Origin of the sequence: Flavobacterium sp. NKUCC04_CG, assembly GCF_019345525.1 — a bacterium.
GTDB lineage: Bacteria > Bacteroidota > Bacteroidia > Flavobacteriales > Flavobacteriaceae > Flavobacterium.
In genome coordinates, this window is sequence record NZ_JAHKRA010000005.1 from 1 (window position 1) to 57,671 (window position 57,671).

The window sequence follows — 57,671 nt, forward strand, 5'->3', positions numbered from 1 at the left end:
CTTTAAAGGGTCGTGGGAGATGACCACGTTGATAGGCTATAGATGTAAAGGCAGTAATGTCATAGTCGAGTAGTACTAATAACCCGTAAGCTTATGTGTACTGTCCCGTTTATTAAACGGGACAGGATGACTTTCTACAAAAATACAAGTATTTAAATATCTTCGTATGTTACGATATTCGTTATTCCAGAGTTTTGGATAACAACCGATTTAAGGTGGTTATTGCAGCGGGGCTCACCTCTTCCCATTTCGAACAGAGAAGTTAAGCCCGTTAGCGCAGATGGTACTGCATTTATGTGGGAGAGTATGTCGTCGCCTTTCTTTAGAGAACCCCTAGTCTTCACAGACTAGGGGTTTTTTGTTTATAATCATTTCACCCCTACGGGGTTCTCTGCCTATAAGCGAATAAGCACATAGGCGTATCCGCCCTTAGAATCATGTCACCCCTCCGGGGTTCTCTGCCTATAAGCGAATAGGCACATCGGCGTATCCGCTTTTATAATCATTTCACCCCTACGGGGTTTTCCATAACCAACATTTTATTGTCTAGCATTATTTCACCCCTACGGGGTTCTCTGCCTATAAGCGAATAGGCCCATAGGCGTATCCGCCCTTAGAATCATGTCACCCCTACGGGGTTTTCCATAACCAACATTTTATTGTCTAGCATTCTTTCACCCCTACGGGATTCTCTGCTCATAAGCGAATAGGCCCATAGGCGTATCCGCCCTTAGAATCATGTCACCCCTCCGGGGTTTTATTCTAAGGAATTATACATAAAAGCGCAGCGCCACGGCACAAAATCCCTATCGTTTTGTCGCAGACGAAACGATAGGGATTTTGCTAATACATAAAATTTCATTTTTGTAACAATATTAATGTATCGTTTTCCTAGAACCCCGTAGGGGTGAAATGATTATAGAAAATGATGCGTAACACGGGATTGTTGTTTATAATAATAATATATCATTTTCGTAGAACCCCGTAGGGGTGACATGATTATAAAAAATGATGCGTAACACGGGATTGTTGTTTATAATAATAATATATCATTTTCGTAGAACCCCGTAGAGGTGAAATGATTATAGAAAATGATGCGTAACACGGGATTGTTGTTTATAATAATAATATATCATTTTCGTAGAACCCCGTAGGGGTGACATGATTATAGAAAATGATGCGTCACACGGGAATGTTGTTTATAATAATAATATATCATTATCGTATAACCCCGTAGGGGTGACATGATTATAGAAAATGAGACGTCACACGGGAATGTTGTTTATAATAATAATATATCATTTTCGTATAACCCCGTAGGGGTGACATGATTATAGACTGGAAAAGAGAATCTCCCGTTTTGGGTATAGACGAATATGCACGAATATTATTTGAGCAAAATGCGAAAGATATTACGGTATATGAAAAGATTTATCCGATTGTAGTTAATGAAGCTTCTGAACTCTATGATTTTATCTCAGGTTCAGCCTTAGTACCTTATTTTGAACGTATGAGTGAATCGATTCAGGTGGAATTTACTATGGAATTTAAGAGAAGAATAGCACAGAAATTCCCAAAAAGCCCTGCTTTTTACGCATTTAAAAGAATCGTTATTTCAGCAAAATTCTAAATATTTATACGTGAAAAAGGGGCTAAATATAAACATTATATTTGCCCCGTTTTTCGGTTTTGAGTTTGTTTTAAGTGTATGCTTGTTGTATTAGGCTAGAAAGTACAATTGTGTTAATGGCAAGCTACTAGATGGAGTTGCTTGAACTAATTCACCATCAATTCTGATGTCATAAGTGCTGTGGTCCATAGTAATTTCTGGTAATGCATCGTTATGAATCATCGCTGTTTTTTTGACCGTTCTACAATTAGATACGAGTTTAAGCATTTTGGTAACGCCTAGTTCCTTAATCTGGCCGTTGTCTATAGCTTGTTGAGCTACAAACAAGGCAGAAATTTGTCCAACAACATCCCCATGGCAACCAAACATCGGTCGATACATATAGGGCTGTGGTGTTGATATAGAAGCATTTGGGTCTCCCATACCTGCGTAAGCAATAATACCTCCTTTAAGTACCATTTCTGGTTTTACACCAAAAGCTGATGGTTTATAAAAAACGATATCTGCCATTTTTCCAACTTCTATGGAGCCTACATGCTCAGATATTCCATGTGCTATAGCTGGATTAATGGTATATTTGGCTATATAACGTTTCGCTCTGAAATTGTCGTTTTTTACGTCAATTCCCAAAGAACCTCTATCTTTTTTCATTTTATCGGCAATTTGCCAGGTTCTGCTAACTACTTCTCCAATTCTTCCCATAGCTTGTGAGTCTGAACTCATCATACTGATAGCTCCTAAATCTTGTAAGACGCCTTCAGCACCAATGGTTTGTACACGAATACGCGATTTCGCAAAAGCGAGATCTTCTGGAATGTTTTTATCCAAATGATGACAGATCATCATCATGTCCAAATGTTCATCTACCGTATTGATGGTAAATGGATTGGTTGGTGTAGTAGAAGAGGGTAAAATATTGGCGTAGGAAGCTACTTTTAATAAATCTGGAGCATGTCCACCTCCAGCACCTTCAGTATGATAAGTGTGTATGGTGCGATGGTTAAATGATTTCAAGGAATCCTCTACAAAACCAGCTTCGTTTAAGGTGTCTGTATGAATACAAACTTGAATATCTGCTTCGTCTGCTACTTCCAAACAGTTATTCAGTACATAAGGAGTACTTCCCCAATCTTCGTGAATTTTCATGCCACCTGCACCTGCGGTTATTACTTCGTTTAACGCCTCGGCACTAGAACTATTCCCCTTTGCAAGAAATACGAAATTAATGGGAATAGTATCTGTTGCCAATAGCATTTTTCTTAGATTCCAAACACCAGACATACAGTTCGTCGCCAAACTTCCTGCAGCTGGTCCGGTACCGCCACCAACTACAGTCGTGGTACCGGCTTGTAAGGCCACATCAAATTGTTGTGGACAAATATAGTGTACGTGGGTATCAATGGTTCCGGCAGTAACGATTAAATTTTCTGCAGCAATAACCTCCGTACCAACACCGATGGTCATGTTTGGCGTTACACCATCCATAACATTAGGGTTACCAGCTTTTCCGATTCCTACAATGATACCGTCCTTAATACCGATATCTGCTTTTACAATTCCCCAATGATCTACGATTACAGCATTGATGATTACGGTATCTAGTACTCCATCTGCACGGGTGGCTGTTGGGTGTTGTCCCATACCGTCGCGGATTACTTTTCCCCCGCCAAATAAACATTCATCTCCATAAGTGGTGAAATCCTTTTCAATTTCAATCCACAAAGATGTATCTGCGAGTCTAACCTTGTCTCCAGTTGTAGGGCCATAATAACTGGCGTATTCTTTTCTATTTATTTTTTTCATGTGTCCTTTAATATTTGTTTGTCAAAAGTGTTTAAACAATCGCTACTTCTGCATTTTGTTTTGGTTGTATCAAAACAGTCGTTTAAGGCAATTTTTCCTGTTTACTTTTGAGTGATTCTTTATGATATGTTCTAAGAGGATTGTTTTTTAAACCATTTAGACACTATAAAGCAGCGTTTACTTTTCCTGTGAATCCGTATATTTCTTGAGTTCCCCCATATTTTACTAGGTTGACTATTTGCTCTTCACCTGGTAAGAAACGAGTAGATAATCCGGATGCTATATCAAGACGGTAGCCTAAAGTAGGTTGGCGGTCAAAGATTAAGGCGGGATTGGTTTCATAAAAGTGGTAATGTGATCCTACTTGTACGGGACGATCGGCGCTGTTGACTACTTTAATAGTCATGCGTTCACGATTTGGTAATAATTCAATATCTTCATCTGCGAATTCGTAGGCTCCAGGAGCCACATCGTTTTCGTTTATAGGAATTGGTCGTTGTAAGGAAACTAATTTTGTTCCATCAGGAAAGGTAGCTTCAACTTGCATATCAACTAGTAAATTCGCAACCCCAGGCATAACTTGATCTGCCGTTAGCAGATGATTACATTCTTCAATTAGTTGATTTACTGTTTTGCCTTCTCGAGCACCTTCAATAATGTGTCCACAAAAATAAGAGATGGTTTCCGGATAATTTAAGGCGAGGCCTTTTTGCTTCCTTCTCCCTGCTATTTCTGCGGCAAATAACAATAATAACTTTTCATTTTCTTGCTTTGTTAAATACATAATCTCGATTTATTAGATGGCAAAAGTAGCACTATAATCAAGCTACTAATAATACAAATCAGGACTATGCTAGTACTTTTTCAACTTATTTACCGTTGTAAATAAGCTGCTTTTTGCGTATCTTTACCTATAGCAAATTTCTTTTAAATCGTGGAAATACCATCTAAATTCATAACGAATGAAGAGTTTAAAAAACTCTTTCTACCTGCGGCATCTCCCCATATTTTATTTAATAGAAATAGCCTGCAATTGTATAGTATTCAGGACTATTTCAAGGGAATTTTGCATACTAATGAAGTTTATAAAACCACCTTTAATTTTTTGATTTTCGTTACTCATGGACATGTTATACAACAATATGAAGATTTACAATATCCTGTTTTACAGGGACAATGTTTAAATGTAAATAGGGGAATTCGCACTAAAACCATTGAAGTATCCGAAGATGTTGAGGGCTTTATAGCTATTTATGAAGAAGAGGTTTTAACGCATTTTCTTTGGCATAATGCCAAGCCGTTTTATTATAATTATGCGCCTTTCTTTCCATTGGATTTGTATGAAATGAAAGCAATGTTGGCCAGTTTTATCATTTTAGATGAAGAGTTAAAGCAACCTCAAAATCGTGCAGACATTTATTTAAATTTATTTTTTTCTATCTTATCGCGGCTTTCTTATCACGCTGAAGATGTATCGTGGAATCTGCGCGATGTGCAAATATTATATAAATTTAAAGAGCTGGTTAAGGATCATTATATGGAACATCAACCGGTAGCTTTCTATGCGGATTTGTTAGCTGTTTCTGAAAACTATTTAAATAAATGCGTAAAAAGAGTCATGGGTATGTCAACCAAACAGTGGATTAATGAGATTTTTATACGTAGGAGTCAGATTTTATTGCAAGATGCAACCAAAGATATTGCAGAAATAGCCTATGCTCTAAATTTTCATTCAGCATCTTATTTTACGCGATTCTTTAAAAAAATAACGGGAATAACTCCTACAGCATATCGCATAAATAATGGAATTATAGCAATAAAGGCAGAAAAAATGAAATCCAAAGGCATAATATAGATTTTATATAAAACAAAAAGTGGTCGATAATTCGACCACTTTTTGTTGATTACTTCACAATTTTGAATTATTTGCGAGTATAACTTACCGTCACATCTGTAGTTCCAAATTTTGGGTAATTCATTTTATATTTTAATACCAATTCCGTATCGTTTACTGAAATAATCGTACGTTTGGTTTCTTCTCCAACTACGCTAATTGTTTCATCGTTCCAAGCTACAACGTCAGTTGAACCTTCACAATTTTGTCCTACTTTATTTTCTACTTTTACTGTACCCACTTTGAGTGGAAGCAATTCAATAATATCTACAGCACAACCTTCTTTAATGGTAGCAAAAGGATGTGTATTGGTTCCTGCTGGATAGGTATAAGTTAAATTTGTTGCTTCCCATTTTCCAATCAACTTGTTTGACGGTTCCGGGTCAATCGGATTAGGAATATTATTGTCATCACTACTGCTACAGCTGTTGATAGTTAAAGCAGCCAACACTAAAGTTGACATATAAATTAATTTTTTCATTAGAATGATTTTTGTTTGCGGCAAAGATACCAATTAATATTTAAACGACAGCAATACCTAAGTTTTACAAGATGATAAAAGCACTTCAATACATCAGTTTATAGTAGATATTTTAGCTATATATGTGTATTTACATAGATTTTTTAACAGCAATATATAATTTATCTACAACTAATTCCATTTCATTTTGATTAAAATTCCCAAATCCCAATCGCATTGCTGTGATGTTTTTAGATTGATATAATAAGGGAGTTGGTAGGTATAAATCTTGTTTTAAACATTCTTTACTTATGCGCATTAAATTAAGTCCGGTATCCCATTGTGTCCATATAGCAAGTCCGCCGGTAGGTATGGTGAAATCGATATAGGGATTCAATTGACTTTGAAGTAAATCGGCAAAATCATCGCGTCGCTGTTGGTATATTTTAGAGACCTTTTTGAGGTGACGGTTGATTTCTCCTTCCACAATCATTTCTCCGAGTACCCCTTCCATTAAAACATCACCTTGTTGATCAATGATATTTAAGAATTTGTGAAGTTCGCGTATTAATTCTTCCGGTGCTACTATAAAACCCGTTCTAAACCCGGGAGCCAATGATTTACAAAAAGAACCTATATATACAACCATACCTTGGCTATCGGCGCTAGCTAGGGGTAAAATGGGACTGCTGTTATAGTGAAAGTCGTAATCGTAATCATCCTCTAGGATGATAAAGCCGTATTGGGCAGACAAACGAAGCAATTCAATTCGGCGTTCGACACTTAAGGTTACTGTAGTGGGATAATGATGATGCGGCGTTAGATAAAGCATCCTAATTTTAGTGGTTTCGCAAAGCCTTTTTACAGCGTCTACATCGATACCTTCTTCATCCATGGGGACTGAAAGTAGGGTGGCACCCGCTTTTTGAAAAATCATATTGGTCGCGTAATAACTCAGTTCTCCTACCAATACTACATCCATAGGTTCTATCAACATTTCTGTAGCAATATAAATACCCATTTCAATACCGCGTGTAATCATGATGTTACTTTTAGAAATGTGTAGTCCTCGAGAGAGATTTAGAAAATTGGCTAGATTTTCTTTAAAGTATTCATTGCCTTCATGTTGATGGTAGCCCAAGTGTTTTTGACTGCTTTTACGCTGCAAATGGGCACTGTACCATTTTGAAAGTTGCGCTATTTGTGATAAGCGTATATCGGGAATACCATCGGTAAAAGTCCAGGTACTTTTAGACTGATCAACCGGATGGTCGAGTATGTTATTTTTTTTAAAAACAAAACCGGTACGTGTGGGGTAATGTGCCAGATCGGTTTGTAGAAATGAATTTATTTTTTGAGGTTTTTGACTTTTTTTTCCCGCTACAAAAGTGCCTTTATTTGGCACGATGTCTATCCAACCTTGAGCGTTTAGTTCGTCAAAGCTTGAAACTATAGTATTCCTGTGAACTTCAAGGGTTTTAGCTAAACTTCTACTGCCTGGTAATGCGGTACCCGCCACCAAATAACCGCGCTGAATGGCATTGATAATTTGGGTGGCAATTTGTAGGTAAACAGCAGTGCTTGATTGGCGATCAATGACTATAAAACTCTTAAAGGGAACATCAACCGGACTATTCATAATCTAAAAACTGGTAGGTTTGTTTGTCCGGGCAAGGTATTACTTTTGCTGAAAATACTAACTATGGATTGGAATAATTTATTGGAACATATAGTTAAAAATGACCGTAGTCATGCTCAATTCCTGAATACTTTGTCGTTTATGGAAAACGCAGGTGCGCGAAAAATATCGCACTGTGAAGATCCTATAACAGTCACCTTATTGCAATTAAAGCACGCCGCAGAAGAACACCGGCATGCCTATTATTTAAAGAAACAAATACTCAAGCTTAACAACAATTGGTGTTTGACTTATCAATCTTCAGACTTGTTAGCTGCAGTTTCGACCAAACAATATTTAAACCAATTGGATAGTAAGGCTTGTCGTTTTCTAAAAAAGCATTATCAATTGACGAGCAGTCAACTAAAGCATGCGGCTTATTTGTTTGTAACCTACGCTATTGAAGTACGCGCAGATGCTTTATATCCTATATACCAAGAAGTCTTGACTCGTTTGCAGAGTCGGGTAATGGTTAAGTCAATTATACTAGAGGAAGCAGGACATTTAGAAGAGATGATTGCGCAGTTAGATTTGTTTTCACAAGATTGGAAGACGGTAGCGGATATTATTATTGCGCTAGAAAATGAATTGCACGACGAATGGTTTAGCGCTTTAATACAAGAAATCAACTATCGTGAAAGCGTTTGATGATAGTATAAATAAACGCTTAAATGCGCGTAGGGATAACGGCTTGTTTCGCAGTTTGGGTAAACCAGTACAGCAAATTGACTTTGCATCTAATGATTATCTGGGATTGGCGCGTAACAGCGCATATCATGAAATGGTTTTTGAAGCGGTTCAGGCCAACAAAGCCAGCTTAGTTGGAAGTACGGGATCGCGCTTGCTCACTGGTAACTCGGTCTATGTAGAATGGATAGAAAAGAAAATCAGTAGGTTGCATCAGGTGGAAAAGGCAAGCTTATTTTCATCGGGTTATTTAGCCAATTTGTGTCTGTTGTCTTGTATTCCTCAGCGTGGAGAAACCGTTTTAATCGATGAGCATATTCACCGCTCTGTACACGACGGTTGTCGGTTAAATCAGGCTCTAAAATGGAAGTTTAAACATAACGATTTGCACGATTTAGAACAATTGTTAATGAGAGCAAAAGGCAATTGTTATGTGGTTATAGAGAGTTTGTATTCCATGGATGGCAGCTTTGCACCCCTAAAAGAAATGGTTGCTTTATGCGAAAAACATAAGGCCTTATTAGTGGTCGATGAGGCGCATGCTTTTGGAGTCTATGGTTGGGGATTAGTAGCCCATTATCAGTTGCAAGCTAAGGTTTTTGCTACAGTAGTAACCTATGGAAAGGCCATGGGATGCCATGGTGCTGCTGTATTGGGTAGTGATTTATTACAGCAATTGATCATCAATTTTGGCAGTCCCTTTATATACAGTACTTCGGCAAGTATGGTACAGTGGATTGCCATAGACAAAGGGTATGACTTTTTGGATAAACACCGTGATTTACCAATTCTATTAGAAGATAACTTGCGTTTTTATAAGGAACAACAATCCCAAGTGGTGACGGAACTATTAAGTCCCATACAATCGGTCGTCATTCCGGGAAACCGCGCTGTAAAAGAAAAGGCTCAACAGTTGGTGAGTCATGGTTTTACGGTTTATCCAATTGTTAGTCCTACAGTAGCTATTGGACAAGAACGTTTGAGAATTTGTATACACAGCTTTAATTCTAAAGATGAAATAGCTCAATTAATACATCACTTAAATAAGTAAAAAACATGAATAAAGAAAAGAATTTATTTATAAGCGGAATTGGTACTGGCGTTGGAAAAACCGTTGTTTCCGCTGTTTTAGTACAGCAGCTAAAGGCCGATTATTGGAAGCCGATCCAATCGGGAGATTTAGATAATAGCGATACCGATATGGTTAAAAAATTAGTAGATCAACAAGGAAAACAATTTCACCCCGAGCGCCACCGATTAAAACTCGCTGCTTCGCCACATAAGTCAGCGGCTAAGGAGGGAATTGTAATAAAAAGCAGCGATTTTGAACTTCCAATCACCTCCAATCGATTGATAATCGAAGGAGCAGGAGGAATATTGGTGCCGATTTCGGATGAATTTTTTATGGTTGATTTGATACATCAGTTTAAGGCAGAAGTAGTATTGGTCGTTCGCGATTACCTCGGGTGTATCAATCATACTTTATTGGCCATAGAATTTTTAAAGCAACAAAAAATTCCGATTGCTTACTTGGTGCTCAACGGCGATATGGATGAAGATACTGCAAGGATCCTTTTAAAACAGATCGGAATAAATACCCAAATTATACGTCTTATGGAATTTAAAACCCTAGAAAAGAACGAAATAATAAACTGTAAACTAGCATAAAAATGAAAAAAGCATTAGAAATTAGAACTGATTGGAGTAAAGAAGAAGTATATGAAATATACAATCAACCGTTGATGGAATTGATTTACCAAGCGGCAACAGTACATAGACAATGGCACAAAGCAACAGAAATTCAGGTTTGTACCTTATTGTCCGTTAAAACAGGAGGTTGTCCAGAAGATTGTTCTTATTGTGGTCAAGCGGCACGCTATCATACCGATATTAAAGTTCAAGCTTTGTTGCCTACAGCCGAAGTGATTGCCCATGCTCAAAAAGCAAAAGACTCGGGTTCTTCGCGATTTTGTATGGCTGCAGCTTGGAGAGAGGTGCGCAATAACCGTGATTTTGACCGAATAATCGATATGGTTAAAGGGGTCAATGAGCTGGGTTTAGAGGTCTGTTGTACCTTGGGTATGCTTTCCGAGGAGCAGGCAGTCCGATTACAGGATGCAGGACTACATGCCTATAACCACAATTTGGATTCGTCTGAAAATTATTATGAAGAAATCATCAGTACTCGAAAATTTGATGACCGATTGAATACCATTAACCACGTTCGCAAGGCGGGAATTACGGTTTGTTCGGGTGGAATTATCGGTTTGGGTGAAACGCACCAAGACCGGATGTCGATGTTGCTGACTTTAGCAACCTTAGCACAGCATCCAGAATCGGTACCAGTCAATGCTTTAGCTCGGGTTCCGGGAACACCTTTAGAGAATCAGCCCAAAGTACAAACCTGGGACATGGTTCGCATGATAGCCACTGCTCGAATTTTAATGCCTAAATCGATGGTGAGGCTTAGTGCAGGCCGTGTTGAAATGACGGAAGAAGAGCAAGGATGGTGTTTTATGGCTGGTGCCAACTCCATTTTTTCAGGTGATCGAGAAACACTCTTGGTAACACCCAATCCCGGTTTGACGGAAGATAAAAGAATGTTCGCTAATCTCGGATTAACGCCAATGGTTGTTGAAAAAGTAATGGTATAATGAAAAGTTTACAAGAAAGAGATCAGTTAGTCAATTGGCATCCCTATACTCAGATGAAAACAGCCGCCGCTCCTATTGCGATTGTCAAGGGGCAAGGCGTGTTTTTATATGATGAAAACGGAAAACGGTATATCGATGCGGTTTCTTCGTGGTGGGTAACGCTACATGGGCATGCACATCCATATATAGCCCAACGTGTTTCAGAACAATTAAACACCTTAGAACAAGTCATTTTTGCCGGTTTCACACACGAGCCGGCAATACAACTCGCGGAGAATTTACTAAAACTATTACCGAGCAATCAGCAAAAAGTGTTTTATACGGACAACGGTTCAACCGCTGTTGAAGTAGCCTTAAAAATGTGCTTGCAATATTGGACTAACCAAAAACAGCCCAAACGAAAAATCCTCGCGTTTAAAAATGCTTATCACGGTGATACTTTTGGAGCCATGTCGGTCAGTGGACGTAGTGTCTGGACACATCCTTTTGAAGAATTGCTTTTTGATGTGGTTTTTATCGATTTACCCAATGCAGACAACCTAGCTGCTTTAAAGAGTCAAATAGATGAAATCGCTACAGAGGTATGCTGTTTTATATATGAACCGCTGGTTCAAGGGTCGGCAGGTATGCTGATGTATGATGCGGAATCATTGAGCACTTTAATGAATTATTGTCGCAGTCATAAAATTTGGCTAATTCAAGACGAGGTTTTTACGGGTTTTGGACGTACGGGTAAGTTATTTGCCACAGACCACTTAACTGCTGTACCGGACTTGATGTGTTTTTCCAAAGGCTTAACAGGAGGTACCTTGCCGATGGGAATCACCACTTGTACAGCGCCAATCTATAATGCTTTTTACTCTGACAATCAACATCAGGCACTGTTTCATGGGCATTCTTTTACAGCAAATCCGTTGGCATGTACTGCGGCTTTAGCGAGTTTAGAACTGTTGTTGTTAGCCAGTACACAGCAAAATATTGGACGCATAGTTCAAAAACACAAGGTATTTTCCAAATCGATTTCTCAACATCCCAAAATTAAAGCAATCAGACAATTGGGAACAATTTTGGCTATGGAATGGAATACGGATTCGAGCTCTTATTTCAGTTCGTTAAAAGAAAAACTATATGTTTATTTTCTAGAGAAAGGAATTTTGTTGCGTCCATTGGGAAACATCCTATATATCTTGCCTCCTTATTGCATAGAAGATTCTGAATTGGATTATATTTATCACGCTATAGAGGAAGCTTTGGAAGAATTGTAAGCAATGCAACAAGTCGGTTTATAATTAATGAAAGCTATGGTATAAATTGTTTAAATTTGCCCCGTAATAAACAATTTAAATCATGCATATTCAAGACTTGATTATTCAAAACCTAGACGGGTTAATCAAAGCGCAATCCAATAAAGCGGAATTGCAAATAGAAAATCTAATTGCTATAGGTGCGTATGTCGCAGCTGGTGTATTACGAGGTCGTTATCAGGTTGTGAAAGAGGTTAAGGAGGAGGAGATTAATGGTGTTTTTGGGATTGTTGGTAATTTTTATGCAGAAAATTTTGGGGGAGGTTTTACTCAAGAAGATTTTATTACCTTAAAAACCAGAGCAATGGAGCTGTTACAACAACCAACTTTTGATTCAGATCTTAACGAGTTTGTAGCAGAGATTCTTAAAAAAGATATATAATTAAATAGTGTAAGATGGCAGGTAAGGAGGCTCAAATCTCTTTACCGGCTATACTGGAACCTCCATCTACTCCCAATACTTGCCCAGTTATATAACCGGCTTCTTCAGACAAGAAAAAACAAACCGCAGCCGCTACTTCTTGAGGTTGTCCGATTCGTTTCATAGGTACCGAATTGATTGTTTGTTTTTCAGCCATACTGCCAATGGGACGCGATGTGCGAAATAAAAGGGTTTCTATAGGACCTGGTGCCACAGCATTAGATGTAATACCGTATTTGGCAAATTCCAAAGCCCATGTTTTGGTGCACCCTATAAGGGCGCTTTTAGCTGCAGAATAAGCTGTTCTATTCACGTTGCCGTGTATGGCTCTACTGCATATATTGACAATTCTACCGTAATTCAATTGCTTCATATTTGGTAGAAAAAACTGTGTAACTTGTATAGATGACCGTACATTTAAGGACCATACATTTTGTAAACTAATAAAGTCTAATTCCTCAAGAGGCTGGGGGAGTGATACTCCTACATTGTTGACAATAGCATAAATATCGTATTTGTTCCCGATTTCCTTTAATACCAACGCGGTTTTATCAAAATCGAGTAAATCACAAGAATACAATTCTCCAGGAAAATCTATACCCATAGTGTTGCGAGCCATACCCACTGCAAAACAGTTTTGGGCGGCTAATTTTTTGGCAATTGCCAAACCGATTCCTCGACTCGCTCCGGTAATAAGTACAGCTTTTTGTTTCATAAAATAGATTACTATGGTTACTGAAAAAGACTTCATTAAACGACCTGATATAAAAGGATGGTTTATGACTTTTTATTTGCTTGAAGTGCTATTTTATACAATATAATAAATTTTTTTTATAAAAAATTAAAAAATCCAAAGTATTCCGTTCTCTTATGTTGATTTTGTATTTTATATATCTGCCTCGGATATCAGGTCTAAAAGCTTTTTTGATCATGTTAACTGCAGTTTATAGTGGGGTAGATTTTCCTTTGAACTTTAAAAAGCTATGCCTTTTTAGCTTGATTCCGCTGTTAAATTTATGCGATATCAACGCGTCTTCTTGTAGTTAATGTCTATAATGCTTTAATTTGAGTAATCATTTTTTTAAAGATATATATAATGAATTTTAGTAACGCTAAATCACCGCTTAGGTTTGATTTTAAAACAGTTCAAAACTCCATTTTAATAGTCGCTTTTCTATGTTTTTTTCAGAATACACAAGCTCAGAAAAAGCCTATTGACCACAGTGTATACGATAGTTGGCAAAGTCTCGGTGTAAAATTATGGTCTGCGGATGGGAAAACCGCTTTATATCAAGTAGTTCCACAAGAGGGAGATAAGCTTTTGTATATACGATCAGTAGATTCGAACCGGAAAATACAATTAGCTAGAGGTGAAAATCCCGTGATAACTTCCGACTCCAAATACGCAATTGCACTGATTAAGCCTTTTTATAAAGACCTACGTGAAGGAAAGATAAAAAAGAAAAAAGACGATGAATTACCTAAAGATTCCTTGGCTATTATGAATTTATCGAATTTGGAAATCGTCAAAATTCCGTTGATTAAGTCTTTTAAAATTCCAGAAAAAGGCGGATCTAAATTAGCATATTTATTAGAAAATGATAAGGCGTTAAAAACCGTAGATAGTTTGAAAAAGGAAAAACCAAGCGCTCAAATAGCGGTAAAAACCAAAGACAAAAACGCAGAACCCCTACAATTGGTTTTGTTAGACTTACCTACAGGAAAGCAAATGGTTTTTGAAAATGTGGTGGAATACGAGTTTAGTAAAAACGGTAGGTATTTGGCATTAGCGACTCAAGAGCCGACGAAAAAGGATGCTAAGAAAGAAGAAAAAACAGAAGAAAAAACAGAAGAAGCAGCAGTTTTACTTAAGGATACTATAGCTGAAAAGCATCCTTTTGGAGTGTACTTAGTCGATACGGAAACCCACTTACAAAAGGCTATATTGGAGGCGAAAGGGGAGTTTAGTCAGTTTGTTTTTGACGAAACAGCCAATCGTTTAGCGTTTATCGGTACTACAGATGAAAAGAAGAAAGAAGTTAAAACCTATCGTTTATACAGCAGTTTTAAACGAGGAGTTGCTCGAGTATTGGCACAGGACGAAACCAAGGGTATGCCTGAAAAATGGGGAGTTTCTGAAAACAGTAAGCCGGTTTTTAGTAAAAACGGCAAAAAAGTATTTGTGGGTATAGCGGCCTTAAAGCAGCCTAAGGACACTACGTTTATTGCCGATGATCATGCCGTATTGGATGTTTGGCATTATAAGGATGAATATTTGCAAAGTGTACAACTTAAAAACCTCGATAAAGAATTAAAAAGAACCTATATGGCGGTAATTCATATGGATAAACCCGATTTTTTGATTCCGTTATCCGATGCTAATTTGCCGGAACTTACTTTGGTAAACGAAGGAAATGCAGATTATGTTTTGGGATATTCCGATAGAAAAGGGCGAGTGGCCACCCAATGGAATGGGTTTGCGGTACGCGACTATTATACGGTAGATTTGCGCAACGGCAAAAGTGATTTAATTATAGCCGGTTTAAATGGTTATGCCTATAGTTCTCCATTGGGTAAATATATAGTTTACTTTAATCGCGACAACGGAAATTGGTATAGTTATAACAACCAAACTAAAAAACACTTACAGTTAAATAGCGGTATTACAACAGCTTTTGCAGATGAGGAATTTGATATGCCCGATTTGCCAAATGCTTATGGAATTGCGGAGTGGACCGACAAAGATGAAAGTGTTTTGATTAAGGATCGATATGATATTTGGGAATTTACACTTAATGGATCAAAACCGGCAAAAAGCGTTACAAATCACTATGGAAGAGATCATCGCATTCGATTTGATATAAACAAATTTGATCGGGAGTTGCGCAGTATCTCAAGAAAACAATCCTTAATCTTAAGTGCTTTTAACGAAACTACAAAAGAGGCTGGTTTTTATAGCACAGTGGTAAGTTCAAATCAAACACCTCAAAAGCTACAAATGCAGCCAGTGTTTACAAATAGCGCCCTGATTAAAGCAAAAGAAGCTGATATTTATATGTATGCACAAGAATCTTTTACACAGGCGCCAAGTTTGTTTATTACTAGAGATTTTAAAACCAATAGTTGTATTTTAAATAGCAATCCACAACAATCAGCATACAATTGGGGAACTGCTTCATTGATTCAATGGACTACAGATACAGGTAAAGCAGCTTCGGGTATATTGTATAAACCTGAGAATTTTGACAGTACTAAAAAATACCCAATGATTGTTTATTTCTACGAAAAATTAACGGACAATTTAAATCGATATGAAGCTCCTGCTCCAACGGCATCTCGTTTGAATATCACTTATTTTGTAAGTAATGGTTATTTGGTTTTTACGCCAGATATCAGTTATGAAAAGGGATATCCAGGTCGTTCTGCGGAAATTTATATCAACTCAGGAGTTAATTACTTAAAAAACAATCCTTGGGTAGATGGTGATAAAATCGGAATTCAAGGTCAAAGTTGGGGCGGATATCAAGTAGCACATTTGATTACCAGAACCCATATGTATGCGGCAGCATGGGCAGGAGCTCCTGTTGTCAATATGACTTCTGCCTATGGAGGAATACGCTGGGGCACAGGGATGAATCGACAATTTCAATATGAAAAAACCCAAAGTAGAATAGGGAGTACTCTTTGGGAAGCTCGAGATTTATATATAGAAAATTCGCCTTTGTTCTTTATGGATAACGTACAAACGCCTGTAGTAATTATGCATAACGACAACGATGGTGCAGTGCCTTGGTATCAAGGAATTGAAATGTTTACCGCATTGAGAAGATTAGATAAACCGGTTTGGATGTTGAATTATAATGGAGACGAACACAATTTGATGAAAAGACAAAACCGTAAGGATATTCAAATCCGAGAGCAGCAATTTTTTGATCATTATCTTAAAGGAGCACCGATGCCGGTTTGGATGGATACGGGAGTTCCTGCAGTGTTAAAGGGAAAAACTTGGGGTTTTGAGTTGGTCAATTAATTAACAAGGCAAAAAGACTTGTGCCTATAGTGTTGTGAAAGGTCAATACAAGGAGTAGTAAACATAAAAGCGCAGTACGGTTTTGATATTAAAACGGTTTAAAACTAAAATCGTACTGCGCTAAATTATTCTCAATCGAGCTGAAATAGCTGATAAATGCCGTTCAGTATCCTAGGACTTTCCTAATTACTTGTATAAAACGGCTTTGTTTGCTGATAAAAATAACGGCTAATATCACCGTCTTTGTCCAATTGCATAAAATCTACAAATTGTTCGGCTTTTACAAACGGTCTAGTGGCTAATGCTGCCTGATCCGTGATTCGTTTCATGTCTTTTGTAGCACATTCTAAAGCAAATATATAGTGAGGTGGATCACCTACTACTGGATTGTATATCCATCCGATATGGGCGGCTTTTACTTCGGGTTGTGTTTTAAATAATTCGGTCAAGCAAGCTACCAGCTCTTCGGGATATATTTTGGGTTGACCAATCTGTACGGCCATACTTTGTTTGGTTTTTAAAATATTGGATTTTTTGTCAAACATAGAACCGCTAAGCATTTCGGAAATCTCTAAGGGGATTAATTCTTTATATATAGCAGAAAAAGGATTAACAACTACAGCGGAATTTGCCGCCATAGTTAAAAATTCTCTTCCATTTACAGCTACTGCAGTTACTTCATTTCTAATAGACTCTTGTTCATATATCCGGTCCAATTCCGTAAATACAGGAATGACTTGATTTGGAAAAACGACGATTGGCAGTTTTTTTAAATCGGATATGGAGCCTGTTTTTTTTCCATCGGATTCTTTCTGTGTCAATACATAAACAGATTCTTCAAGAAAACGACGGTAGAATTCTTCTCGATATTTTGCGTCATGACCTGCTTTTTCAAGGATCTCAGATAAAGTTGTTTTTTTCAAATCTTAGCGTTTAAGAGAATATGATGTTATTCGTTTTTGTAATAAATGACTTCAAATTTAAAGCAAAAAAAACTCTTTATACAAGTATAATTGATAATCTTTCGATATTAATCTTCCCTGTGGCTGTGGTTGTATATAGTGTTTTGTCTTGTAGTTTCATTGGAAAAGCTGTTTAGTTTCTCTACGAAGTATTTTTTATAAATCACATCCGGTTACTGAAATGCTGTACAGCAGTATTTAATGTTATTTATATTTTAAAACATGAATTATCGTGTTTTTTAACGTATTTTTATAGTAAACAACACTAGTATCTGAAATCTAGTATTGCTCATCCTATAAATAAATTAGAAAGTATGGATTTACATTCGGGTTTACCTTTTTGGATTGCAAAGAATGCTTTGTATGATTATTACAATCCGTTAAAGAGAGATATACAAGTATCTATTGCTATCATCGGTTCTGGAATTACTGGAGCTTTGGTTGCTAATGAATTGTGTGACCGTGGGATTAGTTGTACGGTTTTTGATCGGCGTACACCAGCAACGGGTAGTACTATAGCGAGCACTGCTCAGTTGCAATATGAGATTGATGTGCCCTTAAGTCAATTGATAAAGGATATAGGTGAAGAAAAAGCGGTTGCAGCTTATAAGGCAAGTTTACAATCGATTACGGATTTGGAGCAAACTTTTGAAAAGTTGGGAATTGACCCTGATTTTAAGCGGGTTCCAACCTTGTTTTTAGCCGATTCTAGAAAGGGGGCTCAGTTGATTAAGGCCGAATACAAGGCGCGTGATAAACACGGTTTACCCGTTCGATTTATAGATGATAAAGAACTCAAAAGCGAATTTAATATAGTCGCACGTGGAGGTTTGTACAACGATACTTCTGCCCAAATGGATTCATACAAAGCAGCCACCCAACTGTTGGAATACCGCAGAAAAAAGAATCAGCTAGAATTGTTTACTCATACGGAGATTATCGACTATAAAAAAAGGGAAACGGGCTACGATTTAATAACGACCGAAGGGCATTTTATTAGGTGTAAGTATGTTATTATTGCCGCTGGATTTGAAGCGGGGCGGTTTTTACCCAAACCTTTGATGAAGCTCGAATCTACTTATGCGGTTATCTCACAACCAGTCGAAGATGCTGCAATCTGGAAGGAACGTTGTTTGATTTGGAATACGGCTAATCCTTATTTTTATATGCGTACAACTAAGGATAATCGAATCATCATTGGAGGAGAGGATGTTCCCTTTAAGGACCCTATAAAACGAGATCAACTTATTCGAACAAAAAAGGACAAGCTGGTCAAACAATTTAAAGCTTTGTTTCCCCAAATAGATTTTGTTCCAGACATGACCTGGTGTGGCACTTTTAGCAGTACCAAAGACGGTTTGCCGATTATAGGGAAATGGCCTGGTAACGACAAGATGTTATTCGCCTTAGGATATGGCGGAAACGGAATTACCTTTAGTATGATAGCAGCACAAATGTTGGTCAATCAAATTGAAGGAATAGAAGATAATAGGGAAGAATTATTCGAATTAGCTAGGTTATTGTAAAAAAAACTACTATATTTAAGGTGTAAAATTGTACAGAATTAGAAAGTCAAGCTAAAAAGGCTCTTGGTTAAACAACCAAGAGCTTTTTCTATATGGTTTTATTTGAAATAAGAAAAATCTTCTCCGTTCTCAATTTTTAGTAGGGTTTGATAAATCAATTGAATTACGTTTTCAACATCCTCTTTATGTATCATTTCTACCGTGGTGTGCATATAGCGCAAGGGTAGCGAGATTAGAGCTGTAGAAACCCCTCCGTTGCTGTAAGCGAAGGCATCGGTATCCGTTCCTGTAACTCTTGAAGAAGCTAGACGTTGGAACGGTATCTGCTGATTTATAGCTGTATCGATAATCAATTCTCTCAACTTATTTTGCACTGGTGGAGCATAGGTAATCACCGGGCCACGTCCAATTTTAATGTCTCCCTCAATCTTTTTATCAATCATTGGCGTAGTGGAATCATGACATACGTCGGTCACTATGGCTATGTGCGGTTGGATGGTTTTTGAAATCATTTCAGCTCCGCGTAGTCCCACTTCTTCTTGTACCGAATTGGTTATATACAAGCCAAAGGGTAGGCTGTTGCCATTTTCTTTTAGTAATCTGGCTACTTCAGCAATCATAAAACCACCTACGCGGTTATCCAAAGCTCTTCCAATAAATTTATTAGCATTTAAAATACGGAAAGTGTCGGGATAAGTAATCACACAGCCTACATGGACTCCAAGTGCTTCTACTTCTGCTTTGGAATCACAGCCGCAGTCGATAAAGATATTGTCCATAGTAGGAGCTTCTTCTTTTGCTCGGTTACGCGTGTGTATAGCAGGCCATCCAAATACTCCTGTAACCAGTCCGTTTTTGGTGTGTATGTTTACGCGTTTGGAAGGAGCAATTTGATGATCACTACCGCCATTGCGGATAACATAGATAAATCCGTCTTCAGAAATAAAATTAACATACCACGAGATTTCGTCGGCATGACCTTCAATAACTACTTTAAAAGGCGCTTCTGGATTGATTACTCCTACAGCTGTCCCGTAAGTATCTGTAATGAAGGTGTCTACATAGGGTTTTAAATAATCCATCCACATTTTTTGTCCTTCGGTTTCAAATCCTGTAGGGGAAGCATTATTTAAATAACGCTCTAAAAAATCGAGCGATTTTTCGTTTAAAACTGTTTTACTTTTCATTTCATTTTTTTTTGCTAAAATACCGATTAGAGCTGATACAAATCGAATTATTTGTATATTTTTGAGAATAATTAACAAGCATGAAAAAAACGTTATTTCTTTTGATTTCTTTGTCTTTTGTACTTGTAGCACAGGCACAAGAGCCATTAAAACCAGTTCCGCAAATACCCGATCCTCCGGCTTTAAGCCAGAGCGAGAACGATAGTATTGCGGAGTTTTATACCATGCCAGAGATTTTTATCGGTGTTAATGAAAGGGAAGAAAAATACTTACGTGATATGAATGTATTGCGCAATCGGATTTTGAGGGTATATCCGTATGCTAAAGCAACAGCGGAAAACCTAACCATCATGAATGCCAATTTAGAAAAGATGGAAACCCGAAGACAAAAAAACGCCTATATCAGTCGTTCCCAAAAATATTTGGAAACAGAGTTTAAGGAACGGTTAAAAAAATTATCTAGAAAAGATGGGCGGATATTGATTAAGTTAATTCACCGACAAACCGGAAATACTACTTTTAGTTTGATCAAGGAATTTAAAAGCGGTTGGTCTGCCTTTTGGTCAAACAATACAGCAAAGTTGTTTGATTTAAATTTAAAATCAGAATACCATCCCGATGTAGATTTGGAGGATTTTTATATAGAAACCCAATTAAATTTTCTTTTTTACAGTTATAGATTAACGAATCAACAAGCAAAACCCCCCATTGATTTTAATGCTTTGAGAAAAAAATGGGAGGCTCAAATCGGAAACACAGTTGCTTATCCCGCGGAGCTAAAAGAATAGACCATTTTAGAACTTTAGGGTTTTTATCTTCTTAAAAATAGATTATATTTGCAGTAATATTATTTCTATGGAACAGTTTATCGTATCAGCTCGTAAATACAGACCCCAAACTTTTAAAGATGTTGTGGGGCAACAAGCGATTACGAATACTTTGGTTAATGCTATAGAAAACAATCACTTAGCACAAGCTTTGCTTTTTACTGGTCCTCGTGGAGTAGGTAAAACAACTTGTGCGCGAATACTTGCGCGAAATATCAATCAAGAGGGCTACGACGATCCAGAAGAGGATTTTGCATTCAATGTTTTTGAATTGGATGCCGCGTCTAATAACTCGGTAGACGATATTCGAAATTTGATTGATCAAGTACGCATACCGCCACAAACGGGTAAGTATAAAGTGTATATTATTGATGAGGTTCATATGTTGTCTTCTGCGGCGTTTAACGCTTTTTTGAAAACCCTTGAAGAACCACCCCGCCATGCTATTTTTATCTTGGCAACCACGGAAAAACATAAAATAATTCCAACGATTTTATCGCGCTGTCAGATTTTTGACTTTAAGAGAATCACCATAGCCGATGCTAAAAATCATTTGGCAGAAGTAGCTACAAGTCAGCAAATTACTTTTGAAGACGATGCTTTGCATATTATTGCTCAAAAGGCAGATGGTGCCATGCGTGATGCTTTGTCAATTTTTGATAGGGTAGTGTCGTATTGTGGAAATCATTTAACTAGACAGGCTGTTGCAGAAAACTTAAATGTATTGGATTTTGAATATTATATTCGAATTACTGATATGATTTTACAAAACGATATTCCGAGTTTGTTATTGGCTTTTGACGACATTTTGGCCAAGGGTTTTGACGGACATCATTTTGTAGCCGGTATGGCTTCTCATTTTAGAGATTTGATGGTTTGTAAAACACCTGCAACGCTGAGTTTACTCGAAATAGGGGAACACGGTAAGCAATTGTTTGGTGAGCAATCCCAGAAAACATCTATGGCTTTTTTACTTCAAGGTATAGAAATTGCTAACAATTGTGATTTAAAATACAAAACGAGCCAAAATCAACGTTTGTTGGTTGAATTGTGTTTGATGCAATTGGCGTCAATTACTTTTGAAGGCGAAAAAAAAAAAGTAAGTACTACATAATTCCCCCACAGTTTTTAAAAGCGGCTTTAGCTGGAGAAAAGGTTTTGGCAACAGAACTAATTGATAGTATTGCTCCACAAAAGTTAGACGAAAATCCCAAGGCCGTTGCCGAGGAGAAAAACGTCGAGGAGCCGGAGGTTGTTGTAATAACTGAGACGGCAACAGCTGCTGTTGAAAACACCACTAAACCCACACCGATCAAAAAAGTTTCGGCCATGTCATTGTCGAGTATCCGTTCTAAAAAAGAATTAGAAGCTGCTTTGCAAAAAAAGGTTATTAACTTAGAAGATTTACCTACGGACGATTTTACGATGGATCAAATGATGGAGCATTGGAATTACTATGCGAATCGCCTAAATCAATCCGGTTTGATGTTGATGTGTTCCTTAATGGGTATGTGTCAGCCTAAATTAGAGGGTGTTGCCGTAGCTATAGAGTTGCCCAATGAGGGGTCTAAATTGAGCTTTGACGAAAATAAATACGACTTGGTCAATTTTTTGCGTAAGCGTTTAAATAATTACGATTTAGAAATACACATTACGGTAAATGAGCAAATCACCATTAAGAGAGCCTTTACACCAGAAGATAAATACAAACATTTGAACCAAATCAATCCCGCTTTGGAAATGTTGGTTCGCACGTTTGAACTCGATATTACTAAAATGTAATTCTTGTGGAAGTATACTCCCGTTTTTGATATTTAAACCTGATTTTTAGCTTAAAAGTTTTACTGCTTTTCAAAACCTTCTCGACGATTTTGATTGGCTGCTTGGTTATCGCGTATCGATAAGTCCAACAAGACCTTGGCTGCATTATTTTCATCGTTACCCAATTGACCCGCTACGAAAATTCCCTTTTTCGTATTGTCTTTGGTCTGTATTCCATAAACCGTTGATTCATCGTCGGGATTGCTAAAACCTTCATAGCGATAGAGATGAACGATTTGGAAGTTGTCCGGATTCTGAATAATGACGTCTTCTTCAATATTGTAGTCAATATCAAAACCTTTCTTTTTTAATTCTTCTATCGCGATACTTGCCGAAGCATAATGAAACATCTTTTCCATAATATTTTGTTTTTTTAATGGGGTTCTTAGTAAATCTACAACAAAATAGCTCATTATGTCTGTTAACTACTAGTTAAATGATTTTATAGATTCCGCAGAGGATTATACGTGGAGTAAAGATTTTACTTTGTACCTTTGTAGCATAAAGAACGACAGTTATGATAAATATTGGTGTAGATAATACGTTGAGAATCGCCAGAACAACTAAAGTTGGTTTGTTTTTGACCGATGGAGAGAATGATATTTTATTGCCTAATAAATATGTACCTAATGAATACGAAATTGACGATGAAATCGTGGTTTTCGTGTATTTAGACCATGAAGAAAGACCGGTGGCTACTACTTTAGAGCCTTATATATACCTCAATGAGTTTGCCTTGTTAAAGGTTAACTATATGAATGATTTTGGAGCCTATATGGATATCGGCTTGGAAAAAGATTTATTTGTTCCGTTTAAAGAACAAGCCCGTCCTATGCAAGAAGGTAATCGTTATATCATTTATATGTATTTAGACGAGCAAACCAATCGTTTGGTGGGATCAAGTCGTTTAAATCAGTTTTTGGATTTAGAAGAGGTTACTTTAGAAACCGGAGAAGAGGTGGATCTAATCGTTTCTCATATTACCGATTTGGGAATCAACGTGATTATCAATGAAAAATTTAAAGGCTTAATCTATAAAAACGAATTGTTTGAAGATTTAAGAACCGGTGATCGTGTAATTGGTTATATTAAAAACGTACGCCCCGACGGTAAAATCGATGTGTCTCGGACTAAATTGGGTTTTGATGGTGTAGTGAGTAGTGCCGATATGATTTTAGACGAATTGCGTTCGAATAGAGGTTTTCTAGGACTTAGTGACTCCAGTCATCCTGAAGACATAAAGACCGTCTTAAATATGAGTAAAAAGACCTTTAAGAAAGCCATTGGAACCCTGTATAAGGAAAAGAAAATTGAAATTAAAGAAGATGGAATCTATTTGGTTGAAGAAAGTGATGTATCTTTTGAATAGACCCATAATAGTAAACATAATTTAAACTCCCTAATTGGGAGTTTTTTTGTAACTTGTAGTAGCGTTTGATTAAATAGGTAATACTTGATTGAATTCGAATTGACATACGGTTTAAATTATGAAAACAAACAACACTCGCGGTTCTTTACCGAATCCATCTATTGCTGAAATGTTACATTTTCCGATACGGGAAAAACGGATGCCGGTATTATTTATAGGACATGGTTCGCCTATGAATGCGATTGAAAATAACGAATTTACCGACTATTGGAATCAATTGGGTCGAAGTATTGATACTCCAACTGCTGTACTCGTTATTTCTGCGCATTGGTTAACTCGCGGAACTACAAAGGTAACGGCTATGTCGGCACCCAAAACCATTCACGATTTTGGAGGTTTTCCACAAGCGCTATTTGATGTGCAATATCCGGCCTTGGGTAGTCCGGAGTTGGCGATGGAAACTCAAAAAATAATCAAGGGTACAGCCGTAGAGCTCGATCATGATTGGGGTATGGATCACGGCACTTGGAGCGTGGTTAAACACATGTATCCCGAAGCGAATATTCCCGTGATTCAATTGAGTATTGATTACGCTAAACCCAGTGCGTATCACTATAAGTTAGCCGGTGAATTGATGGAATTAAGACGTAGAGGAGTTTTGATTATCGGTAGTGGAAATATGGTTCATAATTTGAGAATTATGGACTGGAGTCAAATCAATACTGCTAATTATGGCTTTGATTGGGCAAAGGAAAGCAATGAAATATTGAAGTCTAAAATCCTGTCGAAATCACATAACGATTTAATGAATTATCAGCTTTTGGGAGCAGCCGTTCAATTGGCGATTCCGACACCAGATCATTATTATCCGTTAATGTATATTTTAGCACTGCAATTGGCCAATGAAGAAGTGGAGCTATTTAACGATAAGTATGTAGCTGGTTCTTTGACAATGACCTCTCTGAAAATAGGATAAACTCGATGACAATATAAAAAAAACCTCTGAAATTATTCAGAGGTTTTTTTTTAGTTACCTAAATTCCCAACACTATAGTCACCAAAATGGTGCGCTAAATCGATGGTTTTATATGTAAGCTTGGTGTATTTGTTAGAAAGCAATATAATCGAAACGGTATCTTGTTGCAAACGAATGTAAGACGAGGTATTACCGCGCCACCAACCGTTGTGAAAGGTATAGTTTTTACCGTTATTCATCTCGATCAAGCGCATGCCTAAACCGTAATTGTTTTTGCCTTTTTTCTCGTAACTGTACCCTTTGTACATTTGCTCTTTTAAATCCTTGTTTAAAAACACATCAGAGTACATGGCTTTATCCAATTTTAATAAATCTCTAGGAGTTGTATAAATATTTTTATCTCCATAAGTACCGTCTAGATAATCAAAACGCATTAAACGATAATTACCGTCGTAGGATTGACAAACCTCATCCTTTTTAGAAATATCGTCAAACACAAAAGTATGCGTCATCTCTAAGGGGTCTAAAACCAAATCTCGCAAAGCTTTTTTATACGGTTTACCACTAATTTTTTCAACGATAAGCGCTAGAATTACATAATTGGTATTCGAATAAGTAAATTTGGTATTCGGTCTAAATTCTAAGGCCACTTTACCACTGCTTATGATATCTAAAACATCTTGATTGGTAATGGTGTTTGCCATATTCCATAGGTTCTTTTCTGCAGTAAAATACCCATAATACTTTAATCCACTACGATGATTTAACAACATTCTAATGGTTGTTTCAGCATAGGGAAAGCTGGGCAATACACTGGCAACGCTTTGGTCTAGGTCTAATAATCCCTGGTTGACCAAACGCAAGGTAGCTATCGAGGTAACTACTTTACCTACAGAAGCTACGTGCATAGGTGTATTTTCGCCTATTTTTTCATTTTTAGAACGGTTGGAATAGCCTGAATATTCTTCGAAGAGAATCTTGCCGTTTTTAGCTACTAGAAAACCGCCTGAGTAGTCGTTTTTATTGATGTTTTTATGATAAAATTCTTCTACTATATGATTCTGTTTTAAGATGTATTCCGGGTCTAATTCGTTAAATTGAACAGCATAAGGGCTCTCTGTATTGTGGAGTTCCGAAGTATTCGGAAGTCGTTCGGCTAAATCTTTATTTTTATTACAAGAAGCCAAAAGTAGGGTTGTTGCTAGTAAGCTACAATATATATATTTCATTATTTGCGAAGTCTAAAAAACAAATATAAACAAATTAATGAAGTGTGAAATCAAAAAAAAAAATAAAATTTTCCTATTTAATATGTCATAGAAATGGTTTTTGATTATGTAATTATAACTTTTGGATGCTTTTCTTTAGCAATAGTTGCGCCAAAGGTAAAATTGTAAATTAAATTAAGGAAGTGCTTTGTTTTTACTCTTTTTTTTGGGATATTATATAAAGCATTGTGAAAATACGTAGCGAAGGCGATTGTCTTTTCTTAGTAACGTAACGAGGGACTTGATGATATCCGACAAAAATCCCCACCCTATGAGTAATCTTCCTAGGATGGGGAATTTGCTACAAAACAAAAAGAAGCTCTCTTTTTGAGATTGCTACAAATAGATTTGTTTAACAACAAATTTCTTTTGTTTTGCCACTTGCTTCATGTATTGGTGTCGTCCTTTTTTCTAGAAAATGACGTAATAACATCATTAACAAGGCTAGAGAACCAAATACAATGCTTATTATAGGAGTATAAGACACACCATGTGCCACAATTACCCATCCTCCAAGAGTGGTTCCAAGAAAAACTCCGAGGTTTCCAAATGAGGTAGCCAGGCTGTTGGCAAATTCTAGATTTCCAGAGGCCGAAGAAATCATATAGGAAGAGGCATTTAAAAAGCTGGGAGCATATAAGAATCCCCAAAGGGCAATAACCCCTATATTTGCCCAGAGGTTTGTACCGGCTATATAAAGTAATATTGGGATAATAATAGTTCCAGAGAGGAAAAAAGCAGTGGTTTTTGGAATGCTATTATTCAGCATTTTACCAGCTATTCGCATCGCGATTATCCCTACAATTCCAAACAATAGTAGCATCGTACTCATCGTGGTATTATCCATGTTTTTTGCTTTGTTTAAGTAATCGGCAAAATAGCTGTAAGTAGAGAACCAGGCGGTGATCATAAAAAAATTCATCGCAGTGCTAACAAGGAAAGTGTTTTTTTTAAGTATTTGTAATTGACTTCCGTAGGTTTTCTTTTCTTTAATAGGCATAGGAGGCAAAACAACATAAATACCCAACCAAGCAATGATACTTACTAGGGTCTGAATCATAAATGATACCTCCCATGACCAAATACTCGATAAATAAGTCGCAAGTGGTACAGTGGTTACCATAGCAATAGCTACACCACTAAATACGATTCCCATCAATTCATTTTCCTGCTTTTTATCTGCCTTAGAAACTGCAACTGATAAGGCTGTAGCTATATATACCGGTTGGAGAAAGGCTGGTAAAATACGAACCAACATCAACAACCAAAAAGGAGGCGAAAACGAGGAAACCAATCCGGTAAAGACAAATAAAGAGATGGCAATTAACATCATTTTTCGTTTGTCGTATCCAGACATCAATAAGGTCATAAACGGGCCAGTTAAGGCAATAATTAAAGCGAACGCACCCAGTAAATATCCTGCAATATCAATAGTAATATCATAATGTTTGGCTATTTGAGGCAATATACCAATAACACCAAATTCGGTTGTGATGACACCTATAAATCCCAAACAACCGATATAAGCAAATTTTTTCATGTGATTTTTTTTATTAAAGGGCAAAATTATCCTAAAACCCTTATTTTTGTATGCTGTACAACCCAATGTATGGTACTAACATTTTTGTAAGTAATGGCAGTTAGAAAAGTAAATTCGACCAATAAATTCAATGAAGAAACCATCATGAATTACTGTGATTCCATCTACTCTATTTGTAAAATAGGAGGGCGGTGGAAGATGATGATATTGTGTGAACTCAAAAGCGGAAAATTGCGTTTTGGCGAATTAAAAAAATGCATACCTCATATCACGGAACGCATGTTGACCTTGCAACTCAGAGAGTTGGAAAAGGATTTGTTGGTCAAGCGAACGGTATATGCGGAAGTGCCACCACGAGTGGAGTATCAGCTGTCGGAAATAGCTGTAAAACTGATCCCGATTTGGGATATGCTCGATGTATGGGGAGCCGAACACCGTTTCTTAATCAGTCAGAAAGAAGCGGAATTATAATTTATTATATGTGATTTGCTATGTTTTTTTAAACGAAAGACTTGTTAAGGTTTTTGTTTAAGTAAGATTTTTGCTGCAATCGAAGCATAAGTTAAAACAGCTGTACTTTTTTAATTATTATTTCTATAGTCATTAGGGGACAAACCCACTTTTAGTTTGAATAAACGACTAAAATGTTGCGGGTACTTAAAGCCCAACTGATATGCAATTTCACTGATGGATTGCTCTTTGTTTAAAATAAATACTTTGGCTCTATTGATTATATTGGTTTGAATGTATTCCTGAGGAGAAATTCCCGTTTCTTTTTTGATTAAATCGCCAAAATAGTTTGCAGATAGGTTTAAATTTTCCGCACAATATGCAACCGTTGGTAATCCTATATGTTGTGGTTTATCCGAATTGTAATAGCCGTTTAGAAGCTGTTCAAATCGATCTAATATGTCTCTGTGTTGGTTATCTCTAGTAATAAATTGACGGTCATAAAATCGCGTGCAGTAATTCAATAAGAGTTCAATATTAGACACGATGAGTGTTTTACTGTGTTTGTCAATGGATTGTTCCATTTCGTATTGAATTTTATGAATACAATCGACGATCAATTGTTTTTCCTTATCAGAGAGATGCAGCGCTTCATGTACTTCATAGGAAAAGAAGGTGAAATCGTGTAAGTGTTTTCCCAAAGCGGTTCCCTTGACTAAATCTGGGTGAAACAGCACTGCCCATCCTTTTGGAACTGGACTGTCTAGGGAGGGTTGTACACTCATAATCTGACCCGGGGCTGTAAATACTAAAGTACCTTCTTGGAAGTCGTAAGTATTGCGGCCGTATTTAATTTCACCACAGATCAGTTCTTTGAGATAAATTGCATAAAAACCAAAATTAAAGGTTTGCGTTGGCATTTGTCCCGATGTAAATAAATCAATTACAGTAATCAAAGGATGCAAGGTCGTTATACCACGCATTTTATTATAGGCATCAATACTATCTATTTTTATTATTTCGCTCATGATTGAATGATTTTACTTTTACAAATTTAAACATTACTGTATTGTAATTGGTATGTAATAATCGCAATCAGTAATAGTGGTATATAAAGCAGTAATTAGTATAAGCAATACGCGATTATATCTTTAGAAATTTGTAGTAGCATTAAAACATTGGTCATTAAGTTGTAAATTTATACGGTTGCTTTTTGATTTTGTCTTTTTCAATAACTAATTCTGATGATTTCAGAAGTAATCATAAAGCGTTTTGATTGCCATCTATCAAAGAGAAATAGTGGGTGAGAAGGCTTTAATTCATTTAAACAAAAATAATTAATAACAGTATTTTATTCAATATGGAAACATTTAAAGTAAAGGCCTACGGGACGGAAGCAGCAGATGCAGATTTAAAACAGATGGAGATTCAACGTCGCGAAGTTTTAGCAGACGATGTTGAAATAGACATTCTTTATTGCGGTGTTTGTCATTCGGATTTACACACGGCAAGAAACGATTGGGGAGGGACCAAATATCCGGCAATTCCCGGTCATGAAATAGTTGGAAAAATCACGGCAGTAGGTTCGGCAGTTACGAAATTTAAGGTTGGAGATTTTGCTGGTGTCGGTTGTATGGTGGACTGTAGTTGTCCAAATTGTCGGGAAGAACAATATTGTACTACGGGTTATACCGGTACTTATAACGGTGCTGATGCGCATTTAGGGGCTCATACTTTTGGAGGCTACTCTGAAAAAATTGTAGTGAAAGAAACCTTTGCGTTGAAAATACCAGCGAATTTAGATTTGGCCGCTGTTGCTCCGTTGTTGTGTGCGGGTATCACCACTTGGTCGCCTTTACGTTATTGGAATGTAAAAGAGGGTAGTAAAGTTGCTGTAGTGGGCTTAGGCGGTTTAGGTCATATGGCTATCAAGCTAGCCAAGGGATTGGGAGCAGAAGTGACTCTTTTCTCTAGAACTCCAGGAAAAACTGAAGATGCATTTAAATTGGGTGCCGATCATGTGGTTATTTCTACGGATAGCGAACAGATGAAAGCCGTAGCGAATAGCTTTGATTTTATCATTGATACCGTTCCTTATGTTCATGATGTCAATCCTTATATAACGACATTAAAAACGAGTAGTACATTAGTTCTAGTGGGATATTTAGGAGAATTAACACCAGCGTTAAATACCGTGCCATTAGTTTTAGGAAGAAAGGCTGTTGCGGGTTCCTTGATTGGCGGTATTGAAGAAACACAAGAGATGCTTGATTTCTGTGGTAAACACAATATCGTATCCGATATTGAATTGATTGAAATGCAAAATATCAATACAGCCTACGAACGCATGTTAAAAAGCGATGTGAAGTACCGATTTGTAATCGATATGGCTTCGTTTAAATCTTAATAACTAATAACAGTTCTGAATTATACATAAAAAAGGCATTCCAAATTTTATTTTGAAATGCCTTTTTTACATTTTATTTTCAAATTAGCGATTAGTGATCATGTCCGCCACCGCCTTCATTTTTAATTAAATGACTCTGTAAATAATAAGCACCGGCTGTTACAATTTTAGCATTTTTCGGTATTTCTTGTAAAAAGCTTACTTGAGTATAATCCAATTCAGATACCCCGGTTTTAACCTCTATACGTTGAAAGTGATATTCTTTTGGAGTCTCGGCTTTATCTTGGTTTTCATCTGCTTCTAATACAAACACAAATTCGCGTCCATCCGCACGTACAAAAGCAGCTTTGGGCAAAGCATTTAATTGTTGCTTCCCGCTTTGAATTAGCGCATTCACATACATACCCGGTATTAGATTTTCATGCTGATTCTCAATATCTGCATGTACGGCTATGGTTTTGGTTTCGTTTTCAAACGATTTACCAATGCTAAATATTTTTCCTTGGATTTCGGTATTATCTCTGTTGGTTAAATTAAACACGACGCGCTGTCCGATTTTAATTTGCGGCAAATCTTTCTCATATACCATTAAGTCCAAATGCAATTTGGAATTGTCTATAATGGTAAACAACGGGGTTTGCTGACTGGTTTGTGAACCAATTTTGATATTTATTGTAGCGATATAACCGGAGATAGGCGCTATAATTGACAAGGATTGGATGTCTTTGTTTTGAGATACATTCATCATTTCTAACTGCTTTTTTAACGAGCGGTATTTGGCTTTTTCAATCTCAAGATCAGACTTCGTTTTTTGAAAGGTTTTTTCTGAATTGACGTTTTCTTCTCTTAATTTAGATTGACGCTCATACTCCAATTGCAGTATGTTGATGTTGCTTTTACTAATAGCATACTCCTCTTGCAATTTGGTGAATTCAGTACTTTCTGCCACTGCCAAGGTTTGTCCCTTTTTAACATATTGTCCTTCATTAACTAAAATACGCGTAATAATACCCGGTACAAAGGTGCTAACATCAGCTTGATTTTGTGGTGGAAGCTTGGTATAACCGTTTACTTTGATGACCTCATTTAGGTTTTTTAGTGAAGTAGTACCCAATTGAATGCCCGCACCAGCAAATTGAGCCGCATTTAAGGCTACTTCTTTGGTTACAGCAGTAGTGTTTTCCATTGCATGATCATGATCTGCTGTTTTATCTATAGCAGCATTTTCAGCGGTTTTGTTACAGCTCATTAATAGTAAGACTATAGCAATTAACGGTATTGGAAAATATTTTTTCATATTTAAATATTTATTATTTAGTAAACTAATAGAATCAGTAGGTCAACTCCTTAATAGGTTAGGGGTCTCCTGCCGATTCTATTAGAACTACATTATTTTAGTAAGTACTCTAAATTAGCGTGTGCAAGTTGTAATTGCAATAAGGCCTCCTTATAATTCAATTTCACCGACAGCGAAGTTTCGACAGCTTGTAGATATTCTACATAGGATATGCCTCCGCTTTGATATGTTTTTAAAGCGTGACTACTCAGGGTTTCGGACTGTGGTAAGGCCGATTTTTGGTAGTACTCGATTAGGGTTTGTTGGGTTGTAATCCACTCTTGCTGTTGTGCAACCGATTGAGTGATTTCCTGTTCCAAATAACGCTTTTCAAGAGTCGCTTTTTCAATCTCATAAGTACCCGCTTTGACAGTTGCTCGTTGGCTACCAGAAAAAATGGGTATCGCAATTCCAACAGTAAATGATGACAAACGCGGTTGACTACCATAAGATTTGGGTACTCCATTAGTTTGTTCCATACCCGCTAAGGATGCTATGCCATATCCAAGACTAAGATCGGGCATTAAGGCGGCTCTGTTGACGTTCTTTTCTGCGGTTACCATCTCAATTTTTTTGTCGGCTTGACGTATCAAAGTACTGTTGGAAACAGCTGCTGTTTCCAAAAAATTGAGATTAGTAATTTCTAAAGTTGGCGCTTCCAGATCAAAATCCATAGTGGTATTAAGCAGGGTTTTCATCGTTCTTCTTAAATTGGCCAGTACCGCTTTGTTTTGCTTTATTTGAATTTCGAGTTCTTGTTGTTTAAGTTGTGCCACCTGGCTTTCCATAACATTTGTTTCGCCGGTTTTATAACGCCATATTGCCGAATTACTAAATTGTAGTAACAAGTTGTTTTGTTCGTTTAGTAATTTTTCTTTTTCCAAGTAAAAGCATTGGTTGTACCACGATTCTTTGATTTGACGTACCAATTGCCTTTCCGCAGCGGTATATTGCAATTCACTAGCTTCAAAATTTTGCTTTAAAAGTTGTTTACGACTATGTATTACAAAGGGATTAAAGCTTTGCGAAATACCAAAATCGACATCGCGCTCCTCGGTAGAATTCAGTTGCCCGAAATTTGAAGTCAACTCGGTTTTAGGTAAGTCAAAAGCCGTTTTTTGCAATTGCTTTTGTACTTGAGTTTCCAAGTGATTGGCCTTGAGGTTTAAATTGTTTTCCAAGGCCATTTCTATCAGTTGATTTAAGTTTTTCTTCGGTTGCTCTTGAGCGAAAGACAGCAATGGCAGTCCAATGAAAAATAAGACAACTGCAGCTTTTTTAGGGAATTTAAATGAAAATCCACGTTCTACATAGTAGTATAATATCGGCAAAATAATCAAAGTCAATAGAGTTGCTGTGAGCAGTCCGCCAATTACAACGGTCGCTAACGGTTTTTGAACTTCAGCACCAGCACCCGTGCTCAGGGCCATAGGTAAGAAACCTAAAGAGGCTACAGCAGCGGTTAAAATTACCGGTCTTAAACGAATTTTAGTGCCTTGAAATATGCGTTCCTCTATGGAAGTAATTCCTTCTTTCTTAAGGCTGTTGAATTGACCGATTAAAACAATTCCATTTAATACAGCCACACCAAATAGCGCAATAAATCCTACACCTGCAGAAATGCTAAAAGGCATGTCGCGTAACCACAATGCGGCAATTCCTCCGATGGCAGAAAGGGGAATGGCAGTGAAAACCATCAAACTTTGTGCTACAGACTTAAAAGTGAAAAACAGCAAAACAAAAATGAGCGACAACGCTATAGGTATTGCTATAGATAAGCGTTGGTTGGCTTGTACCAGGTTTTCAAATTGACCACCATAAGTCAAATAATAGCCTTCGGGTAAGACCAATTGTGCATCTAGTTTATTCTGAATTTGTTCCACCACGGTCTGCACATCCGTACCTCTAACATTGAAACCTAAAACAATTCTACGACGTCCATCTTCTCGACTGATTTGCATAGGCCCGTCCTCATAATCAATATCAGCAACTTGTTCTAACGGAATTTGATGGCCGGATGGAAGGGTAATAAATAAAGATTTAATATTAGTGATATCTTGACGGTTGTTTTCAGCCATTCGTACCACTAAATCAAAGCGTTTTTCGCCTTCATAGACCGTACCTGCAATTTCACCTGCAAAACCCGTTCGTACTATTTTGTTGATATCACCGATATTCAATCCGTATAAAGCAAGTTTGTCTTTGTTGTAACGTATGGCAATTTGAGGCAAGCCGGCAACACGCTCAAGTTTAGGATCTGTTACACCGGGTATATTTTGAATTAAGCCCTGTATTTCCTCTCCTTTGCTTACGAGTTTTTCCAAATCTTCACCAAATATTTTAATGGCTACATCGCTTCGAACGCCAGTCATTAATTCGTTAAAACGCATTTGAATTGGCTGGGAAAATTCCGTAGTAATACCTGGAATTTCCTGTAAAGCGTCTTCCATTAAGTGCATGAGTTCCTCCTTAGTTTTGGCAGAGGTCCATTCGCTTTTATCCTTTAAAACAATGATCATATCTCCGGCTTCCATTGGCATTGGATCCGTTGGGATTTCGGCACTTCCAATCTTGGTAACAATCATCTTTACTTCGGGAAAACGATCCTTTAGGATTTTTTCAGCCTTAGTGGTTGTTTCAATTTCCTGTGACAAGGAACTGCCCGACGATATAATGACATGCGTTGCTAAATCGCCTTCATCTAAGGTGGGAATAAATTCACCTCCGAGTTGATTAAAGACTAATAAAGCTACAGCCAACGCGGAGAATGCCAAGAGTAAAAGTGTTTTTTTTAGCTTCATCGCCTTGTGTAATATAGGCTCATATACATTATAAATAGCTTGGATAATGCGGTCGCTAAAGTTCGGTTTATCCTTGCCACTTTCCTTTTTAAGCACTAATGAGGTCATCATCGGCACATAGGTTAACGACAATATAAATGCGCCGAGTATGGCAAAGGATACCGTTTGCGCCATTGGGCCAAACATTTTACCTTCTATACCAACCAAAGCCAGTATCGGTAGATAGACAATTAAAATAATGATTTCACCAAAGGAAGCACTGGTTCGTATTTTGGACGAGGCTTCATAAACCATCGTATTCATCTGCTGTTTGGTGAGCTTGGTTTTTTTGCCTATTTGCAAACGATGTAAAATGGCCTCAACGACAATCACGGCCCCATCGACTATAAGCCCAAAATCAATAGCCCCCAAACTCATTAAGTTACCGCTAACACCAAAGGCCTTCATCAAACTGATGGCAAATAACATAGACAGCGGAATTACCGATGCTACTACTATACCCGCACGCCAATTACCCAACAACATCACCAGTACAAAAACCACAATTAAAGCTCCTTCAATCAAGTTGGTTTGAATGGTGTTAATGGTTTTGTCTACTAGAGTCGTTCGGTCTATAAACGGTTCAATCAGAACACCTTTTGGCAATGACTTGCGGATTTGGTCCATCTTTTCTTTAACCAAATTGACAACCACTTTACTGTTTCCGCCTTTGAGCATCATAACCATACCGCTGACTTCTTCACCTTTACCATCTTTAGTCACAGCACCATAGCGAATACCACTACCGATTTGTACTGTAGCCACATCGCGGATTAAAACGGGAATGCCGTTAGTGGTTTTCACCACAATCTTTTCTATATCTTCCATAGAACTGATCATTCCGATACTGCGTATAAAATAGGCGTAAGGCTTTTTGTCGATATAGGCACCGCCTGTATTTTCATTATTGCGTTCTAAAGCATCAAATATTTCGGCAATATTGGTATTCATGCTTTTTAAGCGGTCTGGCTGAACGGAAATTTCATATTGCTTGAGTTCGCCTCCTAAAGTATTGATTTCTGCAACACCGGGAATACCGATCAATTGAGGTTTGATAATCCAGTCCTGTATGGTTCTGAGTTCCATCGGACTAAACTCATCCTCATATCCCGTTTCGGGATAAACAATGTATTGGTAAATTTCGCCCAAACCCGTACTAACCGGAGCTAATTCTGGACTCCCTACGTTTTTTGGAATCACTTCCTCTGCTGATTTTAAGTGCAGGGAAACTTGATTTCGCGCCCAATAAATATCAACTTCTTCTTTAAAAACGACAGTAACTACGCTTAAACCAAAACGGCTTATGGAACGTAATTCCACAATCTTGGGAATACTTTTGACCGCTTGTTCAATCGGATAAGTAATAAATTTCTCAACCTCCTGAGTGGCAAGTGTCGGAGAACTGGTTATGATTTGTACCTGATTATTAGTAATATCAGGCTGTGTATCCATAGGTAAATTCATCAACGAATAACTTCCCACTAGAATTAAAGCCAGTGTAAATAGTCCAATGATAAATTTATTATGGATACTAAAATGTATGATTCTATCTAACATAATAGTATATTAAAATTAATGGAAGTAAAGTCTATTCGACTCTATAAGTATTTAATTAAAATATACTATACGTGGAGGTTTCCAGATAAAATGAAGTACTGTAGTTATAAAAGATTGGTAATAATCAAAAGTTTTTAATGATATTTTTGGAAGGGAAACCGCTTCAAACAAAAAGACATTCTTAATCAAAATAGGTGAAGTACAACAATTGCAAACACAAAATGGACTACACATATCCATTCCACTATGTTGATCGGGTACAGCAGCAACATGAGTTAAGGGACTATTAGCGGAAATTAAACTGTTGCGGTCAGCGCATGGAAGTAGTGCCAGTACTAACATAAGTACTGATATTGCAACAATTATTATTTGTCTTCCATTTTTCATTGAAACAAAAGTAAGCTATTTTAGTTAAAATATTCTACATCCAATATTTTTTGTTGTGACTTTGCAAGACTGTTGCATTACCTATTACCATCGAAAGACTGTGTTTAAATAAAGATTGTTATGGATGTTTTTAGCATCAACAACACCAAAGGGAAAGCGCTAATTGATAATTTACAGTGGCTAGTAAAAAAGACGAATAATACGTAAAATAAGCTTGAATTTTAGTTTGTATAAAATGGAGATGCGTTTGTATTTTATAGTAGCTTTGAGCCCTTGAGATTTAAAAACGATTCTTTTGAAAACAATCGTTTTTCAAATAGTTAAACACGCATACTAAAAAAAGAAAAAAAATGAATGATGGAGTGCTAATATGGGATGTAAATCCTGAGATGATAAATGTAGGAGCATTAACCGTTCGCTATTATGGGTTGTTGTTTGGTTTGGGTATATTATTGGGATATAAGTTGGTCAGCATTATATTTAAACGGGAGGGAATTCCGTTGCAATATTTGGATCGTTTATTGATATACATCTTTGTAGGAACCTTATTAGGAGCGCGATTGGGGCATTGCTTGTTTTATGATTTCGAATATTTTTCCCAGCATCCTTTAGAGATTTTATTGCCTTTTACGATGGAATCGGGCAAATTCACCTTTACGGGTTTTACGGGATTAGCGAGTCATGGGGGTGCGGTCGGGGTATTGATTGCCATTTATTTATTTTGTAGAAAAAACAAGATGAACATGTTGTGGTTATTGGATTGTGTTGCTATTGGCATTCCTATAGCCGGGGCTTTTATTCGCTTTGGTAATTTTATGAATTCCGAAATATATGGAAAGCCAACCCAAGGTAATTGGGGAGTGGTATTTGCACAAGATGATTTAATTGCGCGTCATCCGACCCAGCTTTATGAGGCCTTTTCCTATTTACTAATATCGGTTATTTTATGGTTTTTATACGCTAAAAGAGACAAAAGTGTAAAGGGAGTGTTATTTGGATATTTTCTAATTCTAATGTTTAGTGCTCGTTTTATAATAGAATTTTTTAAAGAAAATCAGGAGTTATTTGAGAATGATATGCTATTTAACATGGGACAATTACTCAGTATTCCTTTTATACTAGTAGGGATTTTTCTAGTGTTTCTAAGGTCAAAATCAACAGATGAGTTTGTAATAGAAACCAGTCATACTGACAATTAAAAACCCTTTATAAACTAAAGAGATTGGGCAGTCCCCCCGACTGCCCAATCATAAAAACCCTACTTAATTTAGGGTGTCTTAATAACAATTGGTTTATAAAAACACTTAAATTTTTCGGATTCTTAAAAGCATACAATTGTTATCCAATTTATTGAATGCTAGGTGTGTAAAAAAAAACAAGTGGTCGTGTGAGTAAACGATTATTTTTGTTATTAACCATTCCAGATGGAAAATAATTATCTTCGTTCTTGTGCTATATCACTATAAAAAATTTGATTTCGTTCTACGTACATTTTTCTTTTTAAATCTTTTTTTGCTCTAAACATAATAGTATGAAAATTGGTCAATTTAATATTCATAACATCACAGATTTCTCTTTTACCATATCCCTTGATATAGTAAAGTATTATAATAATTTTACTTTTCCCTTTTAAGGAATAGATGATATCTACAATTTGATCGGTTCGAAATTGTTCGTAATCAGAGGCATCTTCTTTACTGTTCTCATCGATCAGTGTATTTAGTACCGTACTGATATCCTCTAATATGATTTTACGCTTTTTATTTAAAGCATCAATACACTTATTAACCACAATTTTTCTTAACCATGTTCCAAAAGTGGCTTCATTTTTAAATTGATCCATACTTAAAAACGCATTTAAAAAAGATTCCTGTAGTATGTCTTCTGTCAAGCTTCGATCATTAACCATTTTATAAGCAATAGCGTACATAGCTTTATAAAATCGATTGTAAATTTCATACTGAGCTTTAGCATCACCGACTTTACACAATGCAATCAAAGAATCAATTTTATGATGGTTTATGGTTTCCAATTGAATTTTTTTGAGTTATTAATTTCTTAGGCTTTTACTATAGGCTCTTACTATAAAGTTTTATTTGCATAGGAGACCGTCTATACTTGTATAGACTTGCTTTATATTTAAATATTACAGTTTTAACAATAATATTTTTAAACTTAATATTATAAATTATATAAAATTCCAAATTAATTAATATTATAATTTAGTCATTTTACGCAATAATTATAATAAGGTATTTATCTTTAGAGGTTTTAGAATTTTTATTGTCATTTATATAATTTACTTTTTTTTGATTTAGAAGATTTCAGCGTTTATATTTTAGGAAAACTTTGTAAATCAGTTTGTCAATGTTTATAAAATTAAAAATACAACCCATTTTTTTAATGTAAAAGCAAATAATGAAAGAAACTTTATTTTCCATTTCGTGCTTTGTTCCGCTTAAATTTTAAATAGAGTAGGAGTTTTTAATTTTTTTTCTAAAAGTGAATTTTTGTTAATTGTAAAAGAACACTATAAATTTTTTATTGGTTCCAAATGCAAGCTACTCTAAAACTAAAATTTGCAATTGCTTTATCGGAATGCATTGCTTTTTTTTGGAAATATATTCACAACGATTTTTAGAATTGTATAAGCATCAAATAGATTAAGTGGTATGTTGTAAAAAAATACAGTTCGCAGTATATTATCAACGAATTAAATGACTTTAGCAACCAATTATTAGTTTTTTATATAAGCGAAAAAGTTGTAACTCTAAGTCAAGTCGTAAAAATATACATGCAAAACCTATTAAAAACAATGGCTTGAGAAGGGACAACCACTTAAAGCGAATGCCTTAAGTGGGTAATTAGAAAATTCCTATAGGAATGCTGGTTTTACATTTGTAAAACAGTATTAAATCAATTGAAAGTCGAGTTTTTCTGATTCTTGACCATTAATAATCAGTGTTAATTGATGCAAACCGGTATAAAAAACACGAGTAGTGATTATTTTAAAGGACTGTTTGCGTTTAACCATGCTTTTTTCTAAGGGTTTAAAAGAACGTTCACTGATTTTAAAGACTTTTTTATTTAATTGTCCATTGGCCTTTTGATAGTAAACGGCATATTCCAAACGAATGATTTTGTCCAATAGATTATGGTTTTCGATTTGAAATTCAAAGTCTAAAACAGTTCCGATAGTTACTGATGGCGTGTTTATTTTGAATTTACTAACTTCTATTCCAACAGCATCTAAGTCGTACAAAGCAAGTACATCGGGCTGGCCTTGTTTTAATAAGGTTCGCATACCGTGTTTGATGATGGCTGCGCTTTCGATACTGTTATTCTTCCATTTTTTTGCAAATATTAGCGCTTTTTCAGGATTGTCTTTAGAGATGTCATTTAAGTGATTCGCAACACTTTTTCTAACCCATGGATGTACATCATCTATTAAGTTTTCCAATATCTTAAAAGACAAAGTAGGGTCTTTTTGCAACAAAGGTAATGCCATAGACCAGGGGAGTTTAGGGCGAGATCCTTCACTAGCAAAGCGACGTACCTTGTAATTTTCGTGTTGCGACCATAAGTACAGCTGAAGCAACATGGGTTCGGGGTATTTTAGTATAAATGGTCTTACCGCAAATTCACAACTGATAAATTGAGTGGTGTGCTCTAAAAGGGGAATGGCGGTTTTCATATCGTGGATACCGTATTTGGAAATGTATTCTGCCAAGAATATATACGCAAGCTTTTCTTCTTGATTGTTTTGCTGCTGCAATACAGTAATTAGGTCCATGAGTAAAGGAGCGGCTCGATTAAAGTCTGCGGGCATAAATACATGCAAAACCTCAGTAACGTGCAGCATGCGGTCTTTCCATTCTTTTTCTAAAAATTGATTTGCGTATATTTTTTCGATAAAAAGAGATTCCTTAAAATCTGGGATGACTTCGTTTAATACAGCCGTAAGCTGTTTAAAAAAAACCTCATTATAGATATCCTTAATCAGAGCCATGGTAGTTGTATAATGGTAAATAATAGTAAAGGGTAAATTTACTACTTTTATATTTTTTCAAACCTACCCTTACTAAATTTGCTGGTTTTTATTTAAAATAATTTCCGACTTAAATCCTTATTTTACCGAAATTTTAGTAAGCGACATTTAAGCTTTTTTATATTTCAGTAAATCTTTGTTTTTTTGCCAATTGCTAAGCGCATTTAAAATCTATTGTACTCCTGATAAACTTGGAAATTTTATTGCTTTTGAGATAAATAAGGAGCTGTTTATTTAGTAAAAATGGTTTAATTAACGGTTTTTATTAAATATAATAAGTTGTAATTTTGTTTTTGTTGGTATTTTTATATATTTGATGATGTGCTTATTAGCGCATTTATGTTAAATACAATTAACTCTTAAATGAACAGTATGAAAATAAAATTACTATCACTATTTTTTCTAGTAACAGCGGGTATTAGTGGTTATTCGCAGCAAACGACAACTCGGATTTTTAATGAAGTTCTGTTTTATGACGGTTATGCGGCAACAGTAACTGAACCGGTAGCAGCGGGCGTTATTCGACACCGAAATGATTTGTATGCCACCAAAATATCAGCCGCACAATTGGCGGCTTTTGGAACGGAAATCACCTTAGAGGTTAAGATTAAAGCCGCCTGTGATAATTACGATCGTATTGGAAATGTCAACTTGGCTTTAGTGCCGAAGGGACAAACTACATATGAGCTAAATGGAGCAGGCGTAAAACGCATAGAAATAGCGAGATATATCACGCCTTTTATGAATAAAAATAAAACGCCCAATACCGTACCATATAATTATGATTTAAGTAATATTAGCAGAATTTTTAAGGATAATGAGACCAATGCTAACTACGATATTTGGATGGAACTTGAAGTGTTTGGGGTGCCTTATGCTGCGCAGACACAAGTAGCGGGCTGTTCAGGACGGATAGACGTGTTTTACGGTACAGTTGATATTATTTCTAATCAGCCTTCCGACGCAGCAGAGGTAGTAGATGATTTGTATTTAAAACAGCTTTTCCTAAAACACGATTTAAACAATTATCAAGAAGGGGCAAGCGACGTTGTGGGGCAAAGCAAAAAAACAATCAGTTTCAACGTAGAAAACACTATTTACAATGCCAAGCTGTATTTGATTACATCCAATCACGGGGCTGGAGAAGGAGGTGAAGAATATGTGCGAAGAGAACATTATGCCTATTTTGATGAAAGTTTAAAATTGCAATACAAACCGGGAGGGATTTCTTGTGAACCTTTTAGAATCTATAATACGCAAGCTAATGGAATTTATGGACCTACACCTAAAAGCGAGGCTTCTTGGACTTCATGGAACAATTGGTGTCCCGGCAATATAATTCCAATACGAATTATTGATTTGGGAACCGTTGCAGCAGGGACACATACTTTTGCTTTAGACGTACCACAAGCTGAATTTGTTGGGAATGATGGGAAAATACCCATTTCTCTTTATTTGCAAGCCCATACAAAACCCTATACAGCAAGTATAGACGATTTATACCAACCCGATTTATCTATATATCCGAATCCAACTCATAATCATATCAATGTGGTTTCGGATCAAACCATTTCTACTGTGGTAATCGTGGATTTATCTGGTAAGAAGATTACAGAAACCAAAGCCGGTATCATCGATTTAACTTCTTTTTCTTCAGGAATATATTTCTTGAATATTCAGTGGGAAAATGGAGCAGTTACCACACGAAAAGTTATGAAATATTAAATTTTTTAGGAGTGCTGATTTGACATTAATAAAACGAATCTTATAGGCGATAAAATGGTAATTGGATTGCTCAAAGTTGTTGTAAAACACCTCGAGACAATCCAATTACACTTTTTAGTGGTCTAAGGAAGAAACCACTAAAAAAACCAACTAAAAACAATTATGGAAAATACATTTATTTTAAATGGGATTTTGTTCTATTAATGGATTGGCATTTATTTCTTTTTGTGGTATTAACCATTGCCAGCGATTATCACCCGCCGGAACCGACAACAAGCCACTGGTAAGGGTGTTGGAGTGATTGGAATTGGTTCTATCTAGTGGAGCATCTGTTCGTTTTAAATCAAAAAATCGAAAGCCTTCGCCCCATAGCTCAATACGCCTATGTAAGTGTATTTCATCAATTAATTCTAGTCCTGTTTTTACAGACAACTTATATTCTGGATCTCGGATGGTTACCAAGTCGAATAAGACTTGATTGGCATCGGCTTCATTCAATCTCGCTTTGGCTTCTGCTTCTATTAAATACATTTCTGCCGCGCGCATATACGGTACATCCATACGGCTATCGGAACTACTCACTGCCAAGAATTTCTGACTGGTGTAAGGTCTTTTACTAAAGGCCGGTAGTAAAACATATCCGTCTGGCATATCAAGATGTTGTCCAGTAGGGTCAAACAAAGTAGCACGTACATCGGTACTAGCTATTTGATCGTATAAAGTGCTGTTGATAGCTTTTGGATTGCTTCTAATGTTTGCCGAGCTATAATTTCGAGACATAAAAGCCCCAAAATTGGCAAAGTATATGGTCTGATCAATAATAATATGACTTCCCCACATCCATTCCGGATTTTGATAATCGTTAAATCCCGATCGATACATATTGCGACTCATCAAAGTAAAACCTTGGCGTGCTTCACGGGCCATATTTGCTGCCGTATTCCAATTGCCTTGAACCAAAGCCACACGAGCTTTTAAACCTTGAGCTATTTGTTTGTTAAGATGTGATTTATTGCTGCGACGGTACTCTTCTAAAAGAGTAATCGCTTCGTCTAGATCGAGATTTATTTGTGTGTACACAGCTTCGACACTCGCTCTAGTAGGGGTACTTAACTCTTTGGTAAGTACAATCGGAATACCTAATTGATGGTTGGTCGTATTCGGTTGATATCGTTTGGCATAGAGCTGAACCAGCTGAAAATGGCAGTAAGCACGATATATTAAAGCTTGTCCCTTTAATACGTTTTTGTCTTCCACAGGACCAATTGCTGCATCGACATTATTGATAATAATGTTGGCATTTCTATTAATTCGATAGAATAGCCTATAAGGAAATAAATTTGCTCCCGTATTGGCATCTGTATGTGCTAACCATTGATAATCCCGATTGTACCAGCCGTTTCCAGAACTCGTCATAACAACATCTTCGCCTAGAGCATCTGACTGAATCATTACACCGCCAATTCCTCCTTCGCCTTGCGACTCGTATCGGAGATATAGGGAACGATGAATACCATTTAGAGCCACATATAAATTTTCTGTAGTCGATATGGCATCTTTTTCATCAATGGACTCGGTTGGAACATGATCTAAATAATCACTAGAACAGGAAAAAAGAATTCCGATTAATACTGCGGTAATAAAATGAGCATATTTCATAATAAGTGTCTTTTAAAATTTTAAATTAAATCCCACAGATACGATTCTTGCAGGCAAAAATCTATTTTGTGTTGTACCATTAAAGTTTTGTCCTACATCCAACCCTTTTCTTTTAGAGGTTACGAATAAGTTTTCTCCATTGGCGTATAATCTCACTTGTTCTACACCTAGTTTTTTAGTCAAATCAGTATCGAAATCATAGGATAAGGTCATTTGTTTTAAGCTTAAATAACTGGAATCGATTAACCAGCGACTACTGGATGATCCATACAGTGTTCGTTGGGCACTATCCAATCGGGGAACAGAGGTGTTGTCACCCGGCTGTTGCCAACGGTTTTCAATATCAGTACTGGAAGCATTTCCATAGTTTCCTCCATGCATTAAACTGGCGTAATTCGAATCATATGTTTTTCCACCTAATTGATAAGTGAATAGAAAATCCAATTGGATGCCTTTGTATTTAAAATTACTGCCAAAACTACCATAGAGTTTGGGTAGCGCATTACCTACAAAATTGTATTTGGCATTGTTGGGATTCGTAGTCACAGTGATGCCGTTGATAGTACGTAAATCGGTAGCTCCGACTTCAACACTTTCATCGCTTGCGATAAAGAGCCCAGCGCCATCGGCGGGATCAACTCCATACCATTCTCTCAACCAATAATCATATATGGAACCTCCAACGACAAATTTTTTGCTACCTGATATAATTTCGTCTTGGGGCAGTTTTGTAAATTGATTTTTAATAGTAGCCGCATTTACTATAAAATTCCAAGTGAATTTCGGGGTTTTAATCAATTCTGTATCCAGTGAAAATTCAAAGCCGCGATTGTACATGGAGCCAATGTTTTCTATTCTCGTATCCAAACCTACCGTTAATGGATTGGGTACTTCAAAAATCAACTCATCGGTCTGGCGGTGATAATATTCGACAGTGGCCTTAATACGGTGTTTAAATAATGAAAATTCTACTGCTATGTCTTTTTGAGTATTGACTTCCCATTTTAACTTAGGAGCTTCTATAGTTTCGGCTAGAATTCCCGCTTCATTTCCATTGTTAATTCCCAATTCAAATAGAGCTTGATAGGAATAGAAACTCAAATCACTATGATTGGTAAAAGAATCATTTCCTACTTCTCCATAAGAAGATCGCAGTTTTAACGCACTAATCCATTCCACGTTTTTAATAAAGTTTTCTTGATCCAATCTCCACGAAGCGCCTAGCGACCAAAAATTACCCCAACGGTTTTCCTTAGAGAATTTGGAGGAACCGTCGCGTCTATAGGAAGAGGAAAAAAAATACTTATTATCGAAATTGTATTCTAATCTAGAAAAGTAGGATTCTGAACTGTAGTTTCGCAACAGCGAATAAAATCGGTTAGTCGATACAAAATTGATTAACTCGAAATTGTTTTCAACAATTTGTCCCGTTTTTGTTCCTCGTACCCGATCAAAGCTATAATCAAAGTTTTCATGCCCCAATAAAGCATTGATTTGATGGCGCTTGATTTGGTGACTATAGTTTAATAATTGATTGTAAGTCACACCGGTATATAAGGTACTATTACGCTCTGCACGACCAGCTCCAACGGCATCACCAATAACGGAATTAGTGTAACCCTGTATGTTTCGATGGGTTTTATCTAATGCTAAATTGGCGGTAAAAGTAAAGTAGTCGAGAAACTTAAATTCGGCATAGGTTCGTGCACTAATAGACAAATCTCGTTGCCGATCTTTGTTTAATAAGGTTTCTTGAATTACATGACGGCCGCTTGAAGCACCTGCAGGACGAATCTCATCCCTATTACCAGAATCGAAAATCCGCTCTCCATCTGCATCTAGTATATAGGCTCCAGTTTCTGGATTGTGTAAATATATCGGATAAATAGGCCCCATATTTCTAATGAAGCTAAAGGGATTTACATATGCATTTGAGTTGGCAACACCGTCAACAGCTTGATTGGAATCGGACTGGTATCCAGATAAATTAATTCCGGTTTTTAACCATTCTTTAAATTGGGTATTGATATTTACTCTAGCTGTAATTCGTTCGAAATCGGAATTTTGTATATAGGCATCCTCTTTTAGGTAACTCAATGAAGCATAATAATTTGATCTAGTAGATTTTCCTTGATAGGAAAAATCGATATTTTGACGTATTCCCGTGCGGGAAAGTGCATCTTCCCAATTCAAATCGTCTTCGTATAAAAGAGAGGCTTTGGGATTTAGCCTTCCATCTTGCCCAACAATTTGATCATTAGGAACATTAAAAGGATTGTAACCCAGTAATTCGTAAATGTTTTGAGAAGCCATCTCATTTGCGGTGTTTAAAGGCGTAGTCCCAGACATGGATAAGCTGTTGCGATAGGCTTCCCACATTAAAGGATAATACTGTTTGGCGTTAACTCTTTTGTATTCGGGAATAGAGCGACTTATCACTCCTTGGCTTGCATTTAATGTGAACTCCTCTTTGGGTGTTTTTCCGGTTTTAGTCGTTATCATAACAACGCCATTGGCACCACGCGAACCATATATAGCTGTAGAAGAAGCGTCTTTTAGAATGGTCAAGCTCTCAATATCCAAACTGGCAAGACTTTGTAAAGTTCCCGAAAAGGGAACTCCATCAACAACATATAAGGGGGCATTAGTTCCGTTTACTGAGCTAATTCCGCGAATTCTAAAATTCGGGGCATCACCAGGTTGCCCAGAACTCGATGAAATTTGAACGCCAGGTGAGGCTCCCTCCAAGGCCGATAAGACATGTGTTAAGGCCCTTTTTTCAAATTTTTCAGCATTTATTTGTGTCAGTGATCCAGTATAAGAACTCTTCTTTGCTGTACTATAGGCAATAATGACTACATCATCCAAAACAGAAGCATCATAATTCAGTTGCATGTTGATGGTGTTATGAGCGGTAACTATGGCTGTTTGAGTTTGCATACCCATAAAAGAAAACTCTAAAACATCTCCTTCTTGAGCTTTAATACTGTAAGTACCGTCTAAGTCCGTAAAGGATCCTTGATTCGTTCTCTTTAGCGTTATCAAAACTCCAGGAAGGGGTTGGCCGTTTTCACTAACGGTACCCGTTATGGTTTTTTCTTGACTAAAAAGTGTCATGCTAAACAATAAGCATAATAGAGATAAAAAGTTTTTTTTGTATTTCATAGTACTTGTTTTATTCAGTCCATTTTCTTTGATTTGGTTAATACACCTTGTATTTTCTTGTTGAGTAATTCGTACTCTTCAGCGATCTTTAATGCCGTTATACTGTTGCGTTCTCCTTTTATACATTGCCTAATAAACATTTTTGTATAACCGTATTTGATGAAAATTTCATTTATTACCAAAGTGTTGTATTTTCTTCGTGTTGTTTTCATTATTATCAATTTTTAATGTTAAATCATTTGCATATATTTGCGCATTGTTCAAACTGCTTCGATTTTCAAAACAAGGGTATAAGATATTATACTATCCAAATGTATAATATATTTTACATTATCCAAATTTTTGGATAATTATTATTACATTTTTGAGTGTTAAAATTTTATTTTGATTGATTTAGGGTGGTAAATGAGCAGTTTTTGGGAAAAAAATGACAGTTTTTTTCACTATTTATTTTTAACTGCATTAATTAGATAAACAGACATTATAGGTTTTGGATAATATACTAGACAGTACAGTGGAACGTGTTAAATTTTTCATTAAGTTTAAGAAAATAAGCTTAAGAAAATTCGCAGAGATAATTGGTGTTTCTCACAGTCTCATCAACAATACTAAATCGTTAGGGTCGGATAAATTAGAAAGTATATTGTCTAATTATCCCGAAATTAATCCGATATGGTTACTGACGGGAAAAGGGGAGATGCTTGTAGATTATAGCCATGATGAATTTGCGGATGAAACGGTAAAAACGGGTAGCATAGCGTTGAACAATGAAATGCAATTACTCAAAGAAATGAACCTTTTACTGCAAGCAAGTTTGACAGATAAGGAACGCCTCATAAAATTATTAGAAGAAGATAACCATCGATTGAGCAAACGCTAGAAAATAATAATCTCGGTTTACAATAATAGCCATAACAATGAAAAAGATAGTTTTGTTACTAATAGGATGTGCTTTGTCTACGTCTTGCGCAACAATGTTAGACAAAGAAACATACACTATGAAAGTGACAAGTAATGTGGCTCCGGCCCAGGTCAAAGTCTACGATCAAGTTTATTCTTTGCCAGCGGAAGTTGAAATCACGAGATCGAGCAAAGATTTGAGTATGTTGCTTATCGGAGACAGTCTAAATATAGATTATACACTAAAATCACGTTTAACTCCCAAGTTTATATATTTTAATCTTGTTGGGCAGGTTGCAGCACCAATAAATTACATAGTAGATTTAACGAACCCTAAAAGGTTTTATTATGGTAATGAGGTACATTTAAATTCGGAAGATTCGATAAGGACTTTCGAACGACCTTTCGTTTTAAAATACCGTCGATATTTCGGTAAAGAATTTCGTAAAAACAAAGGAGATATTTATTTTAGAATATCGATTCCAGCTTTAAATTCGTTTGTAATGAAACCGAGTCAGGAACCGATCAAGCACAAAACAGGAATTTTTGGTATTTCTTTAGGTTTTGATTATTACTATAAAACCAATCAATATTTAAGTACTTCAGGGACTTATGTAGCTAGTAAAATACCTCCTCCTTTTGATGATTTTGAAAATATAAAGTCTGCGTATTGGAGTCTATCAAACAATCATAAATGGAATCGATGGAATGTGGGGTATGGGTTTTCCTATTCGCATAATATGTGGAAATTTGATAACTCTGGCTATGATATAAAGGTAGATTCACCAGATCATATTTCAATTACTAAAACTAGTTATGCCTTGGGTCTTGTTTTTCCGACTTCCTTTCAGTTAAACAAATTTTTTAGTTTTGGATTGACCTATCGTCCTAGTTTTTATCATTTGGGATCCAATCAGAAAGTGGAGTACGAACATTTAATCAGTTTTGAAGCCATTTTAAAATTGCCGGTCAGAATTTCAAAAACGATTAAAAAAAATAGTTAAAAAGAACGGTTAGCAAACAATTTTAATCCATATTGAACAATCTTTAGCATTGTCCCTAATCAAAGGTTCCGATTGTCTTTATTGAAATATTTAAATTTTATTAAAGATGAAAGAATTTACACTTATTTTTAGATTAAATAGCGCTGCTGTTCCAAGTCCAGAACAATTGGCAGAGCGCTTGGCATGGTTGACAGCTATGATGCATAGCAATACAGTGATAAATCGGGGTAATATCTTAGCACCTATACCGGCAAAAACCATATATTCTACTACTGTCGTAGCTGACGAACGAGTTGAGGATACTGATTCTTTTTTTATCAGTGGTTATCTTGTTATACAGGCTCAAAGTATGGATGAGGCTGTGACCATAGCTAAAAGCAATCCCATCTTTAAAGTGGGCGGTAAAATCGAAGTGAGGGAAGTTTTACAGCGCACGAAGTAGTAAATTAAAAAGGCTGGGTTTCGCATCATTAATGCGTAAGCCAGCCAATAAAAAGTGAGCCCCTTAACTCAGATAAAAGCACAGTAAGAACCGCAACCGCTTTGTGATTATACTTTAAAATGATAGTTATAGAGTAACTTAAACACAGTAATCAATAAAGGTTTATGTTATCAATGTAGGAACCGCTACTTTCGATTAGTAGGCTAAAGGCAACTTATAATTGGTGTTACTTAATTATTTGTATTGACTACCAATTAAAAATCCATTAAATTTGAAGTCGAAAGAGGACAATAGTACAAGATAGTTTTAAAAGTAAGTACAGCGTATAAGGATGCAAAAAAAAACGAAATGGGGCAATCATCTCCTGTCACTAGAAAAAAGTGATGAAAATCCCTTGATTTCTCCGATTCGGTTCTCGGAATATACTTTGCTATTGATAGAGGCTGGAACGGGCGAGTTTTGCATTGATGAGGTTGCTTTTAAATTTTCGGGTCCAGCATTGTTGTTTGCCACGCCTCTGCAAACCTTACAATTAGATCATCAAGGGTGTTTGTCATATAGCATGCTTAAGTTTCATTCCGATTTTTACTGTATTGAAACACATCGAGAGGAAGTGGGGTGCAACGGTTTGTTGTTTAACAATATTTATATACGTCCATGGATTGCTTTGGACGAAACAACCTGGCAGTTGTTTGATCAATGGATACAACAATTACAAAATGAATTCGATGCTGTTTATTCCGAAATGGTAATGCGTTCTTTTTTGCAATTGATTTTGGCGAAATCGAGTGATATCAAATTGCAGTTGTTAGAGTTGGAAGCCAATGTTCGGGTAAAAGATGAATCTATGGAGCAATTTCGAAAATTGCTAGATCAACATTTTTTACAGTTACACAAACCTATGGATTACGCCGAATTGTTGCATATTTCAACCAATTTATTGAGTAAAAAATCGCTTAAGTATTTTGGTAAAACACCGTCGCAATTAATACAAGAACGCTTGATTCTAGAGGCCAAAAAGAAGTTGCACTTGACGAATTATAGTATAAAAGAAATAGCTTTTCAAATGCAATTTTCTGATGCGTATTATTTTAGCCGATTCTTTAAAAGGCACACCCGTGTTTCCCCTCAAATGTTTAGAAAAAGAGGAGGTATATCTGAAATAGCTTATTTGTCTAAGTAAAGGTCACATTTGTCCATTTCGTGACCGTGGAATCCATTCTAACTTTGCAGTATCACTAATTTTTTTAGATATGCTGCGTTTCTTACTTATTCAATTGACTCAATTTCAAAAGCGTTTTATCGATTTACTTCGAATTTCCATATTTCTGGTAATGCTTTGGATTGGCGGACTTAAAGTTTTTCCATACGAGGCTGATGGTATAGTTCCCTTTGTAGCGAACAGTCCGTTAATGGGGTTTTTCTATAACAAACCGGCACCGGAATACCAACAGTATAAAAACCCAGAAGGCAAAGAGGTTGCGGTTAATAAAGCATGGCATGTGGCAAACGGTACCTATGTCTTTTCTTATGCTTTAGGTGCGGTAATAGTAACGATAGGACTACTTCTCTTTATGGGAATATTCTTTCCTAAAATAGGCGTTTTAGGGGGGCTACTCACTTTCGGAATGTCGTTGGTAACCTTGTCTTTTTTAATTAGTACTCCAGAGGTTTATGTTCCCAATTTAGGGGGCGATTTTCCCACCGAATATTTCGGTTTCCCCTATTTATCAGGAGCGGGTAGATTGGTTTTAAAAGATGTAATCATGATGGTTGCCGGTTTAATATGTGCTTCAGATAGTGCGCAGCGCATAATAAACAAGTCTTAAATAAGGGGTTTTGCATCAATGCAAAACCCCTTGATTTTTTATAGCCCTTTCTTTCCCAATGCCCAAAAAGGTTGGGAGTAAATAGACGTAAACTCACAGAGGAACTGTTAAAAAAAACAATTTTAACAGTTTGATTTTCAATGGTTTTGTTTTGATTTATATATTTATATCCATTGAGATTCTGTAGTCTAAATAGTTTCAGGAAAGCAGGAGGATTTACACAGTTAAGTTACTTAGACTAAAGATTTTTAAATATTATATCCTTTTAATAGTCGCTACAAAGGAGCATTCGGACAAAAAATTATTAATGCCGGTCGGTGGAATCGCCTGTTGCGTTTTCTGATATCATGAGACTTTTAAAGGGAATTTGATCACTGAGATCATCTTAGAAGATTATTATTCACTTTAAAATTAAATATCATGAAAATCATGTTGTTACTTTTTTTGATGAGTATGCGTACTCATTCCCAATGTCCTTGTATTAAAACGGCTATCATCGGAACCGAAGTCAATGAACAAATTACAACTGCTCATAACAATCAGGTTGTTGTTATGGACGATGTGGCCATCAAAAGTGGAGAGCACTTAAAACTATATACCATAAAAAACAGTGGAGAACTCACTTGGTATAGCAAAGGTAAAAAAATTGAAAACACGAGGGTAGCTCCAACCGAAACCACGTCCTATACCGTAAAATCGTTTTTAATGGGTTGCCCCGATGTTTATGATATGGTTACCATTACAGTAATTAAAAATACCGACATCCAAGATCTTGTTCTATTTCCAAATCCAATTCAAAGCAAAACCACTATAGTATCTACTTTGTACCCTATAATAGGGGTTTCACTCTATGATTTGAAGGGAAATCAGCTATTTCATTTGTCCTACACAGATCGTATTAAACAGCGGGTTATTGATTTGACGGAGCTGCCTAAAGGTTTTTATGTGCTTCGGGCACAGCTTGATAATCAAACTAGCGTAACCAGAAAAGTTATAAAAATCTAAAAGGATGAAAACAGTAAGTAAATATCTGGTTGTTTTAGTTCTGTTATTCATAATTCCCTTTGGTATATATGCTCAAGATATTAGGATTAAAAAAAGTGATTTACCCTATGTGATACCAATAGTAGAACAGGCTAGTCAAGGTGATGATATCGTTTATCAATGGTTGGAAAACAATCAAATAATAGCCGACGCTAACGATTTTATCTATATCATTCCCGAAGAGCAGGAGCTGGGAATTTACCGCTATATACATCAAGTAAAGTGTGTAAAATGTACCGATTGGTTGAATAGTAACACTTTTAGTGTTGAAATATATAGTGAAAGTGATGATGTTGAGCTTTTCGATCCGTTTTTCCGGGTTGTTTTTAGCCCACAGCAAGAGCTGTCGGGTTATTTAGAAGAGTTGATTGATTTTATAGATCAAGCCGTAGAAAAATTAGAAGTGTCTATTTATAGTATTTCCAACGAGGATGTGTTACTTGCCTTGGAAAGAGCCCAAAAACGGCAAGTTCAGATACGGATGTTGTATGAGGGCGCACTAAATGATCGAAGTAAAACTTCGGGTACCCTATCTCATTATATAGAGGATATGGGTATAGATGTTAAGTATGTCAACAAAACCAACCACAATAAATATGCTATTCGAGATAATCAAAAAGTGCTAACTTCTAGTGGAAATTGGAATGCCAAGGGCAATTGGAATTATAACGACAGCAGTGTTTTTATCACTGAGGCGGATGCGGTTTTGAGCTATAGAGCCAATTTTGAATTGCTGTGGAACCATTCAAGAGAATTTGGTAAAGCCTATGAGTATCCATTGATAAATTCAGATAGTTTACTCCGTTTGTTAAGTGATTCTAGTGATGTAGATGTTTTGTTTACCAGTTCAAACTATAGAATTTCTAATTCAACAATTCACGGTCCCACTTTTTCAAAATATGAAAATCGACAAATTTTATCTGACAAAATAGTACAACTCATCAACGAGGCAGAAAAATCAATTAAAATTGCTGCGAATTACTTACGATCCCGTTCGATATGTGAAGCCTTAATATTCAAGAAGCAGCAAAATCCAGAAATGGAAATTAGGGTATTTACCGATCAAAACGAATATATAAGTCAAAGCTATCACGAATATCAAATAAAACAACGAGATTCCTGTCTGTCTAGAGCGAATACGCCTACAAAAATACGCGATTGCTGGGAAAAGAATTTTCAATATAGTGCTGCGTTGACCGCTGCAAATATCGCTGTTCGATTTAAGGTATATTCCTACAAATGGCACTACAGTACATCCAAAACGATGCACAACAAATACGCGATTTTTGACGATAAAGTAGTGTCTATTGGCAGCTATAACTATTCTTATAATTCGGAAACCAATTGCATGGAAAACTTATTGGTATTTAATCGGGATATAGCTCCGATAACCGTAGGACAATATGTGGACAATTTTGAACAAATCTGGAATACGGGTAGGGAAGAAAACTATTATAACGATTTGTTAACTTACTTAAATTCATCGAACAGGTATATTCCGTTAGTTTATCATCCCATTGCCCTTACAGCCGATGAGTATGTGTATTTAAAACAACGGGTAGCAAGAGCTTGCCCTGCTTTATATGATCCGTATTTTAAAAAGAATGGTCATTTGTATACTGCTTATCTAAAGGGAATAAATTTAACTTATAACGAGAACAATAGTCTGATTACAAAAATGGAAGACTATTTTGATGGGCAGTTTTTAATCAACTATCAATACAATGCCACAGGCCAAGTAGAAGCCTCCCAATTTCGATCATCAGATAGTTTAAACTATAGCTATGTCAACACCTATGATAACGATAGAAGAGTCGGAATCGAAACGCCGATTTTTAAGGCTTCAATATCTTTTAACGGCAACAAAGTTCATACAGTAAATGCGGGACAGGGGGAGTATTCTTGGACCTATCCACTAGGGCAGGAGTCGAAGCAGGTATACCATATTCCAAATCAACCGGACCATTTGCAGACCATTTGGAATGAATGGTCGTTTCCTAAAGCGCTTATCGATGCCGAAGGCAGAATGTTACAATGGGATTACGATTCCCATAGGAATCTAAGCAAGTTGTATTCGGCAGATTTTTATATAAATTATAATCATCGTAATTCTAGGTTGTTGGCCAATACAAGTACAGGAAATCAGTTGGATATACAGTTAGCTCAACTCAATAAGTATACTATAGAATCTAAGGGTACGGTTTCGGCTACTGTGCAATATTTCAACCAACAAATTTCAGAGAAGCAACAATTGTTATCCATTAATATGTATTCTAAAGCGGTGCGTAACGGCAGGGGAAGAATGAGCAGTAATCAATATCTATTTGATGCTTATGGACGAGTGATAAAGGCTGGGGATCTACAGTTAATTCGAAAACCCTATTCCGGAGAAATCGAGACGATAAAACTGGGGAATCTAGTAGAGAATAGGAATTACAACCAATGGGGGCTATTGGTTAAACAGGAGGTGAGATACAAGGAAAAGGAAATCTTTAACGCTAACTATCACTATGACGGTATGCAGCGAATTACAGCGGTTAATGAGCGGATTAATGGAGTAGCTGCTGTATATCAGTACAACTACAATAAGCAAGGTCAGTTAAAGCAGCTTCTCAAAGACGGGATTACATCTGAATACTATAATTACGATGATTTTGGCAATAGAAGCAGTGTCCATAGAGATGAAGAAGCTCTTATTGTTTCCAACAGTGTACGGAATCAAATTACGGCTTGGGAACTTATAGGCACTGACCAAAGCGGACAACTGTACTACAATAAGGCTGGACAGTTGACATCAGTGCTCACCAAGTCGGGTAATACTGTAATAAATAATAAAAAATTGGAATATGATGTATTCGGAAAACTAAATGCGATGAGTGAGAAGGAACGGCATGTCGTTTATGAGTACGATGCAGTTGAACGTCGAATAGCCACTTATGTAAACGGTGATCTCGTTGAAAAATGGTTGTATGGTCACAATGACTTACCCTTGGCTAAGTTAAATAAAGAAGATCGTATTGAAAGTACGTATTTCTATACGGAAAATGATATTCCTTTGCTGATGCGTTTGGGTAATCAGAATCATTATTTGGTTACGGATATAAGAGGGTCTTTACGTTTGGTTGTAGATGCTGTTAATGGGGATATAAACCAATTGTTGAGTTATGATGCTTTTGGAAAGCTATTAATAGACACAAACCCGGGTTATACGCCTTTTGGATATGCAGGTGGGCGTTACGATTATCGAACGGATTTGCTGCGTTTTGGCAGGAGGGATTATTGGGCGGATATGGGAAAGTGGACCACAGAAAATCCATTGGGCTTTTTAAGCGGAGATTTTAATGCGTATAATTATGCCTTTAATGATGCGGTCAATTATAAGGCTGTTAACGGTATCCTTACTAGAAGTATCCATTCTGAACCAAGTAATACTGATTTATTCCTAAATCGGATTTATAAAAATGCGGTAGGCGCAGCTGGAAATAATCATAGCTGGCAGTATTTTGACAAACATTTTCCAACAAGACTTTTGGATATAGGCAGTAAGACGATTAGACTTGCAAACCAGAGAATTTACGCTCCTTTTGCCAATCGATTGATACATGACAAACTCAATTCCTATTATGAGTCCAAAAGTTTTGGATATCGACCTGAAAGCATAAGAGAATGGGTGATGTTTTAAATTATAGTCATAAAAAAACCGCTGAACATAGTAATGCACAGCGGTTTTTCGAAATGTTATGCGCTTAGAATTTATAGCGGATAGCCAATCCGAAATCGGATTGAATACCGTCTCTATAATCGTCATTAAAGTACATCTCGGGACGGAAGTCTAGAGAGATTTGCAACGGTATGTCGAAATTATATTCAATACCAACGGTACCGGTTACTAAACCGAAAGAACCACTATCTAAATTTTTGTGATATTTACCTTTGTATTTCCAGCTTCCAATACCAGCACCTACACCAGCATACCAATTAAAACCTCCTTCGATGTTCCAAACCCATTCGTAAAGACCTACTACTTTGAAAGCCTTGAAATCGTGGTTACTACGCCATCCTAAGTCAAACTCTAAACGGTTGTTTTTTTGAAGTGCTCTTTGGTATGAAATCTCTGTTCCAAAACCATCGTTGTCGCTAAAACGCAGACCTAGTGCGTTTTTTGAAATCTCTTGCGCTTGAATTGAAAGCACAGTTGTAAAACCTAAAATTGCGGTTAAAATTACTTTTTTCATTGTCATTTATTTTATACCAAAAGTAACGGATTTCACGGTGTTTATCAAACTTTTAATAGAATTAGCAACTAATGGGAATATACCTAGTATTAGTATCTTTATTTATTTATAAAAGAGAATAATTCTTTCTATAATTTACAAAATAAATCAATTAAAAACAAGTTTTTCAGTTGTTAAGAGAGTCATATTATTCTTTGTTCTGATGTCTTTTTAAATATATATCCTATATTTGTGCCATTATTAAGAATTTCATTTCAGTGAAATAGCAACCTGCCTCAACAAGCAAGGTGCTGCCAAGGATAAGCCAAGCAATTGGAAAAAATGTTGATTTCTATATTCGATTTTATATCAACGCTTTTAATAAACTTTTTTAAAACGATAATTTGATATGAAAATAACAAACAAAGCTTACAGTTTATTTCCCTTTTTAGTTTTTATCTCTGTATTTTTAGGTGCAGGTATTTACTTGGACGATTTTTATAAATTGCCTTCACCTGTTGCAGTAATTGCAGGAGTAGTGATGGCTTTTATAATGTTTCGCATACCGCTAACGGAAAAGATAAATCACTTTATTGCTGGTTGCGGAGACAGTAAAATCATCACCAT

47 protein-coding genes, 2 rRNA genes and 1 riboswitch (1 of these 50 running past the window's edge) are annotated in these 57,671 nt (G+C 36.4%); of the genes, 29 read left to right on the forward strand and 20 right to left on the reverse strand.

Translation table 11 applies throughout. From position 1 onward, the window contains the following. The 3 genes from KO524_RS05080 to KO524_RS05090 all read left to right on the forward strand — a co-directional run. Positions 1–100, forward strand: a 23S ribosomal RNA gene (locus KO524_RS05080); the annotation flags it as partial. A gap of 111 nt (positions 101–211) precedes the next feature. Beyond that, positions 212–321 (forward strand): 5S ribosomal RNA (gene rrf, locus KO524_RS05085). A 1,006-nt stretch (positions 322–1,327) separates the two neighbouring features. Continuing rightward, positions 1,328–1,630 (forward strand): hypothetical protein, encoded by a 303-nt coding sequence (locus KO524_RS05090; protein ID WP_219291217.1) that lies wholly within the window; start codon positions 1,328–1,330, stop codon positions 1,628–1,630. A gap of 90 nt (positions 1,631–1,720) precedes the next feature. Here KO524_RS05090 and ureC read toward each other — a convergent pair whose 3' ends face one another. Next, on the reverse strand, positions 1,721–3,433 hold the full coding sequence (gene ureC / locus KO524_RS05095) for an urease subunit alpha (RefSeq protein ID WP_219291220.1): 1,713 nt from the start codon (positions 3,431–3,433) through the stop codon (positions 1,721–1,723). A 163-nt stretch (positions 3,434–3,596) separates the two neighbouring features. Continuing rightward, positions 3,597–4,217 carry an urease subunit gamma gene (gene ureA, locus KO524_RS05100; RefSeq protein ID WP_219291223.1) on the reverse strand — a complete coding sequence of 207 codons (621 nt, stop codon included), beginning with the start codon at positions 4,215–4,217 and terminating at the stop codon, positions 3,597–3,599. A 150-nt stretch (positions 4,218–4,367) separates the two neighbouring features. Between ureA and KO524_RS15495 the strand changes: the two genes are divergently transcribed. Continuing rightward, positions 4,368–5,288: an AraC family transcriptional regulator gene (locus tag KO524_RS15495; protein ID WP_219291226.1), complete on the forward strand. Its 921-nt coding sequence runs from the start codon at positions 4,368–4,370 to the stop codon at positions 5,286–5,288. A gap of 67 nt (positions 5,289–5,355) precedes the next feature. Here the strand turns inward: KO524_RS15495 and KO524_RS05110 are convergent, their stop codons facing one another. Together KO524_RS05110 and KO524_RS05115 are read right to left on the reverse strand one after the other, a co-directional pair. Continuing rightward, positions 5,356–5,808, reverse strand: coding sequence for a hypothetical protein (locus KO524_RS05110; RefSeq protein WP_219291228.1), 453 nt, complete (start codon positions 5,806–5,808; stop codon positions 5,356–5,358). A 130-nt stretch (positions 5,809–5,938) separates the two neighbouring features. Beyond that, entirely contained in the window at positions 5,939–7,426 is a 1,488-nt protein-coding gene (locus KO524_RS05115) for a PLP-dependent aminotransferase family protein (protein WP_219291231.1), read from the reverse strand. Positions 7,427–7,489: 63 nt separating this feature from the next. Between KO524_RS05115 and KO524_RS05120 the strand changes: the two genes are divergently transcribed. The 6 genes from KO524_RS05120 (at position 7,490) to KO524_RS05145 (ending at position 12,492) form a co-directional block, all read left to right on the forward strand. Further along, on the forward strand, positions 7,490–8,113 hold the full coding sequence (locus KO524_RS05120) for a hypothetical protein (protein WP_219291233.1): 624 nt from the start codon (positions 7,490–7,492) through the stop codon (positions 8,111–8,113). After that, positions 8,100–9,203: a pyridoxal phosphate-dependent aminotransferase family protein gene (locus KO524_RS05125; RefSeq protein ID WP_219291236.1), complete on the forward strand. Its 1,104-nt coding sequence runs from the start codon at positions 8,100–8,102 to the stop codon at positions 9,201–9,203. Before KO524_RS05120 ends, KO524_RS05125 begins: the two co-directional genes overlap by 14 nt. Before the next feature lie 5 nt (positions 9,204–9,208). Further along, a complete protein-coding gene (gene bioD, locus KO524_RS05130) occupies positions 9,209–9,820 on the forward strand; it encodes a dethiobiotin synthase (protein ID WP_219291239.1) in 612 nt (203 codons plus the stop codon). 2 nt (positions 9,821–9,822) lie between these two features. Next, positions 9,823–10,806: a biotin synthase BioB gene (gene bioB / locus KO524_RS05135; protein ID WP_219291242.1), complete on the forward strand. Its 984-nt coding sequence runs from the start codon at positions 9,823–9,825 to the stop codon at positions 10,804–10,806. Beyond that, complete coding sequence (gene bioA, locus KO524_RS05140) at positions 10,806–12,071, forward strand: adenosylmethionine--8-amino-7-oxononanoate transaminase (protein ID WP_219291244.1); 1,266 nt, start codon at positions 10,806–10,808, stop codon at positions 12,069–12,071. The genes bioB and bioA overlap by 1 nt, the downstream gene beginning before the upstream one ends. 82 nt (positions 12,072–12,153) lie before the next feature. Further along, positions 12,154–12,492: a hypothetical protein gene (locus KO524_RS05145; protein WP_219291247.1), complete on the forward strand. Its 339-nt coding sequence runs from the start codon at positions 12,154–12,156 to the stop codon at positions 12,490–12,492. 31 nt (positions 12,493–12,523) lie between these two features. Here the strand turns inward: KO524_RS05145 and KO524_RS05150 are convergent, their stop codons facing one another. Next, positions 12,524–13,246 (reverse strand): SDR family oxidoreductase, encoded by a 723-nt coding sequence (locus KO524_RS05150; protein WP_219291249.1) that lies wholly within the window; start codon positions 13,244–13,246, stop codon positions 12,524–12,526. Positions 13,247–13,627: 381 nt separating this feature from the next. Here KO524_RS05150 and KO524_RS05155 point away from each other — a divergent pair, with 381 nt between their 5' ends. Further along, positions 13,628–16,561: a S9 family peptidase gene (locus KO524_RS05155; RefSeq protein ID WP_219291252.1), complete on the forward strand. Its 2,934-nt coding sequence runs from the start codon at positions 13,628–13,630 to the stop codon at positions 16,559–16,561. 182 nt (positions 16,562–16,743) lie between these two features. Here KO524_RS05155 and KO524_RS05160 read toward each other — a convergent pair whose 3' ends face one another. Next, entirely contained in the window at positions 16,744–17,484 is a 741-nt protein-coding gene (locus tag KO524_RS05160) for an enhanced serine sensitivity protein SseB (protein ID WP_219291255.1), read from the reverse strand. Between the two features lie 353 nt (positions 17,485–17,837). Here KO524_RS05160 and KO524_RS05165 point away from each other — a divergent pair, with 353 nt between their 5' ends. Then, complete coding sequence (locus KO524_RS05165) at positions 17,838–19,049, forward strand: FAD-binding oxidoreductase (protein WP_219291258.1); 1,212 nt, start codon at positions 17,838–17,840, stop codon at positions 19,047–19,049. 98 nt (positions 19,050–19,147) lie between these two features. Here the strand turns inward: KO524_RS05165 and KO524_RS05170 are convergent, their stop codons facing one another. Further along, positions 19,148–20,236, reverse strand: coding sequence for a M42 family metallopeptidase (locus KO524_RS05170; protein WP_219291260.1), 1,089 nt, complete (start codon positions 20,234–20,236; stop codon positions 19,148–19,150). An 80-nt stretch (positions 20,237–20,316) separates the two neighbouring features. Between KO524_RS05170 and KO524_RS05175 the strand changes: the two genes are divergently transcribed. The 3 genes from KO524_RS05175 (at position 20,317) to KO524_RS05185 (ending at position 22,845) form a co-directional block, all read left to right on the forward strand. Beyond that, the gene (locus KO524_RS05175; protein WP_219291264.1) at positions 20,317–21,024 is read left to right on the forward strand and encodes a DUF4294 domain-containing protein; all 708 of its coding nucleotides are present in this window, start codon (positions 20,317–20,319) and stop codon (positions 21,022–21,024) included. Positions 21,025–21,091: 67 nt separating this feature from the next. Next, positions 21,092–22,177, forward strand: coding sequence for a DNA polymerase III subunit gamma/tau (gene dnaX / locus KO524_RS05180; RefSeq protein WP_219291267.1), 1,086 nt, complete (start codon positions 21,092–21,094; stop codon positions 22,175–22,177). 44 nt (positions 22,178–22,221) lie between these two features. Continuing rightward, positions 22,222–22,845, forward strand: coding sequence for a hypothetical protein (locus KO524_RS05185; RefSeq protein ID WP_219291270.1), 624 nt, complete (start codon positions 22,222–22,224; stop codon positions 22,843–22,845). Positions 22,846–22,904: 59 nt separating this feature from the next. On the opposite strand, the gene KO524_RS05190 is transcribed toward KO524_RS05185, so the two are convergent. Continuing rightward, on the reverse strand, positions 22,905–23,243 hold the full coding sequence (locus KO524_RS05190; RefSeq protein ID WP_219291274.1) for a hypothetical protein: 339 nt from the start codon (positions 23,241–23,243) through the stop codon (positions 22,905–22,907). Between the two features lie 158 nt (positions 23,244–23,401). Here KO524_RS05190 and KO524_RS05195 point away from each other — a divergent pair, with 158 nt between their 5' ends. Together KO524_RS05195 and ygiD are read left to right on the forward strand one after the other, a co-directional pair. Beyond that, positions 23,402–24,253, forward strand: coding sequence for a S1 RNA-binding domain-containing protein (locus KO524_RS05195; RefSeq protein WP_219291277.1), 852 nt, complete (start codon positions 23,402–23,404; stop codon positions 24,251–24,253). 118 nt (positions 24,254–24,371) lie between these two features. After that, complete coding sequence (gene ygiD, locus KO524_RS05200) at positions 24,372–25,229, forward strand: 4,5-DOPA dioxygenase extradiol (RefSeq protein WP_370629718.1); 858 nt, start codon at positions 24,372–24,374, stop codon at positions 25,227–25,229. 50 nt (positions 25,230–25,279) lie between these two features. On the opposite strand, the gene KO524_RS05205 is transcribed toward ygiD, so the two are convergent. Next, on the reverse strand, positions 25,280–26,458 hold the full coding sequence (locus KO524_RS05205; RefSeq protein ID WP_219291279.1) for a serine hydrolase: 1,179 nt from the start codon (positions 26,456–26,458) through the stop codon (positions 25,280–25,282). A gap of 391 nt (positions 26,459–26,849) precedes the next feature. Continuing rightward, on the reverse strand, positions 26,850–28,037 hold the full coding sequence (locus tag KO524_RS05210) for an MFS transporter (protein ID WP_219291281.1): 1,188 nt from the start codon (positions 28,035–28,037) through the stop codon (positions 26,850–26,852). Between the two features lie 93 nt (positions 28,038–28,130). Between KO524_RS05210 and KO524_RS05215 the strand changes: the two genes are divergently transcribed. Then, positions 28,131–28,508: a helix-turn-helix domain-containing protein gene (locus KO524_RS05215; protein WP_219291283.1), complete on the forward strand. Its 378-nt coding sequence runs from the start codon at positions 28,131–28,133 to the stop codon at positions 28,506–28,508. Positions 28,509–28,618: 110 nt separating this feature from the next. Here the strand turns inward: KO524_RS05215 and KO524_RS05220 are convergent, their stop codons facing one another. Then, a complete protein-coding gene (locus KO524_RS05220; protein WP_219291285.1) occupies positions 28,619–29,515 on the reverse strand; it encodes an AraC family transcriptional regulator in 897 nt (298 codons plus the stop codon). A gap of 332 nt (positions 29,516–29,847) precedes the next feature. Here KO524_RS05220 and KO524_RS05225 point away from each other — a divergent pair, with 332 nt between their 5' ends. Next, entirely contained in the window at positions 29,848–30,894 is a 1,047-nt protein-coding gene (locus KO524_RS05225) for an NAD(P)-dependent alcohol dehydrogenase (protein WP_219291288.1), read from the forward strand. Positions 30,895–30,985: 91 nt separating this feature from the next. Here the strand turns inward: KO524_RS05225 and KO524_RS05230 are convergent, their stop codons facing one another. The 3 genes from KO524_RS05230 to KO524_RS15500 all read right to left on the reverse strand — a co-directional run bounded on the left by KO524_RS05230 (position 30,986) and on the right by KO524_RS15500 (position 37,014). Further along, positions 30,986–32,191 (reverse strand): efflux RND transporter periplasmic adaptor subunit, encoded by a 1,206-nt coding sequence (locus KO524_RS05230; protein ID WP_219291291.1) that lies wholly within the window; start codon positions 32,189–32,191, stop codon positions 30,986–30,988. Between the two features lie 92 nt (positions 32,192–32,283). Next, on the reverse strand, positions 32,284–36,627 hold the full coding sequence (locus KO524_RS05235; protein WP_219291294.1) for a CusA/CzcA family heavy metal efflux RND transporter: 4,344 nt from the start codon (positions 36,625–36,627) through the stop codon (positions 32,284–32,286). Positions 36,628–36,678: 51 nt separating this feature from the next. Continuing rightward, positions 36,679–37,014, reverse strand: coding sequence for a DUF6660 family protein (locus KO524_RS15500; protein ID WP_370629719.1), 336 nt, complete (start codon positions 37,012–37,014; stop codon positions 36,679–36,681). 350 nt (positions 37,015–37,364) lie between these two features. Here KO524_RS15500 and lgt point away from each other — a divergent pair, with 350 nt between their 5' ends. Further along, positions 37,365–38,213, forward strand: coding sequence for a prolipoprotein diacylglyceryl transferase (gene lgt / locus KO524_RS05240; protein ID WP_219291296.1), 849 nt, complete (start codon positions 37,365–37,367; stop codon positions 38,211–38,213). Positions 38,214–38,449: 236 nt separating this feature from the next. Here the strand turns inward: lgt and KO524_RS05245 are convergent, their stop codons facing one another. Next, positions 38,450–39,046 carry an RNA polymerase sigma factor gene (locus tag KO524_RS05245; protein ID WP_219291299.1) on the reverse strand — a complete coding sequence of 199 codons (597 nt, stop codon included), beginning with the start codon at positions 39,044–39,046 and terminating at the stop codon, positions 38,450–38,452. An 879-nt stretch (positions 39,047–39,925) separates the two neighbouring features. Beyond that, positions 39,926–41,023 carry a DNA alkylation repair protein gene (locus KO524_RS05250; RefSeq protein WP_219291302.1) on the reverse strand — a complete coding sequence of 366 codons (1,098 nt, stop codon included), beginning with the start codon at positions 41,021–41,023 and terminating at the stop codon, positions 39,926–39,928. Between the two features lie 411 nt (positions 41,024–41,434). Between KO524_RS05250 and KO524_RS05255 the strand changes: the two genes are divergently transcribed. Beyond that, the gene (locus KO524_RS05255; protein WP_219291305.1) at positions 41,435–42,787 is read left to right on the forward strand and encodes a peptide-N-glycosidase F-related protein; all 1,353 of its coding nucleotides are present in this window, start codon (positions 41,435–41,437) and stop codon (positions 42,785–42,787) included. A gap of 180 nt (positions 42,788–42,967) precedes the next feature. Here the strand turns inward: KO524_RS05255 and KO524_RS05260 are convergent, their stop codons facing one another. The 3 genes from KO524_RS05260 to KO524_RS05270 are packed head-to-tail and all read right to left on the reverse strand — an operon-like array spanning position 42,968 to position 47,823. Further along, positions 42,968–44,446 (reverse strand): RagB/SusD family nutrient uptake outer membrane protein, encoded by a 1,479-nt coding sequence (locus KO524_RS05260; RefSeq protein WP_219291308.1) that lies wholly within the window; start codon positions 44,444–44,446, stop codon positions 42,968–42,970. A 12-nt stretch (positions 44,447–44,458) separates the two neighbouring features. Next, entirely contained in the window at positions 44,459–47,611 is a 3,153-nt protein-coding gene (locus tag KO524_RS05265; protein ID WP_219291310.1) for a SusC/RagA family TonB-linked outer membrane protein, read from the reverse strand. 14 nt (positions 47,612–47,625) lie between these two features. After that, positions 47,626–47,823, reverse strand: coding sequence for a hypothetical protein (locus tag KO524_RS05270; protein ID WP_219291313.1), 198 nt, complete (start codon positions 47,821–47,823; stop codon positions 47,626–47,628). 278 nt (positions 47,824–48,101) lie between these two features. On the opposite strand from KO524_RS05270, the gene KO524_RS05275 reads away from it, so the two are divergent. The 7 genes from KO524_RS05275 (at position 48,102) to KO524_RS05305 (ending at position 56,512) form a co-directional block, all read left to right on the forward strand. Next, on the forward strand, positions 48,102–48,491 hold the full coding sequence (locus KO524_RS05275; RefSeq protein ID WP_219291316.1) for a helix-turn-helix domain-containing protein: 390 nt from the start codon (positions 48,102–48,104) through the stop codon (positions 48,489–48,491). 118 nt (positions 48,492–48,609) lie between these two features. Beyond that, complete coding sequence (locus KO524_RS05280) at positions 48,610–49,515, forward strand: hypothetical protein (RefSeq protein WP_219291319.1); 906 nt, start codon at positions 48,610–48,612, stop codon at positions 49,513–49,515. A 106-nt stretch (positions 49,516–49,621) separates the two neighbouring features. Next, positions 49,622–49,957 (forward strand): YciI family protein, encoded by a 336-nt coding sequence (locus tag KO524_RS05285; protein ID WP_219291322.1) that lies wholly within the window; start codon positions 49,622–49,624, stop codon positions 49,955–49,957. 331 nt (positions 49,958–50,288) lie between these two features. Then, entirely contained in the window at positions 50,289–51,140 is an 852-nt protein-coding gene (locus tag KO524_RS05290) for an AraC family transcriptional regulator (protein WP_219291325.1), read from the forward strand. 73 nt (positions 51,141–51,213) lie between these two features. Next, on the forward strand, positions 51,214–51,786 hold the full coding sequence (locus tag KO524_RS05295; RefSeq protein ID WP_370629720.1) for a DUF417 family protein: 573 nt from the start codon (positions 51,214–51,216) through the stop codon (positions 51,784–51,786). A 420-nt stretch (positions 51,787–52,206) separates the two neighbouring features. After that, on the forward strand, positions 52,207–52,791 hold the full coding sequence (locus tag KO524_RS05300; RefSeq protein WP_219291331.1) for a T9SS type A sorting domain-containing protein: 585 nt from the start codon (positions 52,207–52,209) through the stop codon (positions 52,789–52,791). A 4-nt stretch (positions 52,792–52,795) separates the two neighbouring features. Continuing rightward, entirely contained in the window at positions 52,796–56,512 is a 3,717-nt protein-coding gene (locus tag KO524_RS05305; protein WP_219291334.1) for a phospholipase D-like domain-containing protein, read from the forward strand. 64 nt (positions 56,513–56,576) lie between these two features. On the opposite strand, the gene KO524_RS05310 is transcribed toward KO524_RS05305, so the two are convergent. Beyond that, complete coding sequence (locus KO524_RS05310; RefSeq protein WP_219291337.1) at positions 56,577–57,065, reverse strand: hypothetical protein; 489 nt, start codon at positions 57,063–57,065, stop codon at positions 56,577–56,579. Between the two features lie 232 nt (positions 57,066–57,297). Continuing rightward, positions 57,298–57,397, forward strand: a riboswitch (SAM-I-IV-variant riboswitch). Positions 57,398–57,453: 56 nt separating this feature from the next. Between KO524_RS05310 and KO524_RS05315 the strand changes: the two genes are divergently transcribed. Beyond that, positions 57,454–57,671: the 5' end (the start) of a Na+/H+ antiporter NhaC family protein gene (locus tag KO524_RS05315; protein ID WP_219291340.1), read on the forward strand. The gene runs 1,102 nt beyond the window's last position; the window shows 218 of its 1,320 coding nt (coding positions 1–218); it begins with the start codon at positions 57,454–57,456; the stop codon falls past the right edge of the window.

Bases quoted from the DNA above. Each gene is read 5' to 3' on its own strand.
- KO524_RS05090 (WP_219291217.1), top strand. From the start codon at position 1,328: ATGATTATAGACTGGAAAAGAGAATCTCCCGTTTTGGGTATAGACGAA.
- ureC (WP_219291220.1), bottom strand. From the start codon at position 3,433: ATGAAAAAAATAAATAGAAAAGAATACGCCAGTTATTATGGCCCTACA.
- ureA (WP_219291223.1), bottom strand. From the start codon at position 4,217: ATGTATTTAACAAAGCAAGAAAATGAAAAGTTATTATTGTTATTTGCC.
- KO524_RS05110 (WP_219291228.1), bottom strand. From the start codon at position 5,808: ATGAAAAAATTAATTTATATGTCAACTTTAGTGTTGGCTGCTTTAACT.
- KO524_RS05115 (WP_219291231.1), bottom strand. From the start codon at position 7,426: ATGAATAGTCCGGTTGATGTTCCCTTTAAGAGTTTTATAGTCATTGAT.
- KO524_RS05120 (WP_219291233.1), top strand. From the start codon at position 7,490: ATGGATTGGAATAATTTATTGGAACATATAGTTAAAAATGACCGTAGT.
- bioD (WP_219291239.1), top strand. From the start codon at position 9,209: ATGAATAAAGAAAAGAATTTATTTATAAGCGGAATTGGTACTGGCGTT.
- bioB (WP_219291242.1), top strand. From the start codon at position 9,823: ATGAAAAAAGCATTAGAAATTAGAACTGATTGGAGTAAAGAAGAAGTA.
- bioA (WP_219291244.1), top strand. From the start codon at position 10,806: ATGAAAAGTTTACAAGAAAGAGATCAGTTAGTCAATTGGCATCCCTAT.
- KO524_RS05145 (WP_219291247.1), top strand. From the start codon at position 12,154: ATGCATATTCAAGACTTGATTATTCAAAACCTAGACGGGTTAATCAAA.
- KO524_RS05150 (WP_219291249.1), bottom strand. From the start codon at position 13,246: ATGAAACAAAAAGCTGTACTTATTACCGGAGCGAGTCGAGGAATCGGT.
- KO524_RS05155 (WP_219291252.1), top strand. From the start codon at position 13,628: ATGAATTTTAGTAACGCTAAATCACCGCTTAGGTTTGATTTTAAAACA.
- KO524_RS05165 (WP_219291258.1), top strand. From the start codon at position 17,838: ATGGATTTACATTCGGGTTTACCTTTTTGGATTGCAAAGAATGCTTTG.
- KO524_RS05170 (WP_219291260.1), bottom strand. From the start codon at position 20,236: ATGAAAAGTAAAACAGTTTTAAACGAAAAATCGCTCGATTTTTTAGAG.
- KO524_RS05175 (WP_219291264.1), top strand. From the start codon at position 20,317: ATGAAAAAAACGTTATTTCTTTTGATTTCTTTGTCTTTTGTACTTGTA.
- dnaX (WP_219291267.1), top strand. From the start codon at position 21,092: ATGGAACAGTTTATCGTATCAGCTCGTAAATACAGACCCCAAACTTTT.
- KO524_RS05190 (WP_219291274.1), bottom strand. From the start codon at position 23,243: ATGGAAAAGATGTTTCATTATGCTTCGGCAAGTATCGCGATAGAAGAA.
- KO524_RS05195 (WP_219291277.1), top strand. From the start codon at position 23,402: ATGATAAATATTGGTGTAGATAATACGTTGAGAATCGCCAGAACAACT.
- ygiD (WP_370629718.1), top strand. From the start codon at position 24,372: ATGAAAACAAACAACACTCGCGGTTCTTTACCGAATCCATCTATTGCT.
- KO524_RS05205 (WP_219291279.1), bottom strand. From the start codon at position 26,458: ATGAAATATATATATTGTAGCTTACTAGCAACAACCCTACTTTTGGCT.
- KO524_RS05210 (WP_219291281.1), bottom strand. From the start codon at position 28,037: ATGAAAAAATTTGCTTATATCGGTTGTTTGGGATTTATAGGTGTCATC.
- KO524_RS05215 (WP_219291283.1), top strand. From the start codon at position 28,131: ATGGCAGTTAGAAAAGTAAATTCGACCAATAAATTCAATGAAGAAACC.
- KO524_RS05220 (WP_219291285.1), bottom strand. From the start codon at position 29,515: ATGAGCGAAATAATAAAAATAGATAGTATTGATGCCTATAATAAAATG.
- KO524_RS05225 (WP_219291288.1), top strand. From the start codon at position 29,848: ATGGAAACATTTAAAGTAAAGGCCTACGGGACGGAAGCAGCAGATGCA.
- KO524_RS05230 (WP_219291291.1), bottom strand. From the start codon at position 32,191: ATGAAAAAATATTTTCCAATACCGTTAATTGCTATAGTCTTACTATTA.
- KO524_RS05235 (WP_219291294.1), bottom strand. From the start codon at position 36,627: ATGTTAGATAGAATCATACATTTTAGTATCCATAATAAATTTATCATT.
- KO524_RS15500 (WP_370629719.1), bottom strand. From the start codon at position 37,014: ATGAAAAATGGAAGACAAATAATAATTGTTGCAATATCAGTACTTATG.
- lgt (WP_219291296.1), top strand. From the start codon at position 37,365: ATGAATGATGGAGTGCTAATATGGGATGTAAATCCTGAGATGATAAAT.
- KO524_RS05250 (WP_219291302.1), bottom strand. From the start codon at position 41,023: ATGGCTCTGATTAAGGATATCTATAATGAGGTTTTTTTTAAACAGCTT.
- KO524_RS05255 (WP_219291305.1), top strand. From the start codon at position 41,435: ATGAAAATAAAATTACTATCACTATTTTTTCTAGTAACAGCGGGTATT.
- KO524_RS05260 (WP_219291308.1), bottom strand. From the start codon at position 44,446: ATGAAATATGCTCATTTTATTACCGCAGTATTAATCGGAATTCTTTTT.
- KO524_RS05265 (WP_219291310.1), bottom strand. From the start codon at position 47,611: ATGAAATACAAAAAAAACTTTTTATCTCTATTATGCTTATTGTTTAGC.
- KO524_RS05270 (WP_219291313.1), bottom strand. From the start codon at position 47,823: ATGAAAACAACACGAAGAAAATACAACACTTTGGTAATAAATGAAATT.
- KO524_RS05280 (WP_219291319.1), top strand. From the start codon at position 48,610: ATGAAAGTGACAAGTAATGTGGCTCCGGCCCAGGTCAAAGTCTACGAT.
- KO524_RS05285 (WP_219291322.1), top strand. From the start codon at position 49,622: ATGAAAGAATTTACACTTATTTTTAGATTAAATAGCGCTGCTGTTCCA.
- KO524_RS05290 (WP_219291325.1), top strand. From the start codon at position 50,289: ATGCAAAAAAAAACGAAATGGGGCAATCATCTCCTGTCACTAGAAAAA.
- KO524_RS05300 (WP_219291331.1), top strand. From the start codon at position 52,207: ATGAAAATCATGTTGTTACTTTTTTTGATGAGTATGCGTACTCATTCC.
- KO524_RS05305 (WP_219291334.1), top strand. From the start codon at position 52,796: ATGAAAACAGTAAGTAAATATCTGGTTGTTTTAGTTCTGTTATTCATA.
- KO524_RS05310 (WP_219291337.1), bottom strand. From the start codon at position 57,065: ATGAAAAAAGTAATTTTAACCGCAATTTTAGGTTTTACAACTGTGCTT.